Genomic DNA, 57,671 nt, shown 5'->3' on the forward strand with positions numbered 1-57,671 from the left:
AAATTATTTAACTGGAGTTTGATGGTAAATCGTAAAAAGTGAAAAATAATAACTCTGAGCGTGAAGGGAATAATATAAGCGAAGACTTTTGTGCAGTGTCATGCTGAAGTCGCCTTTTTAAAACATTACATTGTATTTATAAGTTAATTTTTCCTCTACATAACATAATTATACCCTCAAAAATTTATCGAGCTTACATTAAAGGAGCAAAGCAATTGCACTGATAAAATTAAGTACCCAAGCAATTAGTTTTTACAATTTATGGCCGGAAGTCGAGCCTTTCACAAAGTATAATTTATCTCATTCGGTAAATATTAAGACAACGGCGTTTTTGTAATAATTATTAAGCTTGGTAGGTGATGTATTGACTCGTAAGAATATATTAATTCTAACCGTTTGCGCTTTAATCATCTCAGTATTTTATGCTGGTTTTAGTATTGCTGCTGACAAGGGACGGAGATACTACGAAGAATCTGGGCAGATGCTTTGGGATATAAATACTGAAGAGAAAATTATCGCTATTACATTTGATGATGGACCACATCCAAGATATACAGGACAAGTTTTAGATATACTTGCTAAATATAAGGCTAAAGCTACTTTCTTTGTTATTGGAGAAATGGCTGAAAAACATCCTGAGTTGGTTTTAAGAGAATATAACGAAGGGCATGAATTAGCTAATCACACATATACACACCCTTATAAGACGTCGCCAAAAGAATTTGAAGAAGAATTAAAAAAGACAAATGAAATAATTTACAGTATTACTGGCTTTGCTCCAGTGTTATTTCGTCCAGTTGGAGGACAATATGATGAAAAAATGATCGATATTGCCACAAATAACGGATATAAAGTTGTAATATGGTCATGGCATCAAGATACGGAAGATTGGAAAGGAATTTGGTCCCAAAAGATTGTAAATAAAGTACTGAAAGGTACGAGACCAGGTGATGTGATACTGTTTCACGATGGTGGAGGAAATCGGACTCAAACGTTAAAGGCACTTGAGAAAATAATACCTGAGCTACAAAAGCAAGGGTATAAATTTGTTACAATATCGGAACTTATTGCTAGTGTAAATGGAAAAATAAGTGAATAGAGGGCTTCAACAGCTAATAATTGACATAAAAAACGCCAAACTGAATTTGATAAATCAAAAAAAGAAAACTTAATCTTCCTGAAAATAACAAAGTAAAGAGTTACTTTAGCGTTTAGCGATGATGATAGCATCTGCTGAACGCTTTTACTCATTTTGATTTGAAATTACTTTAGAGATGTGACTAAAGAAGTTTGAAAATTAAGTAAAAAAAGCCGATTAAAATGTGTGTTTCGTATAGTGTTTTTGTATAACATATACCAATAATGTAGTATCTTATTATCATTGAATAATCATTAATTTATTATATAATAAGTAATAGTTACGATTATTATTAAGATGATAGGACTATATATTTACTTATTTAGGTTGGTGAGTTGTTTTAGAATGTCTGAAAATCGTTGTTACATACATAAAGTGAAAGCTGCCGAGGTATTAGTAGACGAGAAAATTGTTGTGTACTGTCCAAGATGTGCTGAAGCTAATATACATAAAATTGTTGTACAAGAAGAGAAAATGTTAAAATCTGAAGAATTATCAGATATAAGAACGAGACGCCACATTGCAATGAAAGAGCTGTGGAAGAGCCTTGCGGTAGCATTTTACATAGAATGCTTACCTATTTTCATCACATTGTTTACGCATTCGCCCAAAAGTTTTTCCGAATATATCACTGGAGTAAAAGAACTGTACAGTCAGTTCCTATTCCAACCTATTGTTCAACTTATTGCCATTGGTTTTATTGTTCTTGGCGGGTATTTCTGGATAGCTGCTATTAAAAGTCTAAGAGAGATAAAAAAAGAGGAAGCTATTTTATTGAAGCCTTTTGCAAATGAAATTGAAGTCCATGAGAAATTCCAAACGCCAACTAAGATCAATCAAGTGAATGAATTTGTGAGAAATGTTAAAAAGAAATATGAAAGTAATTTCTTTAATCAACGGAAAATTCATCAAATGAGCCCATATGATTTCAAATTATTTATGGCGAAACAATTGCAAAAAATTGATTTTAAAAATGTGCGTTTAGCTAGGGAAGATAGTGACTTTAAAGTGGATATATTTGCTGACGGTCCCAATGGTAAAGTGGCGTTCCGTTGCATAAATAATGTCAATTTAGTAAAAATGGATGAAGTACATAAAATTGCAGTTGAAAAGGTTTATTATGATTGCGAATCATCAATCTTAGTAACCACTTCAGCTATAACAAAGGATGCATTGGAATTAGCTGAAACATTGCGAGTGACTATATGGAATGATCAAGTTTTGAAAGAAAAAATAATCTCTATTGAAAATGAACAATGGAGCGACCATTTACAAGACTTTTATGATTACTCCGATCAAAATCTAAAAAAATATACAGAATTTGAAATGAGAAGATTAGCTCAGTCTTAATTTTTAAAAAAAAGAATTATTCGATTAAAAAGATATTGGGTTCTGCTTTCAAATAACAATAACAAATAATATTAAAAGTGGGTATGAAATCACATATGATTTCATACCCACTTTTAATTGTTAAACCAAAAGCATTCCGAATTGGCCATATGGGCAACATTACTCCTGAAATGTTAGAAGAAGCGATTGTGAAAATAGGAGAAACGTTGCAGAAGCTTGGGCATGAGGTGGATATTGTAGGTGCATGTAAACAATTCAAAGAAATGATTTTAACGACAGTCTAAATCTAAATTACTAAAGCTATGTAGTTAATAGATAGCTTCTTTTTTTTAACAATTGGATATTTAATGAAAATAAATATTTCATATGATTCAGTATGAATGACCGTCTAAAATGTTAATTATCCACCTAAATAACCATATACCTGTCAAAAATTTATGTATATAATTTTAGTAGATTGAAAAATTTGGAGGATAATTATGAAAAAAAATCAATTGAATTTCTTTAAAATGATGTTAGCACTAGTAGTAGCTTTCGCGTTTGCATTTGGCGCATCGACAAATAAGACGGAAGCCGCAACAACAACTCAGGTAGATACGATCACTTTAACAAAAGACAAATCAAAAACGCTTGATAGAAAATTCAGCAGTATGGGCACGGATGTTATAAAAGTAACTGTACCAACTGACGGTTTACTTACGATGAAACTAAATAATCCTAAAGAACGTGGAATAGCTCTTCTACTGCTAAATGAATTTGATATTAGTCAATTAGAAGATATCGAGGATTTTGATCTATCAGCATTAGAAAAATTGGAAAGTACATTTAATGATGTAGAATTATTCGGTTATGCGATAAATTCAGAACTTACTTGGTATGATCCATCAATGCATTCCATTTCTGTTGGTTTGAAGAAAGGTACATATTATCTTGTAGCCTATAAATTAGACTTCGGAAAAAATAAAAGCTACAGTACTAAATTATCTTTTAAAGCAGGCAGCAACTATGAAAAAGAATCAAACAATTCAGCTTCAAAAGCAACGCCAATCAATTTAAACAAAACATATAATGCGTCATTTAACCTAATTGATGAAGATGATTATTATAAAGTAACTGTTCCACAAGCAGGTTACTTGAAAGTTTATGCAGATCAAAAGCATAGTACGAAGTTTAGAATGAAAGTATTAGATGATAAAAAGAAAACGGTTAAAGGCTTCAAAGTAACTAAGGATAAACGAAAATATACTGGTTCTGTATATTTACCAAAGGGTACTTATTATGTAAAAGTAAGTGCAGATATGATGGATTCAATGTATGACAGTGTATCATACACGTTAAAAACATCAGTAAAATCAACAAAGCTTAAAAGTTCAGCTGTAAAAGTGATCAATAAGAAAGGTACTAAAAACGATAAAGTACTGGTTTCTAACTTAAAAGCTGGATCAACTGTAAAAGTTTATGCAGATGCTAGCAAGAAAAAACTATTAGCTTCAGCAGTAAATACTTCTGATAAAGCTACAATGAAACTAAAAACATTAAGTAGCAAAGGCGGTAAATTATATATTACCGTTAAGAAACCTAGTATTTCTGAAAGTATCGTATTAAAAGTGAATTATTAATAAGTAAAGCCACTAGCAAAGTAAGAAACGCTAGTGGCTTTTTATGAATTTAGATTAGTAGGAGAATTTGTATATGTAAACGACATGTTGTCCGGTGTAAAACCTTATGATAGCAATGGTTTAATCAAGTATAATAAAATAGAGAAACACTGGATTTACTGATGCAAACTAAATATTCAACTTGGTGCATGTATTGGAGAAAAGTGGTAATTTTGATAATTAAGACATCGCACTTTGTTAACGAAAAAATAAAATATATAATAGATAAAACTATCTACTATCAAATATGAATAGAAGATGGTTTTTAGTTATACATATTACGTTATTTGGCAAATATGTGTGTAAAGGATATTAACGATTTTCAAATAGATGAGGTGTTTCGCATAGAAAAGCAATTGGCAAAGAGGATGATCGCGTTAATGGCTGTGTTAAACGAGGATATACAAAATATTGATTTTAATGTATCCACTCAAATAGCAGCGTATATGCAGGAAGGGCTGTTGGGTGACTTTGCAACAGCAACGTCTGGGATTGGCTATTTTTACGATAATATAAAAGAGTATGACAAGGCGGTCCAATGGTATAAATTAGCTACTGAATTAAATGTCGCAGAAGGTCAGTTCTGTTTAGCTAATTACTATTATGAAGGGCTTGGCGTTTCGGAAGATATAGAGAAAGCCTTTCAACTTTATGAACGAGCAGCATTACAAGGTCATGCAGACGCAGCCAATAATCTAGCGGATATGTACTTTAATGGTGAATATGTTAAAGAAAACATGGATGAAGCGTTTAAATGGTTTACAATAGCATCGAATGCTGGTGTAAAAGAAGCCCAATTTACTCTAGGCATTATGTATGAACAAGGTCTTAGTGTAAAAGAGAATATGGGACAAGCATTGATGTTATATAAAACTTCAGCAGAAAATGGTTATACAGAAGCGCAATATCGGTTAGGAAATATGTATGACCAAGGCATTGGGGTAAAGGAGAATAAGGAGTTAGCTTTTCAGTGGTATAAAAAAGCCGCAGAAGAAGGCAATGTAGATGCTGAATACAATGTTGGCTATATGTTTCAAAATGGAATTGGAACAACCGTAGATTACGATTTAGCACTAATATGGTATAAGTGTGCAGCAATGCAAGGTGATGCAAGTGCCAAGGTGCGTATTGGAGAAATGTACGAATTTGCTATGGGTATCCCGATGGATATAAATTGTGCGATTGTTTGGTATGAACGTGCCATCGGTGCAGGAGATGAGTTAGCTAAAAAGCATCTCGAACGTTTAGGGAATTATTAATAGTTGGTAAACCTGATGAGTAGAAGAGTATTCATCAGGTTTTTTCGTTTTTGGAATGAGGAAAGGGATGTTTAGTAGGGGGGGTAGATCATCAACTTCTCTTCATTGATGATTTACCAAATAAACAAAAAAAGCACATTCAATGGGATAATAATCACCTTGGATGGGCTTTAATATTTAGAAAAATATATTATGTTTTATATTAAACACGGACAAATCTATAACGATCTTTTATATAACGTTTAAAGTAGATACCTTTTGAGTCTGCTTCCATCAATTCGTTATAAATTCTCTCAGGAACGCCGAAATATTCAAAAACACCATCTTTAAACTCAATTCTTAAAATCATTGCACTAGGGTCGAAGCCCACATTTACTAATTTTGATGAAGTAACAGAAACCATATTCATAACGATCCCCTCCTAATTTTAGTATAAGCGAAAGCGCTTTCAAAAGATAGGGAATTGTTTTATATTGTAATATTATATTGACTTTTCCAATTCAAATAAATTACTGTTAAAGTATGGAATACTATACATTTTTTATTAGAAACTAATGTAAAAAAATATTTACTATAGGGGGAAGGGATAATGATTAGAATGGCTACAGCACTAGACATTGAGCAGCTTGCTCACTTTTTGTCGAGCTGCAATGAAACTTCAAGACGACATATTGGTTACTGTGGTCAAGATGAGAAAGAAATAAGGTCTACATTACGACAAGAATTTTCAGACTTACCTTTTGAAAATTCTATGATCATCGCAGTTGAAAATGAACAGATTGTTGCAGCAATTGGACTTGATTTCGATGAGGATAATCAATCTGCTGAAGTATGGGGACCGTTTGTTCAAAATGAAGTAACAGAAGTACTGTTACCTGAAATGTGGATGAGGCTTTGTCAACAGCTGCCAATAGCCTTGGAAAATCCTCAATTTTTTATCAATATTGAAAATGAAGTCGCGATAGCTTTTACAAAAAACATTGGAGCAAAAATGTCAGGGCATCATTATATATTACATAAAGAACGTCAAAATCATAAGTTTGAAAGTACGAAAGAGATAGTTAAATTGGATTCCATTAATATCGAAGCCTTTCAAAACTTACACGACTTAGCATTTCCAAATACGTATTATAATGCACAAATGATTTTGTCTCGTCTAAATAAGAATCAAGTTGTATTTTGCTATTGTGATAACGAAGGATTAAAGGGATATGTCTATATAGAAGCAAATGCCGAAAATGGAGAAGGTACGATTGAGTATATTGCCGTGAATGATCAGTTTCGTAAGCAAGGTATAGGAAGAAAATTGCTATTGCATGGATTAGATTTTTTATTTACATATGATTCGATTGAGGAAATCTCTTTAACTGTTCAAAAGAATGAGAGAGGTGCAATTCATTTATACCAATCAGCTGGATTCAACATTGTACATGAACTTGTATTTATGAAGTGAATTTTCAAATAACAGGGGGCATTACTATGTGGGAACAACAATTAATCGAAACATCCCGTGGAACATTTGAAGTTTTTGTAAAGGGAAGTGGCTCTCCACTTTGTGTAACACATTTATATAGTGAATTTAACAGTAATGGCAACACAGTAGCGAACCCTTTTACTGAGTATCATACTGTATATTTAGTGAATCTAAGAGGGGCAGGACAATCTGCACCATCTCTCACAGAGCATGATTTAAACATGAGAGAATCAGTGAAGGACTTAGAGGCCATTCGAGAAGCGCTACATCATGAAAAATGGGCTTTTGCAGGGCATTCAACAGGAGGCATGTTAGCGCTAGTATATGCTATTTTAGCAGGGAAATCTTTAACGAAAGTCATCGCGGGAGGAGCAGCAGCGTCTAGCGAATATATGCGACATAAAGGTAGCATTTACTGCAAAGACAATAAACATAATGAACGTATTAGAGATATTATGCAACAATTAAATGATCCACAAAAGCCATTGGAAGAGCGTCGAAAGTTAAATCGCGAGTGGACTGAGATGTCTATCTATCATAAAGACCGCTATGATGAATACTTTAACCGTCCAAATAGCGGGAAAGTAGTAAGTGATCGTCTAAACTACTATTCGTATGTTGAATTAAAGAACTATGATTTGAGAACACAGCTACCAGAAATCACTGTTCCGACATACATATACTGCGGATTATATGATACACAATGCCCTTATGATTTTTCACGAGAAATGGCGGAGCTAATACCAAATGCGCAACTGTTTACGTTCGTTGAAAGCAACCATTATCCATTCGTTGAGGAAGAGGAGAAGTTTGCTGAATTTGTTAAGGCTACACTTTAAATTTATAAGAAAGCTTCTGCTGGAGTTTAGAATTGACTTTCTCCAGCAGAAGCTTTCTATATTTCAGCAAAAGAGAGATTATACTTATTAAACATAGTGAGGAAGTAAAGTGCTGTATCAAAATCTTTTTGCTTAAAAGCAGTAAGCGCGCCTCGAATAAACCACAATGATATAAAGTCTTTTAATAAAGAGAGATTAATAGATTCAATTTTTGAATAACATGAGATAAAACGATAGATATAGTGTTTAATTTCATTAATAGTATAGTGTGTTGGTGCATTTGATGTGAGGATTGCTGCTAAATCAAAATAGGGATGCCCGATTCTAGCTTCACCAAAATCGATAATAAATAATTCATTGTTAAAAAGAGTATTCCAAATACCTAAATCGGCGTGAATCCATTGCTTTTCAATAGAAGTTCTATTCACTATTTTCGTTATGTTCTTTTCCATTTCTAACACTGGAGGGAAGCGTTTATCTAGACTCCAACTTTCTTTAATAGCTTCCCAAGTAATTAAAGTGTTAAAGCGATTAGTTCTCACATGATTGCTCTCAAAGGAGCGCAAAGCTTTTCGCAGTTCAAAGAAAACGTTAATCCATTCTTCCATCTGTACATCACATTTAATAGGAGGAATGTATGATTGCAAATGGAAAATCTGTTCTTCGATTTGAATATACGAACTACCTTCATAGGTAGGATGAATTACAGGTACTATTTCTCTAGAACAATTTGCATTCAAATGCTGATGTAATAAAAATTCAAAATCCGCTTCTGAATTGCTCTTTAGAGAACGCAAAATAAAACAATCAGAAAGAGTATTAATTTTAAAAGTCAGGGATGTTTGTCCCTGATACATTTGTTCAAAGGATTCGATTTTATCTAAAGTGTATTGATATTCAATCTCTTGTAAATGTTCATATAAATGCATATACGACCTCGGATTTTTTTTACATTAATGTATATTATAATTGATTATTAGCTAAATATCTTAGGGATTTATGTAAATTACTAATAAAAAAACCAGGCGTATAAAGAGCGCCTGGTAAACCTGTATTAATCTTCAAATAAATCATCCATTAATTCATGGATTTCCTTATCTCGTGTATGTCTAGCTGCAGGGTCAATTGTGACTTTTCCTTGGTGAAAGATTAATACATCACCAGGTTGTGCACCATTTGGTAATTCAGTGATGGCGATATCCTGCATACCTTCTTCAAACTCTATGACGGCTATTTGGTTTTCGAAACGATCAATTATCCCAGTTTTCATCATTGATTTTCCTTTACAGATATTTCTGAACCTGTTGATTTGAATACTATATTGCCCTGTTTATCAGTTCTATATACTTTTGCGCCCACTTTTTTTAGTCGATTTAATGTAACAGCAGTAGGGTGACCATAGCCATTTGTAGCACTTACACTAATGGCAGCATATGTTGGTTTCGCTTTTGCTAAAAATGCATCAGATGTCGCTTCCTCAGCTCCGTGATGACTTACTTTTAGAACGTCTACTTGTGGTATTAAATTACTTGCTAGCATGTCATCCTCAGCAGGGAATTCAGCATCACCTGTGAATAGGAATTTATTATTACCATTCTGTAAAAGTAAAACAGCACTCCAGTCATTTAAATCACTTTGACTATATGTAGTAACAGGTGCAATGAATTTTAATGATAAATTTTCTTCTGTCGTGGGTATTTCCACTCCTGTTTTAGCTTGGGTAATTTTCAAACCTTGGTTCTTCACAGCAGCTAAGAAATTCTTATAAGCAATTGTTGTATGACTTACCTTTGGTGCGTATACTTTCTTAACTTTTATAGAATCTATAACTTCAGCAAGGCCGCCAATGTGGTCAGCATCCGGGTGAGTAGAAACAACAGCATCTAATGTTTTTACATTGTTCTTTTGTAAGTAAGCAACGACTTCATCACCTGCCCCTTTATTACCAGCATCAATTAAGACATTTTCATTTTTGGACTGTATTAAAATAGAATCCCCTTGGCCAATGTCAATTATATGTACTAAGACATCGGATGCTTTACCAGTAAAAGGCTGGTCTGTTGATTTATTTAAATCATTTGAGTCCGTAAGCTCAAAAATTAATCCAATGGCAATTAATAAAACTATAAATATACTTGTTTTTTTCATATAAAAACCTCCATTTACCCCTTTAACATTGTTAGTACCTGATTTGTAGGGAGGTAAGAATTATTTGATAAAAGACTATTTTAAAAATAATTATTAATAATTTGAAACAAATGTAAATGTCAAACGACTTATTAGTATGTAAAGAAAAAGAGGTGATGTGTTGAGCAAATTTCAAGTCAATATAGAAGAACTATATGATGATTATTACCATGATGTATATCATTTCGCATTGTATTATACGAACAATAAACAAGAAGCAGAAGACATCACACAAGAAACGTTTTTAAAGGTTATGCAAAATATACATAGATTAAAAGATTTTAAAAAAAGAAAGACATGGATTTTATCTATTGCTCGAAATACAGCAGTAGATATTCATAGAAAGTATAAATTGAGGCAATTAATCCCCTCCATGATGAGCTTAAGTTTTAAAACGAGTGAAAATAATACAGAGCAACAGCTACTTTTACAGGAAGAATGGGAATCCTTGCAAGAAGCATTGCTTACTTTAAAACCACATTACCGTAGCGTGATCATATTAAAAGGGTTGAAGGAGTTATCGATTAAGGAAATAGCAGAAATTTTTAATTGTACAGAATTGAAAGTGAGAGTCGATTACCACAGGGCAATTACTCAGTTGAAGAAACAAGTAGTAAAGGGAGGGGGAGTGATGCATTATGCAAAATGATAATTGGTTGAATAAACTAAAGGAACGACCAGATTTAGCACCTGATCCAAAATTCATCCAATCATTGCGCAATAGAGTAATTGCTCATAAAAAAACTTCTAAGAAAAACACATACTTACCTATTTTTGTGATGACCTCAGTAATAAGTATTCTAGCAATTTTAATAATACTAACACTACCAACTGCGGAAGAACGACAAACACTCATTTATCAAACCGCTGGGGAAAGTTGTGCAAACAAAGAAGAGAGTAAAATTGTGGGGAGTTGGGAGGTCATCGGGAAAGAGGAGAGAGCCCTCTACAGAGTATCTGATCAACATAAAAATAAGATCGTAAAACATAGACCAATGACATTCAGTGAAGTAAATGAACTTCTTTATGATGAAAAAAATCAATATGGAGTGGAAGATTTCGCAGGCTATAATATAGGCGATACAATTACAATTCGTGATGTAGTAAGAGATATCACCTATGACGACGACCAGGATATATCTAAAGTGAAATTTAATACTCATCAAAATGCTTATACTTTGTTGGTATTTAAAGGAGATGTACGAAGTCGTATAGAAGTTAATGGCAGAGTTATATTTTATTTCAAAGTTGTGCCACTTATAGACTGTTTCGAGTATGAAACACTTGAAATAGTAAGGAAATGGGAAGAGGGTGTGTATCCTACAATCGAAGATTATCTAAATAAATTGAAGTGAGAGGTGTATCTAAAATGCATTATAAGAGGTATGAAACACGTCATATTTTCATGGTACTAGCCAGTTGTACTTTATTAATTTCACCTTTATTTGTATTGCTCGCACCATTAGGGGTTGCAGAAACAATCTATTATCAATATGGTGTTCGCCTCGTGTATGCACCGTCTATCAATTATTGGGTGTACGGAGCGGGATGGTTTTTAATCATTTTGGGCTTTTCCATATTATTTTTATTAAAAGTAAATAAAACCTCAATCGTGCTTGCCTTCGTTTGTTTGATTGGTAGCGGTGTTCTTTTTTACGGTGCATCAAAGTCTTTTGTCAAAATAACTGATGATACAATTACGTATCGAGGAGTTTTTGCAAAAGAGGAAAGTAAATATGAATGGATTGAAGTAAGTAAGGTAAATTATTATAGAATGAGCGAAATGGATCCAGAAGCTTCATATTATGAATTTCAATTTAAAGACGGAGAGATGCTTACATTAAAAGAGAATGGAAAAGTAAGTGAGGTTAAAGGTTTGATAGAATATAGCGTCATAAATTCAGATGGAGAATTTAAAGTGATTGAAAAAGAAGAAGAGTAATACACAAAAACCAGCTCTGAGAATAATTTCTCGTTAGCTGGTTTTGTTGTGTAGGTTTTAGAGATTAAAGAAAATCCCTATTAGAGAGTATATGATAATAGTCGAGAATAAAATAGTCATATGGTAAAGAGAAAAAATAAACATTGATTTTGCCCATTTCTCAGGGTTCTCTTTTTTAGTCCCTGAGATGCTAATTAGAAGCCACCAAATACTTAAAATAAGCGCTACTAACATAAGGCCAATACTTAAAGTACCAAGTGAAAGGCTAACCACTATTAATAAAACTAAATAGATATTTGTTTGAATATACGTACGGTGCATCCCTTTTACGACAGGAAGCATTGGTACGTTTGCTGCTTGATAATCATCATGCTTACGAATGGCGATTGCATAGAAGTGAGGCATTTGCCATAACACAGTTAATACAAATAACCCGATAATAGCAGGATGCGTAATATCTTGAGATATTGCTGCCCAACCAATTAGAGGAGGCATTGCGCCGGATATACTTCCGATTTCTGTATTATATATAGTTCTGCGTTTGCTCCACATTGTATAAGGAACCACATAAATAAATAAACCAATGAATCCCATAAGTGCCGCCATTGGTGTTGCATAAGCAAGTGCACCTAATCCAATAATGGTCATCGCAATAGCTAAAATAAAGACCGTTTTAGCATTGATAGCACCTGTTACAGTTGGTCTATTTTTTGTTCTTTGCATGACAGCATCGATATCACGATCATATAAATTATTAAATGCACCGGCTGCACCAATAACTAATGCAGAACCAAAGAGCGCGCATATAATCTCTAGAGTTTTGTCAAACGGGCTTATTTGATTTTTATATAAAGCTAATGTTAATCCTGCAATCATAGGGATCAAATTTGATTTGATAATTCCAGTTTTAACCGTTTGGGCTAATATTTTTGATAGAGGTTGCTTCGGCATCGTTTCGGACGATGATTCTACACTCTGATCAACTTTTACATCACTTTGCATTGTAAACCTCTTTCCTATTAATCATAAATAATAATACATTTTAAGCTCTATATTATAGTATCTCTTAAAAACTGCAAAACTTCCAGTAAATCAGAGCATAATTCTACGTAGATAGTACTTTTTAGACACAAAAAAAGTAATAAATTCTTCACATTATGCTATGCATTGATTGAAGTTGTATTATTTTATTGGAGTATTGAAATAAAATAATTCTTCGTTTAATAGAGAATTACTTATTTATGTCAGATTGAACTTTAAAAAATTAATTCGTATAATCTAATGGGAAATTACTGAATGTATTTGGAAATCCTCTTGAGTACTATTAAAGTTAGATTAATACCTATTTGGAGGAGACGTAGACCATGAAAACAGAGAGAATGCTCTCGATATTGATTTATTTATTGCAGAAAAAGAAAGTATCTGCTGAAGAATTAGCTATTAAATTTGAAGTAAGTAAAAGAACGATATATCGGGATATGGATGCATTATCATCAATCGGCATTCCTATTATTTCATATTTAGGAAAGAATGGTGGGTTTACCTTAATTGATACTTATCAATTAGATAAATTCACTTTCAATGAAGAAGAAAAGAAATTCTTATTGGAAGGGCTATCATTGAAAAACGAATTATTTGATAGTCATCAATTATCAATCTTACAAAGAAAAATAGAGCTATTGCAGGAAAATAATGAAGGCTATCATCCGCCAATTACGGTATTATCATCCACATTACATCGAGATACAATAGAAGAAGAAACAAAAGTAAAGGTAAAAAACATACTTTCTGTAATTGAAGATGGATATAAAATTTGCATCTCTTATGTGTCACAAACCGCGAATTTATCTAATCGTATAATTAAGCCAATAAAACTAAATTTTATGAATGGTAGCTGGTATTTAGATGCTTTTTGTGAAGATAAAGAGGCTTTGAGGTTATTCAAGTTAACTAGAATAAGAAATATGGAAGTCATAAAGGACAAGGCTAGATCAGTTTATAATCATAGCAATGGTTATTTAGTGAATAGCAATACGAATGTGGAGCAGATTACATTACTGTTTTCAAAAAGTGAACTAGGGAAATTATATGATTTTTTTACTGAAGATGAAATATCGATACTTGAGGATGGACGTATTAAGGTCACCTTTCATTACGACGTTAACAAAAATATACTGCCATTTATAATGATGTTTGGTAGACATGTAAAAATCCTTTCTCCACAATGGCTAAAAGATGAATATATAAATGAAATAGAATTTATTTATAAAAGCTGACAGACAGTTGTCATATTATGAATGATATTCTTCTTGTATAAACGAGTAGGAGGAATTGCAATGCATACAGAAATTAGTGAAAAACAGATTTATGGAAAAAGTGTTAGAACAAATAATCAAAATACAGAAGAAATTATTAGACTGTGGGAGGAGTTTCTACATTTAAATTTAACGGGTGAAATCTATGCAGTTTATACTAATTATGCAAGTGATTTTACAGATGATTACGATTTACATATTGGTACTGAGGACCACAATACAAATGATGTTAGTGTCATAATTCCAGCAGATAACTATCTTGCCATAGAAGTAGATCATACGGATTCAAAAGGTGTTTTCAATGCTTGGGGGAAAATCTGGAAAAGTGATATCAACAGAGCCTATAAAACCGATTTTGAACATTATTGTAAAGACGGTAGTATTAAGATCTATCTATCGGTCAATTCATGATCAGTAGTGTAACCAGATGAATAAAAAAAATCGACATTTACCAGATGTTGAACCTAGCTGCCAAAATTCCTGGACTGACTTTGTCACTTTTCATGATAACCTTATTGCAACGAGGGAACTAGTCTATAACCCTTGTGGATTTGTATTTTCTCAACTTCTAATTGAACCACAAAATGAGGCATATGGAGCCTATGTATTTAAGTTAAATAATCTCTTGATTAGATTTCGCGTCGCTAAAATAACACCTACTAAAATCGGACAATTTGTGACGTTATGGGAGAGGGTTGGGGATGGGCCAATTCAACCTTATGACGTATCAGATTCAGTGGAATTCTTTGTTATTAGTGCCAAAAATGGTCATCAATTTGGTCAGTTTGTATTTCCAAAAGCTGTTTTATGTAAGCGGGATATAATATCCAATAAAGGACAAGGAGGTAAACGTGCAATGCGCGTTTATCCACCTTGGGATAAGCCCACAAGCAGGCAAGCTAAAAAAACACAAGAATGGCAACTAAAGTATTTTTTAGAGATACCTCAAAATACAGCAGTAGACTGTGTTCGTGCGAAGACTCTTTACAGTCAAAAATATTAGGCATACCTAATATATAGACTTTTGTATCGAATTTTCGGCAACCGTTTTGATTGCTCTAGGCCAAATTGTATACAAGATTTATAACTTAATAATTATTCTAAAATATAATGTTGACAAAAATGAAACAAGACCTTATAGTATGGGATATTGATTTAAAATTTTCTGAAATAATGTTTCAAAACGCAATGATTAGGAGTAGTAAAAGCTCATTATTTGGCCTAGAGAGCTGCGGGGTGGTGCAACGCAGTCCAATAATACTTTGAACTTGCCTAGGAGTGGTAAAGTAAAAGAAATAGACAGGCTATTCTTTTTATTTTAACGATTAACCTTCGTTACCAGGTTTTTAAAGTTGGGTTCATGAATATGAACCAATAAGAGTGGTACCGCGGTTTGCTAAAGGCATATCGTCTCTTCTTTCATTTGATGATGAAGGAAGAGACGATATGCTTTTTTTGATTATTGGAGGTAAGGATATGGAAAGTGACAAACAAAATTTACAAAGAACAATGACTTCACGACATATTACGATGATGGCATTGGGTGGAGCAATTGGCGCAGGATTATTTAAAGGGAGTAGTGCAGCCATTGATATGGCAGGACCATCCGTACTAATAGCATACTTAATTGGTGGTATCATTCTATTATTCGTTATGCAAGGATTAGCTGAGATGGCAGTCCGCAATAGCAATGCAAGGACATTTAGAGATTTGGTTCAATCGATTTTAGGAAAGTACCCAGCTTATTTTCTAGACTGGATATACTGGAAAATGTGGGTATTAAACATTACAGCAGAGTCTATTGTTGCTGCAATCTTCATTCAATATTGGCTACCAGATTACCCAATTTGGATACTTGCTTTATCAGTATCAGTGTTAGTTACAGTTATCAACTTACTATCAGTTAAAGCTTTTGCTGAAACGGAATACTGGCTTGCGTTAATAAAAATTACCGTAATCATAGTGTTTATTATAGCTGGGTTCATATTATTACTCGTAACCTTTGGTGATCATACAGCTGTTGGATTTTCTAATTTAACGAGTCACGGTGGTTTCTTCCCGAACGGCCCAACAGGTTTAATTACTGCGATGCTTGTAGTTATCTATTCTTACGGAGGAACAGAAATTATTGGTGTCACTTTAGCTGAAACGAAAAATCCTGAAAAAGTGGTACCAAAAGCAGTTCGCAGTACATTAGTACGAATCATTTCTTTCTATCTAGTCCCATTCTTAATTATCGTCAGCTTGATTCCTTGGAATGAAGTTAATGGAGTACCAGAAAGTCCGTTTGTGATGGTATTCAAAATGATTGGTATCCCAGGGGCTGACCATATTATGAATGCAGTTGTGTTACTTGCGATTATTTCATCGATGAATTCTGGATTATATGGCGCATCACGCGTGCTATATACTCAAGCTATGGACGGACGTATTCCAAAAGTCTTTTCAAAATTATCGAAAAAGAAAGTACCGGTATACTCAATACTATTATGTACATCTGTCTTATATATTGGTGTGTTAATTTCATTATTTGCAGGGAGCAAGACTTTTGATTTTCTAATGGGTTCCCTAGGTTACACGGTTTTATGTATTTGGTTAATCATAGCTATTGCTCATGTGAAATCGCGTAAAAAACAACCGGAGCAAACGAGTGCTTATGCCGTTAAATGGTTCCCTTATACAACTTGGATTGCCATCATTGCTTTAAGTGCAATTCTGATTGGTATTATTTTCACAACATCAATTATCGTTACTAGTATTACACTAGCAATCTACATTTTCATTACTATAACGTATGTTTATAAGGGGCGTTTACATCAAAATGAAGCCTAATATTTAATAGAGAGAACGCCTGGAAGATAGATTGTCCAAGCGTTTTTTTCTATGTTCTTATAAAATCAGCAATTAGCTGAACTGTATTTCTGGTCTCTTCTTCAAAAAATTCCATCTTACTAAAGTAGCTATGTATTAATCCCGGCATAACCACATGATGAATTGGAACACCTGCTTCTTTTAAACGGTTTGCATAGGAAACTCCTTCGTCAAAAAGAACATCATATTCAGCTGCAATGATAATGGCTCTTGGTAAATAGCTTAAATCATCTTGTAGGAGAGGGGAAACGGCACTGTTTTGATAATCTTCTACATTTTTAACATATTGTTCTCCAAACCAGTTCATACCGTCACGATCTAATCCAAGGTCATTAGCATAGTTTTCATAAGAAGCAGTGGTCATTTCCATATTCGTCACTGGATAGATTAGTGCTTGTGCAGTGATAAGTGGTCCGTTTTGCTCTTTTGCCATATGTGTTACAACTGTTGCTAGGTTGCCACCGGCACTATCTCCTGCAACGACTATATTCGTAGAATCTCCATTTACTTCAGCTGCAAACTCATAGACCCATAAAAGTGCATCAAAGGCGTCATATAAAGGAGTTGGGAATTTATATTCTGGTGCAAGTCGGTAGTCGACAGAAACAACGATTGCATTTGCTTCAGCTGCTAATAAGTGACAACCTGCGTCCGCCGTTTCTAAATTACCGAAAACCCATCCTCCCCCATGATAATAAATAATGATAGGGAATGGGCCTTTACCGTTTGGCGTGTATATACGAACATTAATTTCACTGCCATTTCGAACAGGTATTTTACGATCTATTATTTGTTTTAGTAAAGGTAAGACAGTCAAAGGTTTTGGGCATTGCGCTCTTGCTGCCCTAACCTCCGCTGGTTGTTGAGTATAGTATTTGGGTGATTTATTGGCGTCAGCGATATATTGTTTAGATGTATTTGTTAGGTTAAATATTAAATCATTCATCAAATCATCCTTTCAAGTTCAAAGTTGGATTAAATCAATTATACACTATCCCTATAAGAAAGGTAGGTATTTGTTTATTGGTAACAAAAAAACAGACAGAATATAACGCTATTTAGCGAAAAATTCCGTCTGCGAAGATTTTATGATAAAGTTGAATCCTTTTTAATAACGGCCGTTACTGCATCGTAAATGGTACTAGCGAAATGGTCATTTTGCAAGGAAGTGACACCTTGGATTGTAGTACCCCCAGGTGAACAAACTTGATCAACTAGTTCCCATGGGTGTTCGTCAGATTCTAATATCATTTTAGCACTACCAAGTACGGAGCTGGCAGCAATTTCTAATGCCATTTTCTTATCCATTCCCTCGCGCACGGCAGCTCTAGCTAATGAATCAATATATAAATACGTAAAGGCAGGGGATGCACCACCAATAGCCGAGAAAATTGTAAATAGATTTTCTGGTAATTCTATAATAGAGCCAATAGTTCCAAAAAGAGATTCTACGATTTCTTTGTGTTGTTCATTAACAGTTGAAGAAATGGAGTAGCAAGTTGTAGAAGCGCCTACGATGGCATTAATATTAGGCATAACACGGATAATCGGTGTGTCTGCTTGTATGTTTTGGTGTATATAGTCAATTGATTTTCCTGCAGCGACTGAAATAATAAGATGATATTCTTGAAGATATTTTTGAACCTCTGATAATACTTCATGTAATACTTGAGGTTGTACTGCTAATACAATGACATCAGCATTTGTCATGATATCTTTAATGGAATCACTTGCAATTAGACCGTAGTTGTCCGCAAGATGATTTGTTTTAGAAACTGTTCGGTTATAACCATAAATGTCTGTAGATGAAAATTGTTTACAATTGTACATGCCTTTAATAATGGCAGAGGCCATACTACCAAGGCCGATAAATCCATACTTCATTCTTACACTCTCCTAACATATTCTATCAGTATAGTACAGACTGTAAGTGTTGGATAGTGTTTGATATTAACAATTCATATGGAATGATTTATCGATATTTGACTAAGTGATACATTTTAAAAAAATAAAAAACATCGTAGTCAAATCTACTACGATGTTTTTTGTATATAGGCTTATTCAGTAGCAAGCATTTCAAGTTTTGCTAATAATTCTTCTCTTTTTTCTTTCAGCTTTGGAGATTTACTTACTTCGAGTGCTTTATTGACCGCTTTAAGTGCTTCTTTCAACTGATTTTGTTGTTCGAATAGACTGATTAACAGTAAATGTAATCTTGTGTATTTAGGGAACAGTTCAAGTCCCTCATAAACCGCTTCGAAAGCTTCGTCCATTCGGCCTAAATCACGTAAAAGCTCACCCTTCAATACGCGTGGTCTGTCATAAGTTGGTGATAATCTGATGGATTCTTCTGCTAACTGAAGTGCCCAATCTTTTTTGTTCGTTTTAGAGCAATGTATTGCTAAAATACGATGATACTCAGTTGATTTTGAACGTAGTGTTCGTTCATAATTAGGAATAGGTTCCTCGGCCATGAATCTTTTCACAATATCCTTTAATACACCTATTTGAGATAGATAAATTGAAATACGGTGTCCAGCATAGGGGTAGTAAATGTACTGAGCATTTGGATAAGCTTTTTCGATTACCTTTTTCATGTATTTACTATCAATAGAATCCTTTGGGTCGTAAATAATCGTCGGAGTAATCCTAGGATTATAAGGATGTTGTAACTCGTGTTGGAAAACCGTTTCAACCCTCATTTTAGTCCCATGGTTTGGATGTGCAGAGTTTCTTGGACTGAGTGCTAGAATATTACAATCAATTGTTGAACCAAAATACAATGCACTATAGCCACCTAGGCTAGTACCATACGCGAATTTTTTTTCATAACCATCAGCCAATTTTGCAACAGTTTCATAATACTCTTCACGTGAGATATCTTGGTGATAGTTTTTCGTTGTTCTTCGTCTTAGTGAGATAAGATCGACTCTTTTTTTCTTCAATAAGTTGAAGGCAAATGGTGTTCTTTCCCATGTTTTATCGATGGAATCAAAGGTTGCAAATACAGTATTCGTAGGTTCTATGAATTTATAGAATTCAATACTACTCTCGCCATTATCAAATAACGTGATTTTTCGATACCCATCTACAAAAAGTTCAGGCAACTCATCAACATACTTTGTCAAACATTCAGCGTATAATGATCTAGCTTTTTCATGTTCGCCTACAATTTGATAGGCAATACTTAAGTCAACGAGCACCGAGGCTGGTACCTTTTCACCTAAAAATTGCACGAGTTCTTCAACTCTTTGAATAGCAATAGGCCAATTTTTTGAGGCAAATGCCAATTCGACGTATTTATATTGAAGTGTTTCATCCCCAGGATTCGCCTTCACAAGCAGCTCAAGTATTTCACCTGCTTCTGAATAGTGTCTGTTATTAATCAAATATTTATATAGTTTATAAGTGAGCGTAGAATTTGTTTTTCGTGGAATATTAACTAAAATTCTGGGTAAATGCTTTGCCACGTCGCTCCAATTTTTTTGACGAACATAGATTTTCATCAATTCAGTATGAACAGATAGATTCAGTGGATATATTTTTGAACCTTCTTCTAATATTTTTTTTGCTTGAGCAACTTTATTATCAAGTTTGAGTTGTTTGGCAAAATCAATATAGATAGATTTGCTAGGGACAGCTTCATTTTGCGCTAAAATGTTTTCGGCAATTTGAGTGATAGCGTCCTTATTTTCATTTTGAGTAGATATAGACATGATAATCTCCTTTTTAAGATTCAAAGCTAGTACAGTTAAAGCTTTATTATATCAATTTTGAGTAAGGAAAATGAAACTAGTGCTCATTTCCCATGTCAAATTACATTAACTCCTTCAATTAAATCATGAAAATCATTGGTAAAGGGACAAATCAATGAATTTGTTATAAATTTGTTACAAGTGTTACGAAACTTATATATAATTGTAACCTAAATAATACTTAATTAGTTGTGGAATTGGTATTTTTTATGCTTATATTAACCAAATTCATACTAAAATAACAAATACATATGAAAAATATGGGTTGAGGATGAACCTATTCTATTATTTTCTTTAAAAATCGTGTGCAAATTATCTTAACATAGAATGGAGAATATATATGATATTACAAAATGAACAATTAGTAGTTCGGAAGTTAGAAGGAAAAGATGATATTTATCTTGCGAAATGGCTTTCGGACGCAGATATTTTAACATATTACGAAGGGAAAGATAATCCATTTGATATAGAAAAAGTACATGAAAAATTTTACGATGTTAACGAAGAAGAAACTAGATGTATTATTGAATACGATGGCGTGAGTATCGGTTATATTCAGTTTTATCCTCTAGAGCATGAGAGTAGGGTCGCTTATGACTACAAAAACGACGCTGAAGTTATTTATGGTTTAGATCAATTTATTGGCGAATCCAGTTATTGGGGTAAAGGTATTGGCACCAAGCTTATTTTAGCGATGAAGGAATACTTAGTCAACGAGAAAAAGGCTGATATCCTTGTTATGGATCCGCAAGCTTGGAATGAAAGAGCTATTCATTGCTATGAAAAATGTGGTTTTAAGAAAGTACGATATTTACCAAAGCAAGAGATGCATGAAGGTGAATTAAGAGATTGCTGGTTAGTGGAGTACAGAGCACGTTAGAGATATAAAAAATAAAAAGGACGGGAGCAGAAAATATGCTGTCGTCCTTTTCATCTTTTAAAATCGATTTACTTTTCTCCCTTTCCCAAAAGGAATACACATCGGCGTACCGAAAATAGGGTCAGATGTGATTTCACAATCGAGATCAAAGACATCTTTGATAAGGGTTTTGTTTATGCTGTCTTCAGGCTTGCCCTTTTTATAAACAGTTTGGTTAGCAACTGTAATAATATGATGAGCATATACGCCAACAGGTGATGACTCTGCATTAGCAACTGAAACTGAATGGACTGAAGACCCTCTATGGAATAAACTATCTGCAGTTAAAGATGGTAAGGCTCATAAAGTGGACGATGTAATTTGGAACACAGCAGGTGGCGTATTAGCAGCTAACTTAATGCTTGCCCAAATAGAAGAAGTATTCTCTAAATAAATTGGCATTAAATGAAACGTTTATTAGGATATCCTAATAAACGTTTTTATTTTCCAGGAAATAATTTATTAGTTAAATATGTGGTTTTATGAACGGTACTGGATTACTTGAAACGGCATAATCAAGCAATAGGACACGATATTCAAATGAAGTGAAGGGAAGAAAATGAGCACATACAATGAGTCATTAGATAAAAAAGATCGTTCATTAATGAACGATCTTCCTTATAATTTCTATGAATTTTTTAACTGTTTATTTAATAGTTCAGCTTGAGCTACTGCTTGCTGATCTTGTAAAATGTCACCTGGTTTATTCCCTTCACCTATAATATAAGATGAAAACCGCATATTTAAGAAATCAAAAGTGAATTGAAATTGCTGAATAAGAGGTAGACCTTTTATTTTCGGTTCATCACCACCGACTGCTACTACGATGGCTTCTACAGATTTTATTTTTTCTTTAAACTGTGGGAATCGTTCATCCCGTATAGCGTGACTCAATCGATCAATCATGTTCTTCATAATACCCGACATTGTATACCAATAAATTGGTGTAGAAAAGATGATCAGATCACTTTCTAAGAAAGCATTTATGATTGTGTCGTAATCATCGTCCACTGGTTGAAAACCGCCATCCGCATGGCGTAAATCATGAATAGGATGAATGGATAAGTTTTTTAAATCAATTTTAGTATGATTTATATCCTTCGTCACCAAATCGGCCAGTATCTCACTGTTACTTTCTTCTCTAGAACTACCGATAAATGTTGTAATCTTCATATATGTCATTCCTCTCTATACTTTCTTCTATAAAAAGCTTAAACTTAAATTCATTATTAATAAAGATGAATAATTCGATTAGATTAATCGTTAAAATCGATTTAGGAGTGTGAAATATGGATATTAAGCACTTACATACATTTATAACTGCTGCTAAAACATTGAATTTTACACAAACAGCGGAAATATTGGATTATGCACAATCTAGTATTACAGCCCAAATTAAGTCTTTAGAAGGTGAATTAGGGGTTCCTTTATTTGAGCGTTTAGGTAAACGAATTTATTTAACAGATGCTGGTATGCAATTAAAACAATATGCACAAAAAATGGTAGATCTTGATGAAACCATGAGAGAAGCATTATCCAATCAAGATGAAGTGAATGCGACTTTAACAATCGGGGCACAGGAAAGTCAATGCACTTATCGTTTACCTGAAATTTTACAGTTATACAGAAGTCAACATCCTAAGGTGAAAATAGTTTTTAAGCCGGTTCATTCAATTGATGTTGCCAAAGATTTATTGCAAACGGGTAATCTCGATTTGGCTTTTATTACAGATACACGTAAGGACACACCAATGCTTTGTAAAAAGGAATTAATCGAAGAAGATTTAGTATTTGTAGTAGCACCAACACACTATTTAACTCAAAATAAGATTTTAGCCATACAGAACGTAACCCAAGAAACAATATTATTAACGGAGGAAGGTTGCTCATATCGAAATCAATTTGAATATCAATGTCATTTAGAAGGTATCTACCCAGAACAAATAATAGAATTTTCTAGTATTGAAGCAATCAAGAAGTGCGTGATTGCTGGATTAGGTATGACATTGTTGCCGAAAATGACAGTTGAAAAAGAGTTAGAAAATGGACTACTAACAGAACTAGAAACAACTATTTCAATGGAACCTGTATTTACTGAGCTTGCGTGGCATAAGGATAAATATATCTTCTCTTATTTAAAAGATTTCATACAGATTGCGTGTGAACAGTATAAATTATTTAACGGACAAACTAGTATTGAATAGAGAGGTTAATGAGAATATAAAGAACTAAAAAGTCCACACTATAAATAAGTAGTGTGGACTTTAGTATTTTAATGGGGGTTTATTACTGTATATGAATTGGAAATAAGAATAAGGAGAGAGTATTCATTTGAAAAAAGACATAAAAAAAGCAGGCGCTCATCTGCCTGCTAGAAAAAAGAAAAAGATTCCCGACAATCCGAGTCGTTATGGAATCTTAGTTTGTAATGAAAGTTCGAAAACGATCATTACGTAGGTTTGGCACCTAAATATAGATTATACGCTATTAAATGAAAAATGCAAGGAAAATATCAAATAAAATAAGAGGTTATCAATGTTTGCTGGAGAATTGATTATATGGAAGTTTTTTTTAGGTTTAAAGAATATACAAAAGAGGTAGTCATATATGCATATAACTCCGTATTTGCAGTATTAGTTAAGGATATAAATTTCAAAATATATTAGTATACTTAAAGTACTTTAATGTTGGGTATTTTAAACATTCAGTGTGAGTTACATCTAAGCTAAATAATATGGATTGAGGAATGGTTAAAATAATTTGAATCGATGAGTCCGAGTAAGTGAGCACTACTGAACTATAAGGAGGTATTGAAATGATCGTATTTGAGAATGTATCTAAAAAGTATGATGACAATCAACCCGCAGTTAACTATCTCAATTTGGAAATAAAGAAAGGCGAATTCTTTGTCATTATTGGTCCAAGTGGCTGTGGGAAAACGACTTTACTAAAAATGATTAATCGGTTAATTCGTTTGACTGAAGGAACTATAAAAATTGAAGGGAAAAGAATAAGTGATTATGACATAAATGAGTTACGTTGGAATATCGGGTATGTTCTCCAACAAATTGCACTTTTTCCACATATGACGATTGAAGAGAATATTGCCATCGTTCCAGAATTGAAAAAATGGAATAAGCAAAAAATTCATCAGCGAGTTAGTGAGTTATTAAATATGGTCGGACTGGAAGCTGATAAGTATAGTCAGCGAAAACCGGCAGAACTTTCAGGTGGAGAACAACAAAGAGTAGGTGTTGTGCGCGCATTAGCAGCAGATCCTGAAATCATTCTTATGGATGAGCCATTTAGTGCATTAGATCCGATTAGCCGAACTAAGTTACAAGATGACCTGCTTGAGCTACAACAGTCAATTAAGAAAACAATTGTCTTTGTTTCGCACGATATGCAAGAAGCACTAAAACTAGGAGACAGAATATGTGTTATGAAGGATGGAGAAATTGTACAGCTTGGTACACCCCAAGATATTATACAAAATCCAGCCAATGATTTTGTTAGAGAATTTATTGGCCTTAATCAAGATAATAAAGATACATTCAATATAGAAAGGATTATCCAGCTCATATCAAATGAAAATGACTATTTGCAAGTATTACACAAAGTTTCTGTAAAGGATTCACTACAAGTAATCCTTAATAATTTGGCAGATCATGAATCCTTATCGGTAGATCAGGACGGTGAAATTATAGGAATAATAACGAGAGAATCGATAATAAGGTATTTAGCAATGGATTCTTCAGGAAGAGGGTAAGCGAATGACGAATTTAATAGATGTTTTTAATGAACGTAAAGGACAGCTTTTGGCCTCTTTACTTGAACATATTCAAATATCATTTATTGCTCTCTTTTTTGCGGTTGTAATTGCCATACCTTTAGGCATCTACTTAACTAATAAGAAGAAAATAGCAGAAAGTATCATTGGCTTAAGTGCGGTTTTGCAAACGATCCCTTCATTGGCATTACTAGGCTTGTTAATTCCACTGTTTGGTATAGGCAAGATACCAGCAATAATAGCATTAGTTGTTTATGCGCTTTTACCAATTTTGCGTAATACATACACAGGCATAAATGAGGTAGATGCATCGTTAAAGGAAGCAGCAATGGCAATGGGGATGAACACTCGAAAGAGGTTAGTAAAAGTGGAGCTTCCTCTCGCTATGCCTGTTATTATGGCAGGGATTAGGACTGCAATGGTCTTAATAGTAGGTACAGCTACATTGGCGGCATTAATTGGTGCAGGGGGTCTAGGAGATATTATTTTACTAGGCATTGACCGGAATAATACTGCATTAATCATCTTAGGAGCCGCACCAGCTGCACTATTAGCGTTAGCATTTGATTTTTTACTTAAACAACTTGAATCACTTTCATTTAAAAAAACAGTGATAGCATTGAGCACTATTAGTATTACGGCATTATTAATGATTCTTCTTCCTCTAATGAATATCAATGAAAAAGAAGAGATAGTCATTGCAGGTAAACTTGGGTCAGAGCCTGAAATTCTTATCAATATGTATAAATTACTTATTGAAGATGAGACAGATTTGAATGTTCAATTAAAGCCAGGTTTAGGAAAGACTTCTTTTGTATTTAATGCATTGAAATCTGGAAGTGTTGACATTTATCCCGAATTTACAGGTACGGCCATTTCAGAATTTTTAAAAGAAAAAGCGATAAACAACAACCAAGATGATGTTTATAAACAAGCACAAGAAGGCTTGTTGAAAAAGTTTGATATGGTAATGCTTAGTCCTATGAAGTACAACAATACGTATGCATTAGCTGTTTCAAAAGAGGCAGCAAAAACATACGATTTGAAGAACATTTCAGATGTAAAGGCTGCTCAAGAAAATATAAAAGCAGGGTTTACAATGGAATTTAATGATCGAGAAGATGGTTATCGAGGTATTCAAAAGCTATATAATCTCTCCCTTTCTAATATTACTACAATGGAGCCAAAGCTGAGATATCAGGCTGTAAAATCTGGAGACATTGATTTACTAGATGCCTATTCCACCGACAGTGATATTAGACAATACAATTTAGTCGTCTTAGAAGACGACAAGAATCTGTTTCCTCCTTACCAAGGTGCACCATTATTAAGAAAGGAAACAATAAAAAAACATCCTGAAATTGAAAAAGCATTAAATAAACTAGCCAATCAAATATCTGAGGATGAAATGCGTCAAATGAATTATCAAGTAAATGTAGAAGGTAGAAAGGCATCCGAAGTAGCACGTGAATTTTTAGAGAAAGTCGGTTTGTTATAAGTAGAGATATTAATTTACCACGAAAAAAAGAGAGGTAGCTTTCTAATATATTTTTAACCTAAGACTTTAAGAAAAGAACTCTTTGTATTCAAACTACAATCGGTTCTTTTTTTATGCTGTAGATTTATACATAACTAAAAATGTTCATGTTAATGTTACAATCTTTTGAAAAATAGTAAACAGTATATAAAAAATAAAGGCTTATTAATAGTTAGATAATTCTCCAATGTGTTAGAATAAATCATACTTTGAAAGAGGTGAGACTATTGGGAAGGCGATATATAAAATTATCCACGTTGCTAAACTAAAAAAACTATCACTGAAAACGATGGATTACGAAGCTAGCTTTCTTTATATTGTCTATTTTCTAAGTATACATTTAAAAATTTGTGAATTATTAGGTAAAAAACATTACTCTATCATATAAAGAAAAAGTGATATAAAAAAGCAAAAAATAGCCTTAATATTTGTAACGACAATTCAAAATCAGCAATGTAGTTTTACTCAGTATTAACTATTAGTTAGTGTCCATTGTTCAAAATTATCTTAGTCATATATCATCACGGAGGTGAATCCCTTTTTAAAGGGAAATAATTGGACATAACAATCATTACGAATTTAATATTTATTACCATCTTAATCATACTAACGGCTTTCTTTGTAGCTTCAGAGTTTGCTGTTATTAAAGTACGAATGTCACGAATTGATCAATTAATTGAAGAAGGAAATAAAAGAGCTGTCGCTGCTAAAAAAATTGTTTCAGATTTAGATTATTATTTATCGGCCTGTCAGCTTGGTATAACTGTAACAGCTTTAGGGTTAGGTACTCTTGGAGAGCCTACAGTAGAGAAACTTCTGCATCCAGTTTTTGCTTATTTAGGGATACCAGCAGCTATGTCAACTGTAGCTTCTTACGCTCTTGCATTAATGATCATGACATTGCTTCATGTTGTATTAGGGGAGCTTGCTCCAAAAACATTAGCGATCCAGTATGCTGAACGTTTAACGTTACTACTAGCCCCATCATTAGTTTCTTTTGGTAAAATATTCTTCCCACTCATCTGGTTCATGAATGGAACATCTCGTGCATTACTTCGCTTAGTCGGTGTTAAACCTGCAAGCCATGAACAGGCCCATTCCGAAGAAGAGCTGCAGATTATTATGACACAGAGTTTCCAAAGTGGAGAGATTAATCAAACTGAGCTAACATACATGCAGAATATTTTTGCATTCGATGAGCGCGTAGCAAAAGATATCATGATTCCACGTACTCAGATGGTTGTTTTAGATAGTGTAATGGAAAAAGAAGAAATTCTACAAATAATTGATGAGCATCACTTTACAAGATATCCCATAACAGAAAATGGGGATAAAGATAAAATTATTGGTGTAGTAAATACAAAAGAAATGGTAACGAAATATGCACTTGGAAAGGAAACAACATTAGAAGAGCATATTCATAAAATACCGTTTATTCTTGAAACTGCGCGATTACAAGATGTACTATTGAAAATGAAGAAGGCTCAAATTCATATAGTAATAGTTATTGATGAGTTTGGCGGCACTTCGGGTATTATTTCAATGGAAGATATTCTAGAGGAAATCGTTGGTGAAATCCGCGATGAATTTGATGATGATGAAATTCCAGATATTATTGAAAATGGAGGAAATGAATATTTGATTAATGGTCGCGTCCTATTAGATGAATTAAAGGATCGATTTAATATCACATTTGAAAATACGTATAATGTAGATACAATCGGTGGTTGGATACAAGCAGAAATGTTGCAAGCAGACGGTAAGAAAGTACCGATTCATAGAGAAAATCAACAATGGAAAATCGCAAAAAGCGATAACCATCAGATTTTGCAAGTATCTCTAAAATTACAGAGTGAAGTTACTTCCTCGTAAATCCAATAATTACTGATTCAGCTCTTAGAATTTTATCTTCAAGAACAAAACAATCAATATCATATAAATAACTGAATCCGATTTCAATAAAAAGAATCCATTTTGGCCACTAGTTTTTGCTGAAATGGATTCTTTTCCTTATTTCAAAACGGTCATTGCACAAAGCTATTTTAGGGAAATATTAAATTTTATAGCCTTTTTTACAACAGTGGACTGGTCAATCTGGACAACTTCAACAAAGGGGGAATTCTGTCAAAAGCGAGATTGAATTCATACATAGATTATTTGGCCTAGTATCATAACTCACAGATGAGAAGGATAATGAGGTGCGATTTTTTAACAAATTATATTTGCACCAGAACCATAAAAACAGAGTAAAGTGCTGTCATATCAAGATTTTAAATGTAGGATTATATTAGGGAACTAATTTTCTTCCTTTAAAGAACATATACAACATTGCACTTAAAATAATGACGTAACCAATCAAACTGTATAAATCTGGTCCCTCGCCAAAAAATGCGAAGCTCAAGATGACAGTAAAGAAAACTGTCGAATAGGAAAATATAGATACGTCACGGGCTGGTGCATATTTGTAAGCTAACGTAATACCGAATTGCCCCACCGTTGCAAACAGACCTGCAAGTAATAAAAATAGAAACTGTTTACCTGACATTGGCTTATAAATTATTATTAAAAAGGGGAACAATGTGACCGTAGAGAAAAACGAAAAGTAAAAGACCACCGTATAAAAATTCTCCCTATTTCCTAAAACCCTTAGCAGTGTATATGCTGCTGCAGCAAAGACCGCTGATAAAACGCCAATGAAATACGGTACAGCATCAATGGAAAAAGAGGGCTTCACAATAAATAACATTCCAATAAATGCCGTTATAATTGTTGCCATTTGAAAGGGCAGGATTTTTTCCTTTAAAAATATTGCTGAAAATATAATAACTAAAAATGGACTCGTTTTATTTATCATATCCGCATCTGACAAGACAAGGTTATCAATTGCATACATGAGAAAAATTACTCCTAATGTCCCAAAAATCGATCGACCTAGTAAAACCAATTGGTTTTCCCGTTTACCAAATATACTTTCTTTATAATAAATGACTAAAATAAATGCAATAATTGCTGATACGAAATTTCTGAAAAACGTTTTTTGAATAACGGGCAGATCACCGGATAGCTTTACAAATACCGTCATACATGCAAACCCGATAGATGAAATCAGCATTAATAAAATACCTTTTACAATGTTGCTCACATATTACACCCCTTAAAAAACAAAGACTAGTACGTTTGTTTTTGACAGTCGCAATAAATCAACCCAAAATCTCTACCTCAGACTTACTTTGCGTCCTCTAATACATTAGAAAAAATCCCACTTATTACACCAATTATATAAAAATGTTTATATTCATAAATTGTAATAAAATAAAAGCTAGATAAATCTGAGAAGTAGCGTGGGCACAGCATAATTTTTATATCGAAATAGGGTGGTGATACGTTATATTTTCCTTCATGAAAGTTATATTTTTTCGATTACTTTATCCTTACATCATTCTCATATCTATCTGCAATCTTCGTTATTAATATACCTATCCCCCAATATATTAGTGCCACCATTAAAAACGCCTCAATAAAGCGGAAATTCTGGGCCGCCATAATTTTTGCCTTTGCAAATATATCTACTACAGTGATTAAAAAACCGAGTGAAGTGGCTTTAATTGCTACTGTAAAAGAGTTTGCAAAATCGGGTACCGCGTGTACAAAGGCTTGTGGGGCAACAATTCTCTTAAAGGTTTGAAAGGAGCTGTATCCTAAAGAATGGGCTGCCTCGATTTGTCCGTGATCTACTGCTAAAAATGATCCCCTTATAATTTCTGATTGAAAGGAGGATAATGTAAGGCTAACTGTGACAATTAAAATGATAACTGGCGGCATATTATTCATATTGTAATCAAGACCTAGTAGCGATAGGATGAGTTGCCCCGTCGCTGGCAATGCATAATACATTAAGTATAAAAAAACAACCATGGGAGTACCCCTTAAAAACATTTTAAATAATTCTATTAGTTGAACCAATACTGGAATCTTATATTGTTGTATTAAGGCCATAACTAATCCTAAAAGAGTTGATAAAACAAGTATAGTTATCGCTAATAACAAGGTTATGGGAAGCACACCCAGTATTCCTAAAAACATATCGTATGAAGCCTTTAAGTTAAACATTTTCCCCCCCCTTTTTGATTTTGTTATATCACTATCAAAATGATGTTTTCTTCTCAAGTTTTCTAACTAAGCTATCTGCTGTAAAGCACATTGCAGAAAACATAAAGGCGATAACAAAGTAAATAAATATTTGATTCGTACCGTAGGATCTTGATATAAATAGTTCAGCAGTTCCCATAATATCAACTATACCAATAGCAAAAATAAGTGAAGTATCATGGATTAAATAAACTAATCCATTTCCGTATCCAGGGAGGGCGACAGGTATCATCTGTGGAAGAATAATTCTAAAAAACTTTTGAGTTGGTGTATAGCCTAAACTATCCGCTGCTTCATGCTGACTTTTATCGACGGATAGATATGCTGGACGAAATATTTCAGAAATATATCCTGAATGATAAAATCCCATGGAAATAATTGCTGCATGCATTGGACTTACATCAACCGAATTTAAGCCGATTAAGGTTAAAATCTCCGGGATACCAAAATAAGCAATAAATAGTAATATCAATCCAGGAACGCTTCGGGCAAATGAAACATATAAATCTGCAATTTGGCTAAATACCGGAATCCTTTTGATTCTAAGTATTGTTAATACAATAGCAAATAGAAATCCAAGTGCTGCCGACATAATTATAATAAGAATATTAATGGGAAGTGCTTTTAGAAGTGCCAATAGTAATTCTGTCGTATTCATTTCCATAGTAATTCCTCCCTTCAATGATGAATGTCTATATTTCAATGTAGCCTTTGTTATTCAAGGCACACCTCTTATAGTATTTGTTTGCATCCATATTTTCCTAATCTCATTTGATCCCATCAATTAAAGGCAATCATAAAAGATAATATGGATGTTTTACTATAGATTGGGGTATATCCAATACTTAACTAAATAACTTCGGATATAATCTATATCATAATGAACATTTCTATATCGTGAATAGATTTAATCATATTGAAATACATCTTCATCGTAAAACTCAATAGATAGTTCAGAAAGTTTTCCTGATTTCGCCAATTCTTTTATTCCTTTATCTATTGCATCCCTCAATTTCTCATTTTCTTTTGATTTGTGTATCATAAAGAAGGTTGGAATGATTTTTATTGGGTCAGTTGCACGAACAGATAAATTCTGGTCTTTTATGATTTGTATTTGTCCATAACTTGAAGGATAAAACAATGCATCATATTTACCGTTCGCTATTTCTTTAAGCCTATCTGCTATAGGTATACCGACATCTGCTAGTTTATAAGTAAGTTTATAATCTGGATTCTCAGCTTCCCATTCCTGAACTGTTCTTAAAGTTGCTCCAGCTGGTGAAAGGGGTGAAATCTTCAATCCTTCCAAATCTTCAATTCCGTCAATTCCACTATCTTCCGCAACATAAATTTTTATAAGGGCCCGCCCATTAGATTCTGACGGAACTAAATATTGTTCTGCGCGTTCTTCAGTATAACCCATGCCACCCGCAAGCATATCGTATTTACCAGTTGCTAGCCCTGTTTCACCTGCTGAATCTTCAACAGCAATCAATTCAAATTTATATTCATCTATTATTTTATCAAGTTCTTTTATTAATTCTGGTTCATAACCAGTTACTTTACCGTCCTTATCTACCCAACTTAATGGTTTTGAAGTATGTCCAGTGGCTACTTTGATTGTTCTAACGCCTGAACCTCCAGCAACATCTGCAGTTTTTTCTTTATCACCTGAATTACATGCAGCTAGTAGAATTAAAGCTGATATAAACATGGTAAATGAAATTAATTTTTTCAACATTATAATCAACTACCTTTCTCTTTTATTTTGATTGCTTGTTGTTCTTGTTTTGCATAATAATTTTTTAAAAACTGTCTTGTTCTCACATTCTCTGAATTTACAAAAATTTGATCGGGAGTCCCTTGTTCAACAATATATCCATTTTCCATAAATACAACTTTATCCGAAATGCTCCTTGCAAAATCCATTTCATGCGTGACTAAGAGCGTCGTCATGCCTGAATTCGCTACATTTTCAATTACTCGCAAGACCTCCTCTACTAATTCTGGATCAAGCGCCGATGTTGGTTCATCAAATAAAATCAACTCTGGTTCAAGAGCCAGACCACGTGCAATACCTACCCTTTGTAATTGTCCTCCAGATAAACTAGAAGGATATTCATCTATTTTGTCTATTAAACCTACTTTTTCTAATTCCTTATAACTTTTCTCATACGCCTCTTCCTTAGATTTTTTTTGAACTGCTATTTGCGCATCCATCACATTTTGTACGATCGTTTTATGTTTGAATATATTAAACATTTGGAATACCATAGCAGTTTTTCGGCGAAGTTTAAGGATGTCTTGCTTTTTAAGATTTTTATAGTTTAGATGTAAATCGCCTAATTGAATTTCGCCTTCCTGTGGTTTTTCTAAATAATTAATACATTTTAACAAGGTTGTTTTACCCGTTCCGCTCGGTCCAATAAAAGATACTACCTCACCCTTCTTAACCGATAAATCAATTCCTTTTAAAACTTCGTGTTTGCCGTATGAAATTTGCAAGTTTTTTATGTTTAAAATAATTTCTACCTCCCCAAAGGTTTTATGAAATATTATTTAATTTTTTGCACCCCTGACATACTTAGCAGGCTCTCCATGGTTAACCCATTAAAATTAACTCCATCTTTTCTGTAATCGCTATCCATAAGTAAGGAGGCTGTACTAATTAGTGAGTCCGTATACGGTGTTTCAACTCCCAGTATTTTTCCTAATTCCGAAAGAGGAACAAGACCAAACGGTATATCTTCTGTCAAGTACCTATGATCTAATGTGGTTGGAGCTAGCCCAGTCGGGAATAAACCTGGTAAGGCTTCATATAGGTTTGGATAATCCGTACCATAAAATTCATTTAATACAGTCAAAATACTTCGAGTATCAACATTAAGTCGACTTGCTATTTGCAGTCTTTCTATATCCATCTTTTCAACATAGTTAACTGAATAGGGAGAAGCACCATCTGTATAAAATTGAAATGCTTCGGATGCGTCAATCCTAGCAGCGTTAAGAAGAGCAATTGGTGGATGAATAACAACATTCGAATTATTCAATGATGTTTCAAAAACACTGTTTCCATGGATTAATTGTGGAAACCTATTCATAAATGATGTTGCGATCGGCTTCTCTTTACATAATGTACTAATAAGCACATTATGTTTAATTTTATTTATCGTTACTGAACCCGTATTATCCGCTAGACTAACAAAAGGCATGGCGCTAGTTTCTGCTACCGTAATGTTTTTGTTTTTTATTATGTCATCGCCTAATATGCGCTTACATTCTACCGCACCCCAATATCCCGGGAAAAATACAATCGTTTGATTGTCTTTTAAAAATGGTTTGATTTGATTTACAATTGGTTCATGTCCCATGGCTGTCGTTGAAATAATGATAAACTTAGCATCTGAAATAACCTCACCCATTGATGTAGACGCTTCCAAAATTACTTTGCCGGAATATATTCCTTTAACTTCTAATCCATGTTTTGATATTCTTTGTGCCTTATTTGGATCGCGTGTATACAAGTTCACGCTTTCCTCTTCTAATCTAAGATATCCCGCTATAGCCTGCCCCGTATTACCACCACCAATTACTGCATATGTCATAATTGTTTCCTCCCCGTATATTGTCCCTAAAACAATTTTTGTTTTGCATTAATTATCTGTTCAGGTTGTGAACTTTTGTAATTTTCGACTGCCTTTATTGCTTGATTCATAGATCCTAAAATGTGTTTTTTAACTTCTTCTACTGCATTTACCTTATCCTTTTTGATAATGTAATTAAGAATAATCTCATGTTCATCTACTGACTTTTTAGTATCGATAATACGTTTATGTGCTAAGCGCCTGTATCGGTTGATTAGGCTGTTTAGCTCTGATAAAAACTTAACTGCAATTTTATTGCGGCTTACTTTATAAATATATTCATGAAATTGTCTACCGTAGTTATCAATAGTTTCATAGTCTTCTAAATCTACAATCAATTTGAGAATTTTAACGAGGTTTGTTAAGTGTTCAATTTCCTTTTTAGTAATATTATCAATGGCATCTTCAATTACAATGCCCTCTAAATTACTACGTATGATAAATATTTCTTTTACTTCCTGGATTGATATAGGTGCAACATTCATTCTGCCATTAATACTTCGGCTTACTAATCCCTCCAGTTCAAGTCTTTGTAAAGACTCTCTCAATGGCGTCCTGCTAATCTCTAACTCTTTTGCCAACTCATCTTCCACAATAGGTTGACCAGGTTCAAGAATACATTTTATTATCTTTTCCCTTAATTGTTTATAAGCGATATCTTTAGCCGATACCCTTCTAGTTCTAACACCTTTGCTCAAATTCATCATCACCTTTAAAATAATTGTATACAATTATCCTAAAGAATAGAACGTTCAAAAAGTGAATATTCAGACTTTTTTAGTTAGGAATAAAAAGGCAATTGGAAGAACAGCGTGATATTATTTACAGTAAAAAATATACTCAATAGGAAAAGAATACGGGCAATCAATTTACTAAAGTAGTACTCATTAGAGCAACAATTACTTTTTCTTGATACTTGATACATTTTAATAAACAGGTTATTGAGGCATGAATAAGTTGAATCTGATTTTATCCCTATTTAGTACTACAGTAGGACCAGCACTTGCAATCATTGGAGCTTTTGTTCTTTACTATATCGCTGCCAAAGCGTTCGCTAAAAAATATCCCGTCATAATAGGAGAGGAATTGATAGTACATCCTATCGATAATTCCAAAGCCGTCAGAGTATATTGATGTTTTCGAAAAAAGCATAAAATAACTTTAGCTTTTAAATGATTACCATTTTGGATGGAGTCATTCCGCTAATTGATAAAGTAATCAGCACTTCAGGTTGGATGGCTCAAAATACATTAAGCAGGATTTAGAAGCTCGTCCACAAGATATTCGTAAAATTAAATGCACGAGCATTATCAAAATATGTACCACTACTTCAAAAAACGCAGGCGCTTTATAATGTACCCTAATCATTGTCATAATCATGTTTACAAAAAATTAACTATACCTCTAGATTTACATTTTTAGTTAGTTTTTTGCATAAAGTATTTACATGTTCAATTTTTGGGGGAATTCTATGTATTTTATAAAAAAAAGCATTGTCATAGTTGTTGGGAGTATTTTAGTATCTTTAGGAATTAATCTATTCTTAGCTCCGTATGAGGTATTAGATGGTGGAATTATTGGAATAGGTTTAATATCAAATTATTTATGGGGACTACAGACTGGTTTCATCATAATACTTTTAAGTATTCCCATATTTATTATTGCATGGGTTTACTATAGAGATTACTTCTATAATAGTTTGCATGGTCTGCTTGTTTCCTCCTTTTTTATAGATATTTTAGAGCCCTTTGATTATCTTGTACATATCGATCCCCTTTACAGTTCGATAATAGGGGGCGTTTTTATAGGTCTTGGTATTGGTCTTATGTTAAGATTTAAGACAAGTACAGGTGGTACAGATTTAATAGCTCAGTTTTTAAGTGATAAAACAGGAGTAAATATCGGGATTCTAATATTCATCATTGATTCATTTGTTATCTTAATGGGAGGGCTATTACTATCTTATGATACTTTTTTCCTTTCTATCATCACGATACTTGTTGTGGGGATGACTACAAGTTTATTTACAAAAAATCTCGCACAAACTTGAGCAGTAGTGGATGACAAAAAACGATTCTGAACATGCTTGCTTCGGATAGGAATCATTGTATATAAATAATATCTTTACGACGTATTATATACATGCGATATTTACATAAATGTTTTTAAGACATCGGATATAGCCTTAAAAATAAACGAAAATAAAAAATCCATTTTGACAGTTATTATAGTCAAAATGGATTTTTTTGTTTGTGAAATAATTTTTATATAGTAATTTTTAATTTCTACTGTATTATGGAATGTTTCACTTTAAAATGGAAATAGTTGTGTTTTTGTAATTATAAAGAATTTATTAAGTTTCAAAATAAGAGATTTGGCTATGATACATTGTTTTCAGGAGGAATCATTATGAAATGGCAGTTATTACTTGTGGAAGATGACATTGAAATTGCACGTGTTGTACGTGATACATTTTTGCGTGAAGGATATGGTGTTGCTTGGGCAACGACGGGTCTAGAAGGCTGGGAAGATTTTCAAAGCAACAAGTATGACCTTGTGTTGGTTGATCTAATGCTACCAGAAATGGATGGACTAACACTATGTCAAAATATTCGCTGGAAAAGTGATGTGCCAATCATCATTATTAGCGCGCGTAAAGAGGATGAGGATAAAGTAGAAGGCCTACATTTGGGAGCGGATGATTATTTAGCGAAACCTTTTAGTTTAACAGAGTTAAAAGCAAGAGTTGAATCCCAACTTCGCCGGTGGAGACGCTATCAAGGAGTTCCAGAAATTAACGTTAAAACAACATTTGCGAATGGTTTAACAATTGATTTAAATAACGAGAAAATTTTCCGCAATAACGTAGAAATCCATTTAACACAAAAAGAGTTCGCGTTACTCACTGTAATGGTACAAAATCCACAACGAGTTTTCTCGAAAAGTGAGTTGTATCAGCATATATGGCAACAAGCAGATGCAGAAGGTTTACAAACAGTTACCGTTCACGTCAAATGCCTACGTGAAAAGTTAAACGATCCTGTCAAAAATCCCTATTTTATTCAAACCGTGTGGGGGAAAGGGTACCGTTTTATAGGTGAACCATTATGAAGCTGAAAACTTGGTTATTGTTGTCTTATTTTATCGTCATGATCCTCCCTTTAGCTGCAGCCTACGCACTTTTTGCATCGGTTAACGCTTATCATGAAGATCGTAACGTAGAAGAGTATTTTGAAAAATGGACAGAGCTTCAGCAAATATCGACTGTATTAAAAAATCCTAAACTGTATGAACAAGGGATTGAACGACCACAAGTTGAGGAAATAACGAATGCACAAACTGCAATTATTCTATACCGTAATGATGGACTTCCATTGTATAATTCAGACCCTCTTGTGAACTCAGTGAGCATTTTAGAATCTAAAGAATCACTGTATAAAAACTTATTTCAATTTGAAAATAATTATCGTAATTACTCGTATAAGGAACCTGTTTTTTCAGGAAATGAATTAGTCGGTTTTTTTGAAGTCAGTTTAGCAAGAGATGAGTGGATTGATGGTGTTAATAATCGTACTTGGTCTGTCACGGCTATTTTTATAGGTATCTTCTGTATCATTTTCATAAGTGTTTCGGTTCTAGTTAATCGCAAGTTAAACAAAAGACTAACGCAATTGATGAAACAAATGACGGCATTTGCTAGTAGTGAAAAGGTTGAAGATATGCAAACCACAAACGATGAAATCGGTGAGCTAACGTCGAGTTTTTACAGTATGCGGAAGCAAATTGAAGAAGCAAGAGAGAGAATTGCTAAAGAGCAGCAGGAAAAAGAATATATGGTTGCGACTATTTCGCACGATTTAAAAACACCTTTAACTTCCATTCGAGCGTATGCAGAATCATTGTCAGCAGAACGCAATTTAGTAGATGAAGAGCGTGAGGAATACAGGGAAATCATCATAACCAAAGCAAATTATATGCAGCAGATGTTAGATGATTTACTTATGTATACCTTATTACAATCGTCTACATATGAGATGGATCTTGTTCAAGTAGAAGGTAGTGAGTTTTTTGACATGTTGTTATCTGATTATGAACCATTATGCTATGACAAAAATATTACATTAGAAGTGCAAAGTGAAATGGAAGGCATTTTTAATGTTAATCCAAAGCAGCTTATGCGTGTAACAGATAATTTAATGAGTAATGCGATTCAACATACATCAAAAGAAGGGGCTATTTGGCTAGCGGCAGTATCTCCAGAGAACTTACCAAAGTGGATTTTCCCTTTTGTTACACAAGAGCTGAAGTTAGATGGACCACTATTAATCGTTCAAAATAGTGGTGAAGGAATTGACAAAGAAGCGTTAAATCATGTATTTGAACCATTATTCCAAGCAGATATAGCGAGAAGTAAAAAGGGTGTAAGTGGTACAGGCCTTGGACTTAGTATCACGAAACAAATAATTGAAAAGCATGGCGGCAAAGTGCAAATGATGTCCCATAAAACAATAGGAACTTGTGTTATATGCAAGTTACCAACAATAGAAGGAATAGGTGATGGAAATGAAAACAATAGTAAAAACGCTTAGTTTAGTAGGTATCATGACGATCGGATTAGTTGGATGCTCTACAGAAGAAAGTCAATTTTCTCCGGAGCAAGTAATACAAAACACATTAAAGGACTCCAAACCAGTAGGTCCTTACTACGGAGAATATGACATGACACTTTCAGATGAAAAAATGCATGTTAAAGAATGGATTGGCGAAGGAAGCAAACGACGCATTGAAATTAGTGATGAAAAAGGTAAACAACAATCACTTTCAGTAAATGACGGTGAAAACATGACAAGTTATGATCAAGCTCAAAATACAGCTATTGTTATGTCGATAACAGATGAATTAAAAGATGTTTCTCAATCTTCACCAAAGGAACAAGCAGAACTATTGTTAAAAGCAGTCAAGGATACGCATGATATATCACTTAAAGGAGAAGAGAAAATATTAGATCGCAAGACATATCATCTAGTTGCTAAAGGAAAAGGAGAAAAAACGCTTTTCGGTGATATGGAAATTTGGGTAGATAAAGAAAACTGGATGGTGCTAAAAACCAAGATTTCGACTGTTAGTGGTGATACCCAAATGGAGTATACAAAACTCGACTTCGATGCAAAAATCCCTAATAGCACATTTACACTTGATTTACCAAAGGATGTTAAAATACAAGAAATAGATAGTACAATGAAATCAGAACAAATAACATCTGATGAACTTCCTACTGTATTTAAAAAAGCATTCCTCTATTTTCCGGAAAAAAGTAAATTTAAGATGGCTAAAATTGAAGTAATGGATGTAGTTGATCATAAGGAGTTAAGTATTGAGTATGAAAAGGATGGAGTAGTTTTCTTCTCGTTATCAGTTTTACCAACACCGAAAGATACGGGAGAAAAAACGGAAACAATTCCAGGAGAGAAACAAGTGAAAGTACGCGGACAAAAAGGTTCTATCATGGAAATGAATACTTTCCGAAGCGTTTCTTGGTCAGAAAAGGGTTTTAATTACACAATCATGCCAACGAATCCTGATTTAAAAATGAAAGAAATCTTGAAAATGGTTGAAGATATGAAGTTAGTAAAATAGATAAATCTATTAAACCGTTAGCAGCTGAAGTTGCTAACGGTTTTAAAGGAGTTTTTAAGTTGAGTAATGATTTTATTTGGCTAGGTTGCTGTATTTTACTAGCCGGTTATCTAATAGGTAATGGTTTGAAAAACTTTGGCAATCCAAATGCGAAAAGTTTGTTGGATATACTGAATGATGAAGAAGAATTTGAATTAGTCGCTGCAAAGGAATTACATGTATTTTTAAATGTACCAAAAGAAGCGACTAGCAATTTTATATCTGAACATCCAGAGGTTCCGTATATTGAAATGAATGGGCATATCTTCTTTCAGAAGAAAAAGATAAGTGAGTGGTTGGAGCGGCAATAACTTTATTTGTATTGCAGAGGTTTAACAGATCTTACATGAACAAGAAAATAAAATAGATGATGATTCATTATCTGTATTTTACATATGAGCAGCTAAGGGACCAAATTTGGTCCCTTTTAATTGGCTAGATGATACATACTTATTGTATTTGGTGTAGGAAAAAATTTACATGAATCTGTTATAATTAAATTGAACACTTTGAACATAGTGAGAGTTGGAGTGGTATTTTGAAAACCATTATTAAAAGCGAGCGTGCTGTTTAGGGGACGATGCCTTAGTCAGTGATTGTAAGAAAACACCTACTAGTGGAGGGTGGCATTGACTGTCCTACAGTGGTTGATACAAATTCATAAAGTCAATCGAGGTCCGGATCATGAGATGAAAAAAGCTCAAGTGAAGTAGGAACTAGAAGTAATCGCTTCGTAAATCGAGGCGGTGAATGGGTCCATTTCTTACAAAAGCCTGAAGCTACGATTAGTAGTAAAAACGAACGGAACCCTTTCTCCATAGATGAAAATAACATCTTGGAGGAATGGCACGTGAGCAGAAAAACAGAAAATACAGCATTTCAATGTGAGCAATGTGGCGCGCAAATTGAACCATTAACAAACGGGAGCTTTCGAAATCATTGTCCGTACTGTCTATATTCTAAGCATATGGATGAAAAACCAGGTGATCGAGCAAGTGTATGTAGGGGGTTAATGGTCCCTATCGGTATGGAATACTCAAGTAAAAAAGGGTATCAACTGATTCATGAATGTGTAAAATGTGGCAAGGTCGGTAAAAATAAAGTAGCAATAAATACGACTCAAGAAGATCAGCTTATTTCTTTTATGAAGTCGGTGGTTTAAAAAATTTACTATGTTCAAAGTTATTTTATCAGTATAAAGAATACTGAGCAGTTAAAAGGATATTCCGAATGGGATATCCTTTTATTTATTTGTTAAGAAGGTTGATAAAAATGATAAACGAAAATGAAATTATCGTAGCTGTTAAAGGTATTATTTTAAATGAAGGAAAATTATTGATTGTCCAACGAGACCATAATGATGAAATCGGTGGGGGAGAAGTAGAGTTCGGCGAAGATTTAGAAGCAGCATTAGTAAAAGAAATCAAAGAGGAAGTAGATATAAGTTTACCACAGCGGTTTCCAATTATTTGAAAAAATAATTGAAATCTTCAACCAGATTTTTCCCTTTAGGCAGTACATGAATGATCCGTCTTCGTTCATCCTTCATATCTACTTTACTTTCGATAAAACCCTTTTTCTCTAAATTGTGTACAATGCTACTAATGGTTGATCCTTTTCGTTGGAAAGCACGTTCCATATCCTTTTGTAAGATACCCTCATCTTCATGCTGGAATAGATAACCGATGAAACGAGCCTGCTCTATCGTTAAATTAAAAGTTTCTAGTTTTTTATCCCAAATTGTAATGAATTGATGTTGAAATGTTACGTTTTTAATAATTAATCACTCCAATTAATTAGAATTCTGTGACTTTCCAGTTTGTTTAGTTACAACTGAGAAGTCACCTATTTTTTATTGAGAATTCGGTAATTGGGTAATAAGGTTATCAAAAAATGGAGCTTATTGATTTTACATTTAAATATTTTAATTAGCTCCTTTTTCTGCAGGTTATTTAAACCACTTTGAAGAAATATTAAGTAAGAAAAAACTCTATCAATAAGTGAATTTCTATACAGTTAAAAATTTTCTTTAAAACAAGTAGTGAATATACTAAATGCTACATAGAATATATTAAGGATAAACTTAATGTGAGATTATGAACTGGTGGGGGATGATAGAAAATGAGATTATCATCGTATGAAGCTGCTAAAGAGTTAATATTAACCGAAGAAAAAATAGCTAGTTTTGTAGGACCTCAGCCGAGCAATTTACTTGAGAAAATAGAGAAGGTCTTGGGATTACAAATAATAGGTTCATATAGAAGTTTCTTGGAAACGTTTGGTGCGGGAATCTTTGCAGGTGTTAAAATTTTGGGTATTTCTAGTGATGATTTCGAGATTCCTTCAATGTTAAATGGTATTAATTATACATTAACATTGAGAAAAGAAGTTGGCTTGCCTAGTAATCTCTTAGTTATTTATAATCCGGGAAATGGTGAACTATTCTGTTTAGATTTCAATCAAATAAAGGCAGGGGAACCAGAGATTGTTTCTTATATGCCAGCTTTAAGCATGGGTCTAGAATACGATGCGATTGCAGATAATTTTGGTGAGTTTTTATATGAAATAGTCTGTGATGAGTTGTAAAATAAGAAATAATCGATTATTTAATACTCTCTATTAATGAGCAAATAAGTATACCATAACGCATTATTTAAGAATTAATTATAGATAAAATTAAAATTTACGGAAAAAGAGGAACTGTCTAATCAAACAGTTCCTCTTTTTTGGTATTTAGCCCCAGACAAACCAACGTGCATGACCATCAGGACGTTCAAATATATGTTCATCACAGATTTTTTTATAAAAATAATCACGGTGCAAATCTGCATCAAATAGATTGTTGTAAATATGATAAATCTCTCTTTCAGTACTAATTGTCTGCAAATTTTTCACCAATTGCTCTTTTTGAACGAAAGGTATTTGATTAGCAACATGGGTGTGGAACACGCATATAATAGAATCTTTATTTACTTGTTTTACAATGTCTTCTAATAATTCCACGGCATTACCGTCTATTAGTTCAATTTCTAAATTTTGAATAACATTTGTCGCTGCATTAAATATTTTACGGCGATCTGTATGTTCCGGCCAAATTAGAGCGTTTAACCATGCCACATCGTCTGTATTTTTCACGTTATTTGTGTGTAAATCGATGCCAACTCTTTTACTAATAATTGGAGGTGTTTTAATGGACTCTGGTAATGCTTTTCCCTTATTAGTAGATTCTATAAGTACGCTAGAATCGATTTTTCCGATAAGGTTACCTTCATTATATTGATAAGCATATTGGTCTAATCCAAGTTGAAGTCCTGCACTTGTACCTATTTCAATCAGTGTTAACGGTTTGTTGTGCTTAGCAAAAATTTCGGTGAAAATGGGATAAAGGTAAGCACATCGTCTGACTTCGTTGGTTTGTACCAGTTTTGTTTGAAACAATAATATTAACGAATCCCAATGTTCTAGGCAAAATGCTTTGAAATGTGGAAAAGCCTCTTCTGGATTTTTTGCGTTTGATACAAAGCTTGGATAATAAGTGCGTAACTCTAATGAATTTGAATTATTTAGTAAATATTGTACACTAGCAAAAAGTAAATTTGGCTTCGGTTGATCTTGTGGGATATGACTAGACAACTCTAATATAGCGTCATCTTTAGCAATTTCATAAGATAAACATTCATATAAACGACTAGACCCAGCACATTCTTTTTCAGCAAATATAGTAAAATTACGACTGATTTTTTCTGAAACGATCATATTTTCACCGTCCAATCTTAATAGTCAATAGCTTATTCTGTTATAATAAATATACATAATATTCATATTTTAGTAAATTAAATCATATGAAAGAATTTTGTATATATGAAAAGGGTGAAAAATATGAGAAAAATTTCAGACATTGTTATGCAAAGTGAAAATAATACGTTAATTTCTCGATTAAATACGTTTAAGTCCAAAAATAATAATGAATTGGGTTCTCAAATGAAACAGTTTGGCTCGACTATTGCATTTCAAGTACCACGTATATCTGGAACAGCATTTAATACTGTAAGAAATATAAATGAGGAAGATTATATCTACTTAACTGAAATGGTAGCTTGGTATAAACAACAAAATATGGACTTTCAAATTGAGGTAGCACCGCAAAATGCGAGTAAAGAGTTGTTTCATGAGTTACGTAAACATGAATTTATTCAAACTGGTTTTCATGCATCTTTCATTGGAGATGTTAGGGAAATAGCAAATAGTTCATGTCAAATAAATTGCGAAATTCAGTTGTTACAGAAAGAGGACTTTAATGATTTTGCAAATGTCTATGTAAAAGGTTATGGATTACCTGAATTCATCGCAGATGGCGTTAAACAAAATAATGAGATTTTGTATGAGATTCAAGGCTGGCAATTCTTTAAAGCAGTCAAAGATGACAAAATGGTTGGAATTGCAGTGCTATATATACAGGATTATATAGCTACATTAGCTGCAGCAACATCACTGCCAGAATATCGTGGTCAAGGAATCCAAAAAGGGCTCATTAAAGCAAGGGCGCAGTACGCCTTGAAGCAAGGGGCCGTATATATGACAAGTGAAGCAAAGTTCGAAAGTACCAGTCATGCTAATATGGTGAAAAGTAAGATGGATTTAGTGTACACAAAGGCGATTTACAATAAGTACAACTAGCATTGTTACAGGTGGGTGATCGTTTGAAAAAGTACTTCTTAATGGTTGTTTCAATAACCGTATTCCTGACAATAGTATGGCAATTTTGGTATATCTATCAGCCTCGAACTGGACCGCTTGGAGAAAAACTAATACCTGAGTTGAGTAGTCCGGTCTTTTGGTCTGGAATCTTCTGTAGCTTTTTAGTGTCTGCTTATGCATTTTCACATGCTATCAATTTATTTAAACGTGGTAAGTAGAAGGGGGAGTATAGGATAACCTTTTTATCAACTACATCTTCTAGGAGGCATATATGAAAGCTATACTTTTTGACCTAGATGAGACGATTCTAAATCGAGATGCATCATTGCTTGCGTTTTTGGACGACCAATATGAAAGGTTCCACGCAGTATGGGGGCATATTGAAAAGGGTCAATTGATTCAGAAAATTGTAGAGCTAGATGCTCGGGGATATGTTTGGAAAGATGAAGTATATACTCGGCTAATTGAAGAATATCAGTTAGATACATTTGTTGAAGAATTATTAAACGATTATACGGAACGGTTCCGGTATTTTGTAATTGGCTTTCCAAAATATAAAGAAGTATTAGTTGAATTAAAGAGACAAGGGTATTTGCTAGGAATAATCACGAATGGGAAAGTAGGCTTTCAACGAGCGAATATTAGAGTTCTCGGAATTGAATATCTATTTGATGTCATTGTTGTTTCTGAAGAAGTGGGAATGAAAAAGCCAGATAAGAACATTTTCGAATATGCATTAGCTAAATTAAATGTGTCTCCGAATGATGCAGTTTTTATTGGTGATAACCCAACAAACGATGTAGAAGCAGCCATTGATGTGGGAATGATAGGAATTTGGAAGAGAGATCGATTGATAGAGTCGTATAAATCCGAGCATATTATTGATAAACTAGAGGAAGTTTTCGATTTGCTTAAGCAGTTAGAAAAGAATTGAATTAATGCACTTATTTATTGCAAGGAAGTGGGTAAGGAAATGATTATTTATTTTATTATTGGAGCAGAAATTGCTTTTTGGCTATTAATCGTAGCTGGTTTAGTTTTACGCTACATTTTGAAATTAGAGCGTATAAGCATTTGGGTATTAGCTGCAACACCCTTAATCGATCTCGTACTGATAGTACTGACGGCGTTAGATTTAAAAAATGGAGCAACCGCAAATACTTTTCACGGACTATCAGCTATTTATATAGGTGTATCCATTGCCTATGGAAAGCAAATGATCGAGTGGGCAGATCAACAATTTAAAAGGTATATATTAAAAACTGGCGAACGACCTAAAAAATTATATGGGAAAGAAAAAGGAAAGCATGAAGCGAAAGGGTTTGTAAAACATATTATTGCCTATGTCATAGGGTCTTTAATTTTATGGGGTATGCTGCTAATACTAGGAAAAGACGAGCAGACAATAGCACTTTATCAAGTTTGGAAAATATGGTCGGTTGTCTTAGTAATAGACGGTCTGATTAGCATCTCTTACGTGTTCTTACCAACAAAGAAAAAATAAACTTTAATTATCTAAGCTATATTAAATGAGAGGAAGTGGATTGTGTGAGCTATGTAAGCGAAATAAGAAAACTAGTTGGAAATCATCCATTAATCTTACCAGGGTCTGTTGTACTTATAGTGAATGAAAATAATGAGCTATTATTGCAACACAGATCGGACGGTGTCTGGGAATTGCCCGGTGGTTTAATGGAGCAGGGTGAGAGTTTAGAAGAAACAGCGAAAAGAGAAGTGTTAGAGGAGACAGGATTTATTATTGATGATTTACAATTGTTGGGTGTGTTTTCTGGTGAAAGTTATGATAGCAAAGTAGTAAATAGTGATGAAGTATATTCAGTAACCGCAGTTTATATAACGAGAAATATTACAGGTAAAATGAACAAAGGCCAAGAAGAAACTGGCGATTTAAAATATTTTAATATTAACCAAATACCAGATTCTTTAACTGAAGAGTATAGAGGATATATTATGCCTTTCAAGGAATCTATCTTAGGATTAAATGAAGTTTAAGGGTGGCTGTAGTGGCTTTTATTCGATATGCAGATGAAAAGGATTTAGCTGATATAACTGAGTTCGATTATTTAATAATAAGGAGAAAAGAGTGATCTCACTTTGTTAAAAAAACGTTTCGTCACTAGAGAAGATTGGACAAGAATTTTAGAACGTGAATACAAACACATATATATTTCTGATACAAATTTTTCGGGGAATATTGCTTTATTAACTTTAAACAAAGTAAAAGAACCATTATGGACTTACCATTGTAACAAGAAAATTTGTATTGTCGATAATGGATATTCTTGGCTTCAACAGCTTCCTGAAAATGAACATTTTGCAATTACTACAATGTTCAACGAATCGAATGAGATTATTCAATGGTATATAGATATTACAACTCATAATGGTATTGAGAATGGTGTGCCCTATATGGAAGATCTGTTTTTAGATATAATTGTCTTACCTACAGGGGAAATAATAAAAAAAGATTTAGAAGAAATTGAAGAAGCGTTAGTTGCAGGCTGGATTACACAAGAACAATATAATTTAGCATTCTCTAATTTTAATACAATCTATGAAGAGTTACAGAATGAAACGTTTCAATATATAAAATTAAGTAATGTACATAGAGAGCGCTTATTGAGAGAAAATCTATAATAGAGAGCTGTACCATATATTCACCATTAGATTCAAAGGTTTTTACATCTCATTTTTGAAAAGATATGGTTTTAATAATCCAAAATTAAGTAACCGGTAAGAGCCTTGCTACATGAAAAGAGTAGTAAGGCTCTTACCTTTATGAAAAGTCCTGAATTCCATGAACAATAGAATAAATAATTTTCTATTTGTGTTAGTCAAATAAAATTTGTATAATAAAACCAGATTTTACACTGAAGGGACTGAACTATGCGCAGATATCAATAACTTTAACCCAATTACAAAAACATAATGGAGGGAAAAGTATTGATTACAGAACTACACACAAAAAGATTATTATTAAGAAAAATGAAGGTATCGGATTCTCCTAGTTTATTTAGGATTTGGTCTGACCCAGATGTTACTAAATTCATGAATATCGGCAGTTTTACTGATGAAAACCAAGTAAAAGATATGATAGAGCTATTAGATGAATTGGCTCAAGAAGACAAAGCTGTGCGTTACGCGATCATTGAGTTGGAATCGAATGAAATTATCGGTTCATGTGGTTTTAATTCCATAGATTTTGAAAATGCCAAAGTGGAAATCGGTTATGACCTCGCTAAATCATTTTGGGGTAATGGATATGCCACTGAAGCAATCAATGCTTTGTTAGATTATGCATTCACGTCTTTAGAATTAAATAGAATAGAAGCAAAAGTAGAACCTGAAAATATAAATTCCATAAAGGTTTTGCAAAAGTTAAACTTTGTATTCGAAGGAACACTAAGACAATCCGAAAAATCTAATGGAAAATTTATCGACCTTAATTTATATTCTAAATTGAAAACAGATTGAGTTGATTTCAATAGCTTATACTTTTTAAAAGTATAGGCTATTTTTTTACACCTATTTATTAAATCCCTTTTTTGTTAATATTAACCTAATATACTGAGGGAATAAGATAATCACCAAAAGGGGAGGGGAATTATGAATTTTTATTTGCCTATAATTATTACAATGGGATTTATTTATCTTCAAGCAACGGTTAGCCAAAAAGGCATTTTGTGGGCTAGTTTTTCTGTGGCATTACTATATATGATTTTGGTGTTTAAAATAACTCCTTACTATGATTGGGTAGTTATTTTAGTATTGAGTTGCCTATGCTTTTGGTTGATGTTTGTAGCAGCTTGGGCAAAGCGGCCAAAGTATTAAAGTAGTGGTGTTGTAGAATGAAGAATAAACCAATTTGTGTAGAAATACCTATTCAAGCAGATATAGATGATGTCTGGGAGTTTACACAAATACCTGAACTCCACCAACATCTATCTAATCATCATTTTAAAGACCGTTAATTATGGGTGACTTTCACTAATGATTGATGCCATCTTGCAAATGAAACGTTATGTAATATAAAAAAATTGCTTGAAAGAAATTAGTGAAAAAATGTACTTGGGCCTATACCTTTAGAAGAAATCATATCCGAGCATACAATATTAAAAGAAGTACAAAAAAATAATTATAGATAAAAATAAACGAAATGGTATTATTGGTAATAAATAGATAATAAGTCCGGTTAGCTGCAATAACTGTAATACATGATTACACAATATGATTAGTTGGGGGAGTATTGATGAAGTTTGCGAATAAAAAACAAATTCAACGGCTTTATCGAGAACAAATCCGCAATAAAAAAGACCAGGATTATAATTTTCTTGAAACAATCATTTTAATCGTAATTGTAGCCTTCTTCATCTATTTTAACTTTTAATTCGATAGTTCTCGGACCTCTGTTGAAAGTTCATAATGGAAATGATAGATTTGTACACTTGAATAAGGTAGTTTCAGGAGTTGATTAACAGGAAATAGTACAATAGATAAAAGCAGGCTATAAAAACAAAACGTCCACTCAGTTCACTTTTGAACTTGAATGGACGTTTTTTATAATACTTATATTCTTAATCCTAAGTTATTCATTTTCGACGCTTTTATTTGTATCAACTACTGATAAAGATAAGTGTTTTTTCTTTATCAAAAGAATCAGAAATGACAACAATAAAACAATTGAAGAAACCATATATACAGCAACGATATTAATATGTTCCCCTATGACACCCATGATTAGTGTGGAGATACCAAAAGTAGCCATAGTTATAGAACTTTGAGCAGCATATACTTTTGCTAGAAGTTTTTCTTTGACTCTTCCTTGAATGAGTGTATTAATGGCGATCATACTTAATTCGTAGAATAAACCATAAATACAACTCACTAAAAGGGCGAGTAATGGGGAACTATTGATTCCAAACAAAAGAGTCATTAAAAATACAACGAAGCTACATATCAATATGACAAGGTGGATGTTTCGGTCAATTAAATCAGACTTCTTATACCCGATCAAACCACCAAAAAATAAACCTAAAAAGAAAGCTGCATTAATATAGCCCCACCATTCAGTACCCTCATGCAGTCGTAACTCTATAAAAGGGTAAATGATAGAAGACACCCAGACAGGACCTGCAATGGAACCTAAAAACAGTGTGATTTGAAGAATCCGCAACTTATTATCTACCAATATTAATTTCCATCCCTCTAAAAAGGAATGCAGATTACTTTTTTTATTAGTTGATGGTGTAGCATGTTTCTTCTCTTCGACTTTAATAAATGACAATAAGAGTGTGGACAATACAAACAAGGTAAACGTTAAAATTAACAATCCACTTGAATGCAAAAGCACTGCCAAAATGCCACCAACTGCCCATCCGGCCATATTGATGAACTGATAAACAGATGACATGAGACTATTCGCTTTTAACAAGTAAGTCTCTTCAATAAGCTCAGGAATAATCGCACTACTAGTAGGATGGGCGAAGCCATCTAAAAAATTGGTACAAAAAATAAGTAAATAAATGATCACAAACGTATCAATTGATAGAAATAATGATACATACAGTGATAACACAAGTAAAAGACAGGTCTTCAATAATTGAGACTTCAGTAAAATTGACCTTAATTTATATCGGTCTATTAAAAGCGGTGCGACCAATCCACCCAAAAATCCACCAGACAAATTAATGACCGGAACTAAAGAAACATAAAACAAAGAATCTGTCACACTAAAAACAGTTGTGATGAGAGCCACAATGTAAAATGTATCTCCTGCATTGGCTATAGACTCTCCTGCCAGCAATGCACGAAATGATTTATTTTTCAACACAAACAACCCCTCTTATTTAATTGTTCAAGAGAAGATTGTTGTCTACATTGGCTTCACTCCTTAATTGGTTTTAGAATTTCTTAGTTGAATTTGATCATCGAATCCAAATTAGCAGAGGGGTGTTTGCTGAAAATGGTAATATTTATAATAAATGATAACATAAAGAAATGGTGATAAGCTGAATTTTTAAAAAAATATCCAATGAAAAATGACTGCCTAAATTGACAGTCATTACATAAATTTAGTGTTTAAAATCATCATCAACATTCGGAGATGTCTATCATTTCATCCATAATACTTCCTTGTTTAACATATTTAATAATTTTATTGGCTTCCATTTCTACTCTGTTTCTACCATATGGATTTTCAAACCAGTTATAAGCCTTTGTAGTATTGTCATCTACGGGACACATTGAATATTGTATCCAATCCGGCATGAAGGTTTTAAGGTTTAATAGCGTTCGTCTCATGTGATAACTAGTAGTAACAACTAAAATTCTCTTAATTTTATGTAATTCAAATGCACGATCTAGTATCAGTAGTGAAGAAAGGACATTTTCTTTCGTATGAAGTGATAGGTCTTCTGTTAAAATAACCTCCTCTGGGATTCCCAACTCGATAGCCCTTTGTTTTAATAATTGTGCCTCAGTTAAGCTTGTGCCTTCCCAAATAACTCCACCAGAAAATAATATTTTCTTCGCTCTACCTTCATTATATAGTTGTATAGCCTTTGGTAAGCGATATATTACAGCTTTACTACTACCTGGAACAAAAATAATATCCCCCTCTACATTATCATCCTCTAGATTTTTGAACAGAAGATTTGTGAGTTGAGCGTCTGATAGTTTATCTGGTTGCAACTGAGAAATATTTATTTTCATAAATCACCTCGACTGTTTAGTAACCAATCCACAGCATTAATACAATCTTTTGCAATTTAGTTTGACCTAGTACATGCTTTTTACTTTACGACAATGCACCGATTTGAATAACTATATACGCCTTACTTACTCTGTTGCTATAAATATAGTATAGCTAATCTGCATATAATTTCACCAGCATTAACAATTTTTGTAATGCATTTTAATGTATTTGAAAAAGGAGTAGAAGAAAATGAACTTTTACTCATGGATAGCATCACTTTTTTATTTTTATTAACTAATCCCACGAGTATATTCAATTCAGTTAAAAATAGATTAGAAAGCTGATGGACAGTAGGTTTCCACAATAATTACGAAATAAGGCAATTTATAAAAATCTAATAATTAATTTTAATTTTCAACTAAGTATGGGACAATACATATAACATTATTTCCAAAATAAGGGGTGTTGTGAATGCCTAAGCAAATAACATTAAGAATTGCGACGAATAAAGATCTTGCAGCATTACATAAAATCCAAGTAGCCGCTTTTATGCCTCTATTAATAAAATACAATGATTTAGAAACAAACCCGGCGAATGAACCAATCGAAAAGTTAGCAAATAGAATAGCTGAAACGTATTCAGATTATTACGTAATTTACTATGGGGAAAATATGGCTGGAGGCATTAGGGTTGTTACAAGAGAAATTAATCGAGCAAGAATAAGTCCTATATATATTCATCCGATTTTTCAGGGTAAAGGAATTGCTCAAGAAGTGTTTAAACAAGTAGAACAAAAATACAATAAAACACGTCAATGGGAACTTGATACGATAAAACAAGAGAAGAAGAATTGCTATTTTTATGAAAAACTAGGTTACTGTAAGACCGGATTAGAAATAGAAATCAATAGCGAGATGACGTTAATTCGTTATTTGAAAAGGATGATGAAAGACTAGGATTGTAAAAAAGAAGCTATTTAATATTCCTTGTAGAATTCTGGACAATCACTATTTTTGCAACTTTCCTTGGAGTGTAGCCTATTTAACTAACAACTCTTTTAATATTCATTTTATTGCATAATAATTCATTTTATATTAATATATATAAATATATAAATACATATGAAGGGGGTTATTAGTTGGTTACACTATTTTTAACAAATATTTTACTAGGGCTTTCCATTGCACTCCCTGTTGGAACAATTACTATAGAGATGACGAAGCAGGGGCTTAAAAATGGTTTTATGCATGGTTGGGTTGTTGGACTAGGTGGAATGACAGTAGATTTAGTACTTATTTTATTATTGTATTTTGGATTAGCTTCAGTATTAGCTGTTCCTATTATTCAAACCTTCTTGTGGTTGCTCGGTGCATTATTCTTACTTTATGTCGGCTATGATAGTATAAAAAACGCAGGACATGGTATTTCACTATCAGGTGAAAAATCGACAAAATCACTAAAATCATCATATTTTAATGGCTTACTTGTAGCGATTTCACCAGGGAACTTAGTATTTTGGGTTAGTATTTTTGGACCTATTTTGATTAATTCTTTTGATGCATCAAATACGATTAACTTTCTAGTAATAGGATCGGGCATATTAATTGGGATATTGATACATGATATTGGCTTAATGACAATAATTGCTGGTACGAGGAAGGTATTAAACACTAGATATATTCAATGGGCTTCTGTTCTTGCGGGGGTAATACTAATTGGCTTTAGTGTGTATTTCTTTATTGAATTTTATAGGAGTGTAGGAACACTAAGAAGTTAACACAAGGCTAGTAGTTATATATAGACCGAACCTTATTACTAGTATGTCTATAAGGTAGTTGAAAGGGACTTGACTTTAGTCAAGTCTCTTTAATTATTTTTTAAATTTCTAATAATTGTTCTATATGATCCAACTTACCGATATAAACATTAATCACTAATGGTAATAGGATTATTAGGAGTATGGAAGTTATATAAAATGCGTTTTTTTCTTTTCTGTGTAGTAGATTTCCAAAATTAATTAACAATGAAGATACACTAAAAATGATTATTAACCACATAGTTTGTAATTGTTCGACATCATTTTTTATTAAGAAAATTATTAGTTCGTTCTCTTCCGAAATCTCAAAAGTATAGTTCTCTTTTTCGGAAAAACTCTTTTTTATAACAGTTACTTTATCTGAATTCTCCTTTATTGAATAACCCCCAGGATAAATATTAAAAGAGTAAGCTAGAATTCCAACTATTAAACAGAATAAGACCATAAAAATAGAAAAAAGTCCAAGTTTCTTCCTAGTTAGATTTTCATTTAACAAAAAACCCCTCCCTTTTCCAAATGGATATATCCATTATATTACAAAAATTGAAGTGAAGGGGGTTCTGTTTTTCGCAAACCTAAAGAGTTATATTTGCGCAAAGGAGATGTTAAAGTGTTGCCAAAGAAAGAGAGAGAAGTTGTCATCAATTTTGACAAAAGAGAAGTACTTTCTCCATCTAAACAGTATCCACTTCACATTGAAAATATAAAGAATAGGAGCTTTAAAGTAAAGCTTAAATCTGATAGATCTTCATCATATACTTTCTTTCCAACTGGAGTGGATGCTAACGGAAAGAAAATATCTATTGGCTTTAGTTCAGATAATCATTTCTTTAATGGGGGACACAATTTTTTTGATTCCACCTTTAGGATTTCGGAAGATACATTACAAAATCCAATTACCTTTAAACTACAGGCATATCCAAATTATTTAGAATGTAGTGCTAAAATTAAACTCTTTAAATAACTTGTCGTATTCAAAAAATGACATCATGAACTTAATAACAAAGGAAGGGACATCTCTAATTTAGAGATGTCCCTATTATTGTAAAACAAAGTATCAGCATGCGTTAAAATAATGTTTTGGTTTTATGAAATATCAAGTAGGCTATATAACGATGGACTCTAAACATCCTTTACCTCCGACTTATTATTCTGATTCTCGTTCTGGGCTTGCTAATTTAATCACTGAATCTGCTAGTGATAATATGGCAGTAATACGTAAAAGTAAAAAGACATATTCTTTTTTCTCTGTTGTTGATTGAAATAGAATTGATAGTTGTTGTGTAATGGCATAGATTAAAAAGAGTGCAAATATTGTACAAAAACATGCCATCATAGCTCTTTACATTTAACTTACATCCTTTTATTTTGTTTTTACACGACCATTCCAAGAGAAATTTGTCACGATGCGTAGCAATAACTCTAATGGGCCGCGTTTGAATTTTTTCAAATACATTGTACTGATAAAGCATTGAATGGCAAAGATAACGACACCAAGTAAAATACTATTAAATGTACCGAAGTTGCCGAATAGACCAAGTCCGTAGCCGTAGAAAATAGTCGTACAAATAACAGATTGCATTATATAGTTTGTAAGAGATAGCTTTCCAATGCTCTCAAATGCTCGGAACGGTAAAGCTTGTGCATGGCTAGAAAATAGATATGCAAAAGCAGCCATATATCCTAATGCCAGAATTGGCCCACCTCCCATTACACCAATGGAAGCCCAATCACTTTTCTCTGCTAAATGCCCTATGATCTTTAAAGAAAGGCCAAGTGGAATGAAAATTATTATGTACTTAAAGTATGAATTTCGTTCTTCCTTAGGTTTTGTGAATATATTTAATTTCGCTGCGGCCATACCAAACAAAAATAATGGAGCTATTACAAATGGAAGTAAAAGTATGATGAAAAATGAAGGGATTGGATCTTCATCAAACATAGTAGTCAAAGGATCTTCACCGTTATTACGGTGATCTTTGATTTCTAAATAACTCCCATTTTTATATATGGCATTGGTCTTTTCTACGTAGCTTGCAGTTATTGTTTTTTCTTTTTCAGTTTCTTCATATTTTCCGTAGCTTGTTGCAGTGATTAATAACAGCAATACAATACCCCAAATAATGAGTGTTTTTGGTTTACGATTGATAAAGAAAAATAAAAAGAAACCAATACCACCGTAAAAAGCGAGAATATCACCTTCCCAAATATATGTACTATGTAGTAAACCTAAAGTTAAAAGCATTAAAAAACGTCTTACTAAAAACCAACGAGACTTTCTTCCTTTTTCTCTTATAGATTCAACTAATTTAATAAGTGAATAGCCAAATAAAAAAGTAAAGATAGGCATAAATGTACCTTCTACAAACACTTGGATAAATTTATAAGAACCGAAATTGAAATCGGATAAATTATAAAATGAAATAAGGTCCTTCCCAAACATGCCATATTGAAAAATAAGCAAATTGGCAAGTAAAATACCAAATAAACTAAATCCTCTTAAACTATCTACTAATCGAACACGCTGTCGTTCCAAAAAAAATCCTCCTTAAATACTCTCTATTTGTTAGTATAAATAGAGAATCTTATGCTGAACTGAAATAAATCTTAAAATTACCTTAAATTGGAGAGTGCATTGAAAATGGATGCTAAAATATTGGTCGTAGATGATGAACAAGCAATTGCAGACATGGTAGATATTATATTACGAAAAGAAGGTTTTTCATATGTGGATATTTGTGGAAGTGTGGATGAGGCAACTAAACAAATTGAAAAAGTAAAATACGACTTTTTCATATTAGATATTATGTTGCCAGATGGGACTGGGCTTGAACTTGCAGAGAGAATTCGTCCTACTCACAATGCACCAATCTTCTTTTTAACGGCAAAAGTTTCAGATGCCGATATACTACGTGGATTTATGTCGGGTGCGGATGATTATATTACAAAACCATTTAATCCATTAGAACTAGCAGCGCGTGTGAAAGTACATAGTAAGCGATACAATGCAATAAGAAACGTAACAATACCAGTAGAAACATTTGACTATGGACGCTTTCAGCTAAATATTTCAGCTGCAGAGTTAATAATAGACGGAGAAAAAACAATTTTATCTGGTAAACTTTTTCATTTATTGCAATTATTTTGCGAGCATCCTGGACAAGTTCTATCAAAGGAACAAATTTACGAACAAGTATGGGGCGATGATTATTATGTTGATGATAATACCATCATGGTCCATATTCGAAAACTGCGAGAAAAAATAGAAGTTGACCCAGGTCGTCCTGCACTTATAACAACAGTAAGAGGAGTTGGCTATAAATTAGTTAAGGGGGAGTAAGGAGTGCGTTTATCTAGCAAGATGACTTTAAGGTTTATTAGCTACTTTGCGGTATTTTATATTATTTTACTGTTATCAGTTATGTTTCTTATCTTTTATGCAGTGTATGAAAATGAAAAAGCATCGAGTTATATAAACTTAATGACGATGGATAAAATGGACGTTGAAATGGATATAGAAGAGAAGAATGGCTCTTATAAACTAACTCAGAAGTTGATTAATTCAGCAAAAAAAAGTGGTGGGGTTATCCATTTACTTGATGAGAATGGACTATTGCTTGCCAGTTCAGAAAAACAAGCCGTATCATACACCATGAAGGAATTAGTGGAAATAGAGAAGAATGAGCAAGGGCATATTTGGCGGATAAAAAATGATCAATACCTTGTTTTTATTCAGAATAATACAGCAGAAAATTTACTTGAGGTTATCTCAGAACAGGGTATTCAACATATATCTAGTACAATAAGGCAACATCTCAGTAAATCGGATGCGATAGTAGAACAATATAGTGCTAATGGCCAACGACAGAAGATTCTATTTGGTAGGGAAACAAAAGAACTTGAACCAATAATGATTTTGATGGGGAGCGGAAATTTAA

General features: G+C 33.2%; 65 protein-coding genes, 1 pseudogene and 1 other annotated feature (1 of these 67 only partly in view). Of the genes and pseudogenes, 43 read left to right on the plus strand and 23 right to left on the minus strand.

The window, feature by feature from the left end; all coding sequences use genetic code 11:
• Nucleotides 1-364 precede the first annotated feature (364 nt).
• The 5 genes from ACQKM9_RS08560 (at nucleotide 365) to ACQKM9_RS08580 (ending at nucleotide 5,405) form a co-directional block, all read left to right on the plus strand.
• Nucleotides 365-1,099, plus strand: coding sequence for a polysaccharide deacetylase family protein (locus ACQKM9_RS08560; RefSeq protein WP_427733966.1), 735 nt, complete (start codon nucleotides 365-367; stop codon nucleotides 1,097-1,099).
• A 384-nt stretch (nucleotides 1,100-1,483) separates the two neighbouring features.
• The gene (locus ACQKM9_RS08565; protein WP_427733967.1) at nucleotides 1,484-2,488 is read left to right on the plus strand and encodes a restriction endonuclease; all 1,005 of its coding nucleotides are present in this window, start codon (nucleotides 1,484-1,486) and stop codon (nucleotides 2,486-2,488) included.
• Between the two features lie 83 nt (nucleotides 2,489-2,571).
• Nucleotides 2,572-2,772 carry a hypothetical protein gene (locus tag ACQKM9_RS08570; RefSeq protein ID WP_427733968.1) on the plus strand — a complete coding sequence of 67 codons (201 nt, stop codon included), beginning with the start codon at nucleotides 2,572-2,574 and terminating at the stop codon, nucleotides 2,770-2,772.
• Nucleotides 2,773-2,967: 195 nt separating this feature from the next.
• A complete protein-coding gene (locus ACQKM9_RS08575) occupies nucleotides 2,968-4,107 on the plus strand; it encodes a hypothetical protein (RefSeq protein WP_427733969.1) in 1,140 nt (379 codons plus the stop codon).
• Between the two features lie 335 nt (nucleotides 4,108-4,442).
• On the plus strand, nucleotides 4,443-5,405 hold the full coding sequence (locus ACQKM9_RS08580; protein ID WP_427734133.1) for a tetratricopeptide repeat protein: 963 nt from the start codon (nucleotides 4,443-4,445) through the stop codon (nucleotides 5,403-5,405).
• A gap of 202 nt (nucleotides 5,406-5,607) precedes the next feature.
• Here the strand turns inward: ACQKM9_RS08580 and ACQKM9_RS08585 are convergent, their stop codons facing one another.
• Entirely contained in the window at nucleotides 5,608-5,814 is a 207-nt protein-coding gene (locus tag ACQKM9_RS08585; RefSeq protein WP_038184655.1) for a KTSC domain-containing protein, read from the minus strand.
• A 180-nt stretch (nucleotides 5,815-5,994) separates the two neighbouring features.
• Here ACQKM9_RS08585 and ACQKM9_RS08590 point away from each other — a divergent pair, with 180 nt between their 5' ends.
• A complete protein-coding gene (locus ACQKM9_RS08590) occupies nucleotides 5,995-6,858 on the plus strand; it encodes a GNAT family N-acetyltransferase (RefSeq protein ID WP_427733970.1) in 864 nt (287 codons plus the stop codon).
• A gap of 26 nt (nucleotides 6,859-6,884) precedes the next feature.
• Complete coding sequence (locus ACQKM9_RS08595) at nucleotides 6,885-7,718, plus strand: alpha/beta fold hydrolase (protein WP_427733971.1); 834 nt, start codon at nucleotides 6,885-6,887, stop codon at nucleotides 7,716-7,718.
• 56 nt (nucleotides 7,719-7,774) lie between these two features.
• Here ACQKM9_RS08595 and ACQKM9_RS08600 read toward each other — a convergent pair whose 3' ends face one another.
• The 3 genes from ACQKM9_RS08600 to ACQKM9_RS08610 form a co-directional block, all read right to left on the minus strand.
• The gene (locus tag ACQKM9_RS08600; RefSeq protein WP_427733972.1) at nucleotides 7,775-8,647 is read right to left on the minus strand and encodes a phosphotransferase; all 873 of its coding nucleotides are present in this window, start codon (nucleotides 8,645-8,647) and stop codon (nucleotides 7,775-7,777) included.
• Nucleotides 8,648-8,772: 125 nt separating this feature from the next.
• A complete protein-coding gene (locus ACQKM9_RS08605; protein ID WP_038184634.1) occupies nucleotides 8,773-8,988 on the minus strand; it encodes a DUF3006 domain-containing protein in 216 nt (71 codons plus the stop codon).
• The gene (locus ACQKM9_RS08610; protein WP_427733973.1) at nucleotides 8,988-9,866 is read right to left on the minus strand and encodes a ComEC/Rec2 family competence protein; all 879 of its coding nucleotides are present in this window, start codon (nucleotides 9,864-9,866) and stop codon (nucleotides 8,988-8,990) included. Before ACQKM9_RS08610 ends, ACQKM9_RS08605 begins: the two co-directional genes overlap by 1 nt.
• Before the next feature lie 160 nt (nucleotides 9,867-10,026).
• Between ACQKM9_RS08610 and ACQKM9_RS08615 the strand changes: the two genes are divergently transcribed.
• Genes ACQKM9_RS08615 through ACQKM9_RS08625 form a run of 3 tightly spaced genes read left to right on the plus strand, consistent with a single transcriptional unit; the run spans nucleotide 10,027 to nucleotide 11,847 of the window.
• On the plus strand, nucleotides 10,027-10,554 hold the full coding sequence (locus ACQKM9_RS08615; protein ID WP_427733974.1) for an RNA polymerase sigma factor: 528 nt from the start codon (nucleotides 10,027-10,029) through the stop codon (nucleotides 10,552-10,554).
• Nucleotides 10,544-11,260, plus strand: a complete 717-nt coding sequence (locus ACQKM9_RS08620) for a hypothetical protein (protein WP_427733975.1) — start codon at nucleotides 10,544-10,546, stop codon at nucleotides 11,258-11,260. Before ACQKM9_RS08615 ends, ACQKM9_RS08620 begins: the two co-directional genes overlap by 11 nt.
• Nucleotides 11,261-11,274: 14 nt before the next feature.
• Nucleotides 11,275-11,847 carry a hypothetical protein gene (locus tag ACQKM9_RS08625; protein ID WP_427733976.1) on the plus strand — a complete coding sequence of 191 codons (573 nt, stop codon included), beginning with the start codon at nucleotides 11,275-11,277 and terminating at the stop codon, nucleotides 11,845-11,847.
• A 57-nt stretch (nucleotides 11,848-11,904) separates the two neighbouring features.
• On the opposite strand, the gene cyoE is transcribed toward ACQKM9_RS08625, so the two are convergent.
• Nucleotides 11,905-12,849 carry a heme o synthase gene (gene cyoE / locus ACQKM9_RS08630; protein ID WP_427733977.1) on the minus strand — a complete coding sequence of 315 codons (945 nt, stop codon included), beginning with the start codon at nucleotides 12,847-12,849 and terminating at the stop codon, nucleotides 11,905-11,907.
• A 362-nt stretch (nucleotides 12,850-13,211) separates the two neighbouring features.
• Here cyoE and ACQKM9_RS08635 point away from each other — a divergent pair, with 362 nt between their 5' ends.
• The 4 genes from ACQKM9_RS08635 (at nucleotide 13,212) to ACQKM9_RS08650 (ending at nucleotide 16,994) form a co-directional block, all read left to right on the plus strand.
• The gene (locus ACQKM9_RS08635; protein ID WP_427733978.1) at nucleotides 13,212-14,123 is read left to right on the plus strand and encodes a helix-turn-helix transcriptional regulator; all 912 of its coding nucleotides are present in this window, start codon (nucleotides 13,212-13,214) and stop codon (nucleotides 14,121-14,123) included.
• A gap of 60 nt (nucleotides 14,124-14,183) precedes the next feature.
• Complete coding sequence (locus ACQKM9_RS08640; RefSeq protein WP_427733979.1) at nucleotides 14,184-14,573, plus strand: GyrI-like domain-containing protein; 390 nt, start codon at nucleotides 14,184-14,186, stop codon at nucleotides 14,571-14,573.
• A 16-nt stretch (nucleotides 14,574-14,589) separates the two neighbouring features.
• Complete coding sequence (locus ACQKM9_RS08645; RefSeq protein WP_427733980.1) at nucleotides 14,590-15,165, plus strand: MepB family protein; 576 nt, start codon at nucleotides 14,590-14,592, stop codon at nucleotides 15,163-15,165.
• A gap of 176 nt (nucleotides 15,166-15,341) precedes the next feature.
• Nucleotides 15,342-15,580, plus strand: a binding site (T-box leader).
• Between the two features lie 58 nt (nucleotides 15,581-15,638).
• Complete coding sequence (locus ACQKM9_RS08650) at nucleotides 15,639-16,994, plus strand: amino acid permease (RefSeq protein WP_427733981.1); 1,356 nt, start codon at nucleotides 15,639-15,641, stop codon at nucleotides 16,992-16,994.
• A 49-nt stretch (nucleotides 16,995-17,043) separates the two neighbouring features.
• Here ACQKM9_RS08650 and ACQKM9_RS08655 read toward each other — a convergent pair whose 3' ends face one another.
• The 3 genes from ACQKM9_RS08655 to ACQKM9_RS08665 all read right to left on the minus strand — a co-directional run bounded on the left by ACQKM9_RS08655 (nucleotide 17,044) and on the right by ACQKM9_RS08665 (nucleotide 20,749).
• Entirely contained in the window at nucleotides 17,044-17,979 is a 936-nt protein-coding gene (locus ACQKM9_RS08655) for an alpha/beta hydrolase (RefSeq protein ID WP_427733982.1), read from the minus strand.
• 140 nt (nucleotides 17,980-18,119) lie between these two features.
• The gene (proC, locus tag ACQKM9_RS08660; RefSeq protein ID WP_427733983.1) at nucleotides 18,120-18,917 is read right to left on the minus strand and encodes a pyrroline-5-carboxylate reductase; all 798 of its coding nucleotides are present in this window, start codon (nucleotides 18,915-18,917) and stop codon (nucleotides 18,120-18,122) included.
• A gap of 173 nt (nucleotides 18,918-19,090) precedes the next feature.
• Nucleotides 19,091-20,749 (minus strand): hypothetical protein, encoded by a 1,659-nt coding sequence (locus ACQKM9_RS08665; RefSeq protein ID WP_427733984.1) that lies wholly within the window; start codon nucleotides 20,747-20,749, stop codon nucleotides 19,091-19,093.
• Between the two features lie 379 nt (nucleotides 20,750-21,128).
• Here ACQKM9_RS08665 and ACQKM9_RS08670 point away from each other — a divergent pair, with 379 nt between their 5' ends.
• Together ACQKM9_RS08670 and ACQKM9_RS08675 are read left to right on the plus strand one after the other, a co-directional pair.
• Nucleotides 21,129-21,668 (plus strand): GNAT family N-acetyltransferase, encoded by a 540-nt coding sequence (locus ACQKM9_RS08670; RefSeq protein ID WP_427733986.1) that lies wholly within the window; start codon nucleotides 21,129-21,131, stop codon nucleotides 21,666-21,668.
• Between the two features lie 241 nt (nucleotides 21,669-21,909).
• Nucleotides 21,910-22,101: pseudogene (locus ACQKM9_RS08675) on the plus strand (iron siderophore-binding protein); the annotation flags it as partial.
• Between the two features lie 233 nt (nucleotides 22,102-22,334).
• On the opposite strand, the gene ACQKM9_RS08680 reads toward ACQKM9_RS08675, so the two are convergent.
• Nucleotides 22,335-22,880, minus strand: a complete 546-nt coding sequence (locus ACQKM9_RS08680) for a flavodoxin family protein (RefSeq protein WP_427733987.1) — start codon at nucleotides 22,878-22,880, stop codon at nucleotides 22,335-22,337.
• Nucleotides 22,881-22,996: 116 nt separating this feature from the next.
• Here ACQKM9_RS08680 and ACQKM9_RS08685 point away from each other — a divergent pair, with 116 nt between their 5' ends.
• The 4 genes from ACQKM9_RS08685 (at nucleotide 22,997) to ACQKM9_RS08700 (ending at nucleotide 28,906) form a co-directional block, all read left to right on the plus strand.
• A complete protein-coding gene (locus tag ACQKM9_RS08685) occupies nucleotides 22,997-23,911 on the plus strand; it encodes a LysR family transcriptional regulator (RefSeq protein ID WP_427733988.1) in 915 nt (304 codons plus the stop codon).
• A gap of 611 nt (nucleotides 23,912-24,522) precedes the next feature.
• Entirely contained in the window at nucleotides 24,523-25,476 is a 954-nt protein-coding gene (locus ACQKM9_RS08690; RefSeq protein ID WP_427733989.1) for an ABC transporter ATP-binding protein, read from the plus strand.
• 4 nt (nucleotides 25,477-25,480) lie between these two features.
• A complete protein-coding gene (gene opuFB, locus ACQKM9_RS08695) occupies nucleotides 25,481-26,995 on the plus strand; it encodes an osmoprotectant update ABC transporter permease/substrate-binding subunit OpuFB (protein WP_427733991.1) in 1,515 nt (504 codons plus the stop codon).
• A 594-nt stretch (nucleotides 26,996-27,589) separates the two neighbouring features.
• Nucleotides 27,590-28,906 (plus strand): hemolysin family protein, encoded by a 1,317-nt coding sequence (locus ACQKM9_RS08700; protein WP_427733992.1) that lies wholly within the window; start codon nucleotides 27,590-27,592, stop codon nucleotides 28,904-28,906.
• Nucleotides 28,907-29,321: 415 nt separating this feature from the next.
• Here the strand turns inward: ACQKM9_RS08700 and ACQKM9_RS08705 are convergent, their stop codons facing one another.
• The 7 genes from ACQKM9_RS08705 to ACQKM9_RS08735 all read right to left on the minus strand — a co-directional run bounded on the left by ACQKM9_RS08705 (nucleotide 29,322) and on the right by ACQKM9_RS08735 (nucleotide 35,525).
• Entirely contained in the window at nucleotides 29,322-30,176 is an 855-nt protein-coding gene (locus tag ACQKM9_RS08705; protein WP_427733993.1) for a DMT family transporter, read from the minus strand.
• Nucleotides 30,177-30,454: 278 nt separating this feature from the next.
• Nucleotides 30,455-31,144: an amino acid ABC transporter permease gene (locus tag ACQKM9_RS08710; RefSeq protein WP_427733994.1), complete on the minus strand. Its 690-nt coding sequence runs from the start codon at nucleotides 31,142-31,144 to the stop codon at nucleotides 30,455-30,457.
• Between the two features lie 34 nt (nucleotides 31,145-31,178).
• A complete protein-coding gene (locus ACQKM9_RS08715; protein ID WP_427733995.1) occupies nucleotides 31,179-31,847 on the minus strand; it encodes an amino acid ABC transporter permease in 669 nt (222 codons plus the stop codon).
• Nucleotides 31,848-32,090: 243 nt separating this feature from the next.
• On the minus strand, nucleotides 32,091-32,924 hold the full coding sequence (locus ACQKM9_RS08720; protein WP_427733996.1) for a transporter substrate-binding domain-containing protein: 834 nt from the start codon (nucleotides 32,922-32,924) through the stop codon (nucleotides 32,091-32,093).
• Between the two features lie 5 nt (nucleotides 32,925-32,929).
• Nucleotides 32,930-33,706, minus strand: a complete 777-nt coding sequence (locus tag ACQKM9_RS08725; RefSeq protein WP_427734134.1) for an amino acid ABC transporter ATP-binding protein — start codon at nucleotides 33,704-33,706, stop codon at nucleotides 32,930-32,932.
• A gap of 32 nt (nucleotides 33,707-33,738) precedes the next feature.
• A complete protein-coding gene (locus ACQKM9_RS08730; RefSeq protein ID WP_427733997.1) occupies nucleotides 33,739-34,788 on the minus strand; it encodes an NAD/NADP octopine/nopaline dehydrogenase family protein in 1,050 nt (349 codons plus the stop codon).
• A 26-nt stretch (nucleotides 34,789-34,814) separates the two neighbouring features.
• Complete coding sequence (locus ACQKM9_RS08735; RefSeq protein ID WP_427733998.1) at nucleotides 34,815-35,525, minus strand: GntR family transcriptional regulator; 711 nt, start codon at nucleotides 35,523-35,525, stop codon at nucleotides 34,815-34,817.
• A 773-nt stretch (nucleotides 35,526-36,298) separates the two neighbouring features.
• Here ACQKM9_RS08735 and ACQKM9_RS08740 point away from each other — a divergent pair.
• The 7 genes from ACQKM9_RS08740 (at nucleotide 36,299) to ACQKM9_RS08770 (ending at nucleotide 41,976) form a co-directional block, all read left to right on the plus strand.
• The gene (locus ACQKM9_RS08740; RefSeq protein ID WP_427733999.1) at nucleotides 36,299-36,877 is read left to right on the plus strand and encodes a YitT family protein; all 579 of its coding nucleotides are present in this window, start codon (nucleotides 36,299-36,301) and stop codon (nucleotides 36,875-36,877) included.
• Between the two features lie 359 nt (nucleotides 36,878-37,236).
• Entirely contained in the window at nucleotides 37,237-37,938 is a 702-nt protein-coding gene (locus ACQKM9_RS08745; protein WP_427734000.1) for a response regulator transcription factor, read from the plus strand.
• Nucleotides 37,935-39,416 (plus strand): sensor histidine kinase, encoded by a 1,482-nt coding sequence (locus tag ACQKM9_RS08750; RefSeq protein WP_427734001.1) that lies wholly within the window; start codon nucleotides 37,935-37,937, stop codon nucleotides 39,414-39,416. Before ACQKM9_RS08745 ends, ACQKM9_RS08750 begins: the two co-directional genes overlap by 4 nt.
• On the plus strand, nucleotides 39,391-40,464 hold the full coding sequence (locus tag ACQKM9_RS08755) for a LolA family protein (RefSeq protein WP_427734002.1): 1,074 nt from the start codon (nucleotides 39,391-39,393) through the stop codon (nucleotides 40,462-40,464). Before ACQKM9_RS08750 ends, ACQKM9_RS08755 begins: the two co-directional genes overlap by 26 nt.
• 59 nt (nucleotides 40,465-40,523) lie before the next feature.
• The gene (locus tag ACQKM9_RS08760) at nucleotides 40,524-40,814 is read left to right on the plus strand and encodes a DNA-binding protein (RefSeq protein WP_427734003.1); all 291 of its coding nucleotides are present in this window, start codon (nucleotides 40,524-40,526) and stop codon (nucleotides 40,812-40,814) included.
• A gap of 539 nt (nucleotides 40,815-41,353) precedes the next feature.
• The gene (locus ACQKM9_RS08765; protein ID WP_427734004.1) at nucleotides 41,354-41,665 is read left to right on the plus strand and encodes an RNHCP domain-containing protein; all 312 of its coding nucleotides are present in this window, start codon (nucleotides 41,354-41,356) and stop codon (nucleotides 41,663-41,665) included.
• Nucleotides 41,666-41,775: 110 nt separating this feature from the next.
• On the plus strand, nucleotides 41,776-41,976 hold the full coding sequence (locus tag ACQKM9_RS08770; RefSeq protein ID WP_427734005.1) for an NUDIX domain-containing protein: 201 nt from the start codon (nucleotides 41,776-41,778) through the stop codon (nucleotides 41,974-41,976).
• Here ACQKM9_RS08770 and ACQKM9_RS08775 read toward each other — a convergent pair.
• A complete protein-coding gene (locus tag ACQKM9_RS08775) occupies nucleotides 41,969-42,283 on the minus strand; it encodes a MarR family winged helix-turn-helix transcriptional regulator (RefSeq protein WP_427734135.1) in 315 nt (104 codons plus the stop codon). The genes ACQKM9_RS08770 and ACQKM9_RS08775 overlap by 8 nt on opposite strands.
• Nucleotides 42,284-42,624: 341 nt before the next feature.
• On the opposite strand from ACQKM9_RS08775, the gene ACQKM9_RS08780 reads away from it, so the two are divergent.
• Nucleotides 42,625-43,089: an SMI1/KNR4 family protein gene (locus tag ACQKM9_RS08780; protein WP_427734006.1), complete on the plus strand. Its 465-nt coding sequence runs from the start codon at nucleotides 42,625-42,627 to the stop codon at nucleotides 43,087-43,089.
• Between the two features lie 147 nt (nucleotides 43,090-43,236).
• On the opposite strand, the gene ACQKM9_RS08785 is transcribed toward ACQKM9_RS08780, so the two are convergent.
• A complete protein-coding gene (locus ACQKM9_RS08785; RefSeq protein ID WP_427734007.1) occupies nucleotides 43,237-44,259 on the minus strand; it encodes a DUF2332 domain-containing protein in 1,023 nt (340 codons plus the stop codon).
• Nucleotides 44,260-44,382: 123 nt separating this feature from the next.
• On the opposite strand from ACQKM9_RS08785, the gene ACQKM9_RS08790 reads away from it, so the two are divergent.
• The 10 genes from ACQKM9_RS08790 (at nucleotide 44,383) to ACQKM9_RS08835 (ending at nucleotide 49,609) form a co-directional block, all read left to right on the plus strand.
• Entirely contained in the window at nucleotides 44,383-45,180 is a 798-nt protein-coding gene (locus tag ACQKM9_RS08790) for a GNAT family N-acetyltransferase (protein ID WP_427734008.1), read from the plus strand.
• 23 nt (nucleotides 45,181-45,203) lie between these two features.
• Nucleotides 45,204-45,419 (plus strand): hypothetical protein, encoded by a 216-nt coding sequence (locus tag ACQKM9_RS08795; protein ID WP_427734009.1) that lies wholly within the window; start codon nucleotides 45,204-45,206, stop codon nucleotides 45,417-45,419.
• A 53-nt stretch (nucleotides 45,420-45,472) separates the two neighbouring features.
• Entirely contained in the window at nucleotides 45,473-46,135 is a 663-nt protein-coding gene (locus tag ACQKM9_RS08800) for an HAD family hydrolase (RefSeq protein ID WP_427734010.1), read from the plus strand.
• A gap of 39 nt (nucleotides 46,136-46,174) precedes the next feature.
• Entirely contained in the window at nucleotides 46,175-46,705 is a 531-nt protein-coding gene (locus tag ACQKM9_RS08805) for a hypothetical protein (protein ID WP_427734011.1), read from the plus strand.
• 44 nt (nucleotides 46,706-46,749) lie between these two features.
• Entirely contained in the window at nucleotides 46,750-47,214 is a 465-nt protein-coding gene (locus tag ACQKM9_RS08810) for an NUDIX hydrolase (RefSeq protein ID WP_427734012.1), read from the plus strand.
• 102 nt (nucleotides 47,215-47,316) lie between these two features.
• Nucleotides 47,317-47,859, plus strand: coding sequence for a DUF402 domain-containing protein (locus tag ACQKM9_RS08815; protein WP_427734013.1), 543 nt, complete (start codon nucleotides 47,317-47,319; stop codon nucleotides 47,857-47,859).
• A gap of 306 nt (nucleotides 47,860-48,165) precedes the next feature.
• Nucleotides 48,166-48,696 carry a GNAT family N-acetyltransferase gene (locus ACQKM9_RS08820; RefSeq protein ID WP_427734014.1) on the plus strand — a complete coding sequence of 177 codons (531 nt, stop codon included), beginning with the start codon at nucleotides 48,166-48,168 and terminating at the stop codon, nucleotides 48,694-48,696.
• Nucleotides 48,697-48,828: 132 nt separating this feature from the next.
• Nucleotides 48,829-49,053 carry a hypothetical protein gene (locus ACQKM9_RS08825; RefSeq protein WP_427734015.1) on the plus strand — a complete coding sequence of 75 codons (225 nt, stop codon included), beginning with the start codon at nucleotides 48,829-48,831 and terminating at the stop codon, nucleotides 49,051-49,053.
• Nucleotides 49,054-49,070: 17 nt separating this feature from the next.
• On the plus strand, nucleotides 49,071-49,193 hold the full coding sequence (locus ACQKM9_RS08830; RefSeq protein ID WP_427734016.1) for a hypothetical protein: 123 nt from the start codon (nucleotides 49,071-49,073) through the stop codon (nucleotides 49,191-49,193).
• Nucleotides 49,194-49,471: 278 nt separating this feature from the next.
• Nucleotides 49,472-49,609, plus strand: a complete 138-nt coding sequence (locus ACQKM9_RS08835) for a hypothetical protein (RefSeq protein WP_427734017.1) — start codon at nucleotides 49,472-49,474, stop codon at nucleotides 49,607-49,609.
• A gap of 198 nt (nucleotides 49,610-49,807) precedes the next feature.
• On the opposite strand, the gene ACQKM9_RS08840 is transcribed toward ACQKM9_RS08835, so the two are convergent.
• Nucleotides 49,808-51,052 (minus strand): MFS transporter, encoded by a 1,245-nt coding sequence (locus ACQKM9_RS08840; protein ID WP_427734018.1) that lies wholly within the window; start codon nucleotides 51,050-51,052, stop codon nucleotides 49,808-49,810.
• A gap of 260 nt (nucleotides 51,053-51,312) precedes the next feature.
• On the minus strand, nucleotides 51,313-51,933 hold the full coding sequence (locus tag ACQKM9_RS08845) for a YdcF family protein (RefSeq protein ID WP_427734019.1): 621 nt from the start codon (nucleotides 51,931-51,933) through the stop codon (nucleotides 51,313-51,315).
• A 454-nt stretch (nucleotides 51,934-52,387) separates the two neighbouring features.
• Between ACQKM9_RS08845 and ACQKM9_RS08850 the strand changes: the two genes are divergently transcribed.
• Together ACQKM9_RS08850 and ACQKM9_RS08855 are read left to right on the plus strand one after the other, a co-directional pair.
• Nucleotides 52,388-52,873, plus strand: coding sequence for a GNAT family N-acetyltransferase (locus ACQKM9_RS08850; RefSeq protein ID WP_427734020.1), 486 nt, complete (start codon nucleotides 52,388-52,390; stop codon nucleotides 52,871-52,873).
• A gap of 182 nt (nucleotides 52,874-53,055) precedes the next feature.
• On the plus strand, nucleotides 53,056-53,694 hold the full coding sequence (locus tag ACQKM9_RS08855; RefSeq protein WP_427734021.1) for a LysE family transporter: 639 nt from the start codon (nucleotides 53,056-53,058) through the stop codon (nucleotides 53,692-53,694).
• A 100-nt stretch (nucleotides 53,695-53,794) separates the two neighbouring features.
• Here ACQKM9_RS08855 and ACQKM9_RS08860 read toward each other — a convergent pair whose 3' ends face one another.
• Nucleotides 53,795-54,229 (minus strand): hypothetical protein, encoded by a 435-nt coding sequence (locus tag ACQKM9_RS08860; protein ID WP_427734022.1) that lies wholly within the window; start codon nucleotides 54,227-54,229, stop codon nucleotides 53,795-53,797.
• 114 nt (nucleotides 54,230-54,343) lie between these two features.
• On the opposite strand from ACQKM9_RS08860, the gene ACQKM9_RS08865 reads away from it, so the two are divergent.
• Nucleotides 54,344-54,697, plus strand: a complete 354-nt coding sequence (locus tag ACQKM9_RS08865; protein ID WP_427734023.1) for a hypothetical protein — start codon at nucleotides 54,344-54,346, stop codon at nucleotides 54,695-54,697.
• Nucleotides 54,698-54,880: 183 nt separating this feature from the next.
• On the opposite strand, the gene ACQKM9_RS08870 is transcribed toward ACQKM9_RS08865, so the two are convergent.
• On the minus strand, nucleotides 54,881-55,066 hold the full coding sequence (locus ACQKM9_RS08870; protein WP_427734024.1) for a hypothetical protein: 186 nt from the start codon (nucleotides 55,064-55,066) through the stop codon (nucleotides 54,881-54,883).
• A 30-nt stretch (nucleotides 55,067-55,096) separates the two neighbouring features.
• Nucleotides 55,097-56,269, minus strand: coding sequence for a DUF418 domain-containing protein (locus ACQKM9_RS08875; protein WP_427734025.1), 1,173 nt, complete (start codon nucleotides 56,267-56,269; stop codon nucleotides 55,097-55,099).
• A gap of 105 nt (nucleotides 56,270-56,374) precedes the next feature.
• Here ACQKM9_RS08875 and ACQKM9_RS08880 point away from each other — a divergent pair, with 105 nt between their 5' ends.
• Both ACQKM9_RS08880 and ACQKM9_RS08885 read left to right on the plus strand, forming a co-directional pair.
• Complete coding sequence (locus ACQKM9_RS08880; RefSeq protein WP_427734026.1) at nucleotides 56,375-57,073, plus strand: response regulator transcription factor; 699 nt, start codon at nucleotides 56,375-56,377, stop codon at nucleotides 57,071-57,073.
• 3 nt (nucleotides 57,074-57,076) lie between these two features.
• Nucleotides 57,077-57,671, plus strand: partial view of a sensor histidine kinase gene (locus tag ACQKM9_RS08885; protein WP_427734027.1) — the 5' portion only. The gene runs 1,067 nt beyond the window's last position; the window shows 595 of its 1,662 coding nt (coding positions 1-595); its start codon is at nucleotides 57,077-57,079; its stop codon lies off the right edge, out of view.

This window comes from Viridibacillus sp. NPDC093762 (assembly GCF_050279675.1).
In the GTDB taxonomy this organism is placed as follows: Bacteria; Bacillota; Bacilli; order Bacillales_A; family Planococcaceae; genus Viridibacillus.

Coding starts and splice junctions, on each gene's coding strand:
- ACQKM9_RS08715 (WP_427733995.1), bottom strand. CDS start 31,847: ATGGAAATGAATACGACAGAATTACTATTGGCACTTCTAAAAGCACTT.
- ACQKM9_RS08575 (WP_427733969.1), top strand. CDS start 2,968: ATGAAAAAAAATCAATTGAATTTCTTTAAAATGATGTTAGCACTAGTA.
- ACQKM9_RS08720 (WP_427733996.1), bottom strand. CDS start 32,924: ATGTTGAAAAAATTAATTTCATTTACCATGTTTATATCAGCTTTAATT.
- ACQKM9_RS08590 (WP_427733970.1), top strand. CDS start 5,995: ATGATTAGAATGGCTACAGCACTAGACATTGAGCAGCTTGCTCACTTT.
- ACQKM9_RS08610 (WP_427733973.1), bottom strand. CDS start 9,866: ATGAAAAAAACAAGTATATTTATAGTTTTATTAATTGCCATTGGATTA.
- ACQKM9_RS08800 (WP_427734010.1), top strand. CDS start 45,473: ATGAAAGCTATACTTTTTGACCTAGATGAGACGATTCTAAATCGAGAT.
- ACQKM9_RS08620 (WP_427733975.1), top strand. CDS start 10,544: ATGCAAAATGATAATTGGTTGAATAAACTAAAGGAACGACCAGATTTA.
- ACQKM9_RS08670 (WP_427733986.1), top strand. CDS start 21,129: ATGATATTACAAAATGAACAATTAGTAGTTCGGAAGTTAGAAGGAAAA.
- ACQKM9_RS08790 (WP_427734008.1), top strand. CDS start 44,383: ATGAGAAAAATTTCAGACATTGTTATGCAAAGTGAAAATAATACGTTA.
- ACQKM9_RS08570 (WP_427733968.1), top strand. CDS start 2,572: ATGAAATCACATATGATTTCATACCCACTTTTAATTGTTAAACCAAAA.
- ACQKM9_RS08825 (WP_427734015.1), top strand. CDS start 48,829: ATGAATTTTTATTTGCCTATAATTATTACAATGGGATTTATTTATCTT.
- ACQKM9_RS08680 (WP_427733987.1), bottom strand. CDS start 22,880: ATGAAGATTACAACATTTATCGGTAGTTCTAGAGAAGAAAGTAACAGT.
- ACQKM9_RS08565 (WP_427733967.1), top strand. CDS start 1,484: ATGTCTGAAAATCGTTGTTACATACATAAAGTGAAAGCTGCCGAGGTA.
- ACQKM9_RS08690 (WP_427733989.1), top strand. CDS start 24,523: ATGATCGTATTTGAGAATGTATCTAAAAAGTATGATGACAATCAACCC.
- ACQKM9_RS08870 (WP_427734024.1), bottom strand. CDS start 55,066: ATGGCATGTTTTTGTACAATATTTGCACTCTTTTTAATCTATGCCATT.
- ACQKM9_RS08665 (WP_427733984.1), bottom strand. CDS start 20,749: ATGTCTATATCTACTCAAAATGAAAATAAGGACGCTATCACTCAAATT.
- ACQKM9_RS08850 (WP_427734020.1), top strand. CDS start 52,388: ATGCCTAAGCAAATAACATTAAGAATTGCGACGAATAAAGATCTTGCA.
- ACQKM9_RS08595 (WP_427733971.1), top strand. CDS start 6,885: ATGTGGGAACAACAATTAATCGAAACATCCCGTGGAACATTTGAAGTT.
- ACQKM9_RS08650 (WP_427733981.1), top strand. CDS start 15,639: ATGGAAAGTGACAAACAAAATTTACAAAGAACAATGACTTCACGACAT.
- ACQKM9_RS08770 (WP_427734005.1), top strand. CDS start 41,776: ATGATAAACGAAAATGAAATTATCGTAGCTGTTAAAGGTATTATTTTA.
- ACQKM9_RS08745 (WP_427734000.1), top strand. CDS start 37,237: ATGAAATGGCAGTTATTACTTGTGGAAGATGACATTGAAATTGCACGT.
- ACQKM9_RS08580 (WP_427734133.1), top strand. CDS start 4,443: ATGTGTGTAAAGGATATTAACGATTTTCAAATAGATGAGGTGTTTCGC.
- cyoE (WP_427733977.1), bottom strand. CDS start 12,849: ATGCAAAGTGATGTAAAAGTTGATCAGAGTGTAGAATCATCGTCCGAA.
- ACQKM9_RS08585 (WP_038184655.1), bottom strand. CDS start 5,814: ATGAATATGGTTTCTGTTACTTCATCAAAATTAGTAAATGTGGGCTTC.
- ACQKM9_RS08750 (WP_427734001.1), top strand. CDS start 37,935: ATGAAGCTGAAAACTTGGTTATTGTTGTCTTATTTTATCGTCATGATC.
- ACQKM9_RS08780 (WP_427734006.1), top strand. CDS start 42,625: ATGAGATTATCATCGTATGAAGCTGCTAAAGAGTTAATATTAACCGAA.
- ACQKM9_RS08685 (WP_427733988.1), top strand. CDS start 22,997: ATGGATATTAAGCACTTACATACATTTATAACTGCTGCTAAAACATTG.
- ACQKM9_RS08655 (WP_427733982.1), bottom strand. CDS start 17,979: ATGAATGATTTAATATTTAACCTAACAAATACATCTAAACAATATATC.
- opuFB (WP_427733991.1), top strand. CDS start 25,481: ATGACGAATTTAATAGATGTTTTTAATGAACGTAAAGGACAGCTTTTG.
- ACQKM9_RS08835 (WP_427734017.1), top strand. CDS start 49,472: ATGAAGTTTGCGAATAAAAAACAAATTCAACGGCTTTATCGAGAACAA.
- ACQKM9_RS08805 (WP_427734011.1), top strand. CDS start 46,175: ATGATTATTTATTTTATTATTGGAGCAGAAATTGCTTTTTGGCTATTA.
- ACQKM9_RS08645 (WP_427733980.1), top strand. CDS start 14,590: ATGAATAAAAAAAATCGACATTTACCAGATGTTGAACCTAGCTGCCAA.
- ACQKM9_RS08635 (WP_427733978.1), top strand. CDS start 13,212: ATGAAAACAGAGAGAATGCTCTCGATATTGATTTATTTATTGCAGAAA.
- ACQKM9_RS08830 (WP_427734016.1), top strand. CDS start 49,071: ATGAAGAATAAACCAATTTGTGTAGAAATACCTATTCAAGCAGATATA.
- proC (WP_427733983.1), bottom strand. CDS start 18,917: ATGAAGTATGGATTTATCGGCCTTGGTAGTATGGCCTCTGCCATTATT.
- ACQKM9_RS08740 (WP_427733999.1), top strand. CDS start 36,299: ATGTATTTTATAAAAAAAAGCATTGTCATAGTTGTTGGGAGTATTTTA.
- ACQKM9_RS08640 (WP_427733979.1), top strand. CDS start 14,184: ATGCATACAGAAATTAGTGAAAAACAGATTTATGGAAAAAGTGTTAGA.
- ACQKM9_RS08845 (WP_427734019.1), bottom strand. CDS start 51,933: ATGAAAATAAATATTTCTCAGTTGCAACCAGATAAACTATCAGACGCT.
- ACQKM9_RS08600 (WP_427733972.1), bottom strand. CDS start 8,647: ATGCATTTATATGAACATTTACAAGAGATTGAATATCAATACACTTTA.
- ACQKM9_RS08880 (WP_427734026.1), top strand. CDS start 56,375: ATGGATGCTAAAATATTGGTCGTAGATGATGAACAAGCAATTGCAGAC.
- ACQKM9_RS08730 (WP_427733997.1), bottom strand. CDS start 34,788: ATGACATATGCAGTAATTGGTGGTGGTAATACGGGGCAGGCTATAGCG.
- ACQKM9_RS08625 (WP_427733976.1), top strand. CDS start 11,275: ATGCATTATAAGAGGTATGAAACACGTCATATTTTCATGGTACTAGCC.
- ACQKM9_RS08605 (WP_038184634.1), bottom strand. CDS start 8,988: ATGAAAACTGGGATAATTGATCGTTTCGAAAACCAAATAGCCGTCATA.
- ACQKM9_RS08755 (WP_427734002.1), top strand. CDS start 39,391: ATGAAAACAATAGTAAAAACGCTTAGTTTAGTAGGTATCATGACGATC.
- ACQKM9_RS08785 (WP_427734007.1), bottom strand. CDS start 44,259: ATGATCGTTTCAGAAAAAATCAGTCGTAATTTTACTATATTTGCTGAA.
- ACQKM9_RS08710 (WP_427733994.1), bottom strand. CDS start 31,144: ATGTTTAACTTAAAGGCTTCATACGATATGTTTTTAGGAATACTGGGT.